53 protein-coding genes (1 of these 53 running past the window's edge) are annotated in these 55,439 nt (G+C 70.6%); 23 read left to right on the forward strand and 30 right to left on the reverse strand.

Features of this window, described 5'->3' with window-relative positions; translation table 11 throughout:
- Positions 1-119 precede the first annotated feature (119 nt).
- Together KF737_RS10655 and KF737_RS10660 are read right to left on the reverse strand one after the other, a co-directional pair.
- The gene (locus tag KF737_RS10655) at positions 120-1,067 is read right to left on the reverse strand and encodes a collagen-binding domain-containing protein (protein WP_296454213.1); all 948 of its coding nucleotides are present in this window, start codon (positions 1,065-1,067) and stop codon (positions 120-122) included.
- A 154-nt stretch (positions 1,068-1,221) separates the two neighbouring features.
- Positions 1,222-2,376: a trans-acting enoyl reductase family protein gene (locus KF737_RS10660; protein WP_296454215.1), complete on the reverse strand. Its 1,155-nt coding sequence runs from the start codon at positions 2,374-2,376 to the stop codon at positions 1,222-1,224.
- 82 nt (positions 2,377-2,458) lie between these two features.
- Between KF737_RS10660 and KF737_RS10665 the strand changes: the two genes are divergently transcribed.
- Genes KF737_RS10665 through KF737_RS10675 form a run of 3 tightly spaced genes read left to right on the forward strand, consistent with a single transcriptional unit; the run spans position 2,459 to position 5,145 of the window.
- Positions 2,459-3,526: a beta-N-acetylglucosaminidase domain-containing protein gene (locus KF737_RS10665; protein WP_296454217.1), complete on the forward strand. Its 1,068-nt coding sequence runs from the start codon at positions 2,459-2,461 to the stop codon at positions 3,524-3,526.
- Positions 3,523-4,488, forward strand: a complete 966-nt coding sequence (locus KF737_RS10670; protein ID WP_296454219.1) for an aspartyl protease family protein — start codon at positions 3,523-3,525, stop codon at positions 4,486-4,488. Before KF737_RS10665 ends, KF737_RS10670 begins: the two co-directional genes overlap by 4 nt.
- A gap of 33 nt (positions 4,489-4,521) precedes the next feature.
- On the forward strand, positions 4,522-5,145 hold the full coding sequence (locus tag KF737_RS10675) for a DUF4142 domain-containing protein (RefSeq protein ID WP_296454221.1): 624 nt from the start codon (positions 4,522-4,524) through the stop codon (positions 5,143-5,145).
- Between the two features lie 15 nt (positions 5,146-5,160).
- Here the strand turns inward: KF737_RS10675 and KF737_RS10680 are convergent, their stop codons facing one another.
- A complete protein-coding gene (locus tag KF737_RS10680; protein WP_296454223.1) occupies positions 5,161-6,744 on the reverse strand; it encodes an ABC-F family ATP-binding cassette domain-containing protein in 1,584 nt (527 codons plus the stop codon).
- Between the two features lie 270 nt (positions 6,745-7,014).
- Here KF737_RS10680 and KF737_RS10685 point away from each other — a divergent pair, with 270 nt between their 5' ends.
- Positions 7,015-7,353 (forward strand): hypothetical protein, encoded by a 339-nt coding sequence (locus KF737_RS10685; protein WP_296454225.1) that lies wholly within the window; start codon positions 7,015-7,017, stop codon positions 7,351-7,353.
- A gap of 147 nt (positions 7,354-7,500) precedes the next feature.
- Here the strand turns inward: KF737_RS10685 and KF737_RS10690 are convergent, their stop codons facing one another.
- The gene (locus KF737_RS10690; RefSeq protein ID WP_296454227.1) at positions 7,501-8,697 is read right to left on the reverse strand and encodes a hypothetical protein; all 1,197 of its coding nucleotides are present in this window, start codon (positions 8,695-8,697) and stop codon (positions 7,501-7,503) included.
- A 265-nt stretch (positions 8,698-8,962) separates the two neighbouring features.
- On the opposite strand from KF737_RS10690, the gene uvrA reads away from it, so the two are divergent.
- Together uvrA and KF737_RS10700 are read left to right on the forward strand one after the other, a co-directional pair.
- A complete protein-coding gene (gene uvrA, locus KF737_RS10695; RefSeq protein WP_296454230.1) occupies positions 8,963-11,863 on the forward strand; it encodes an excinuclease ABC subunit UvrA in 2,901 nt (966 codons plus the stop codon).
- A 59-nt stretch (positions 11,864-11,922) separates the two neighbouring features.
- Positions 11,923-12,366, forward strand: a complete 444-nt coding sequence (locus KF737_RS10700) for an endonuclease domain-containing protein (RefSeq protein WP_296454232.1) — start codon at positions 11,923-11,925, stop codon at positions 12,364-12,366.
- A 22-nt stretch (positions 12,367-12,388) separates the two neighbouring features.
- Here the strand turns inward: KF737_RS10700 and KF737_RS10705 are convergent, their stop codons facing one another.
- Complete coding sequence (locus tag KF737_RS10705; RefSeq protein ID WP_296454235.1) at positions 12,389-13,288, reverse strand: hypothetical protein; 900 nt, start codon at positions 13,286-13,288, stop codon at positions 12,389-12,391.
- A gap of 145 nt (positions 13,289-13,433) precedes the next feature.
- On the opposite strand from KF737_RS10705, the gene trmFO reads away from it, so the two are divergent.
- Complete coding sequence (gene trmFO, locus KF737_RS10710; protein ID WP_296454237.1) at positions 13,434-14,855, forward strand: methylenetetrahydrofolate--tRNA-(uracil(54)-C(5))-methyltransferase (FADH(2)-oxidizing) TrmFO; 1,422 nt, start codon at positions 13,434-13,436, stop codon at positions 14,853-14,855.
- A gap of 40 nt (positions 14,856-14,895) precedes the next feature.
- Positions 14,896-15,390 carry an isoprenylcysteine carboxylmethyltransferase family protein gene (locus KF737_RS10715; protein WP_296454239.1) on the forward strand — a complete coding sequence of 165 codons (495 nt, stop codon included), beginning with the start codon at positions 14,896-14,898 and terminating at the stop codon, positions 15,388-15,390.
- Between the two features lie 98 nt (positions 15,391-15,488).
- Here KF737_RS10715 and KF737_RS10720 read toward each other — a convergent pair whose 3' ends face one another.
- From KF737_RS10720 to yajC, 6 genes are all read right to left on the reverse strand, one after another.
- Positions 15,489-16,157 carry a squalene/phytoene synthase family protein gene (locus tag KF737_RS10720; RefSeq protein ID WP_296454241.1) on the reverse strand — a complete coding sequence of 223 codons (669 nt, stop codon included), beginning with the start codon at positions 16,155-16,157 and terminating at the stop codon, positions 15,489-15,491.
- A 62-nt stretch (positions 16,158-16,219) separates the two neighbouring features.
- A complete protein-coding gene (locus KF737_RS10725; RefSeq protein ID WP_296454243.1) occupies positions 16,220-16,837 on the reverse strand; it encodes a hypothetical protein in 618 nt (205 codons plus the stop codon).
- A 140-nt stretch (positions 16,838-16,977) separates the two neighbouring features.
- Positions 16,978-17,337 (reverse strand): Mth938-like domain-containing protein, encoded by a 360-nt coding sequence (locus tag KF737_RS10730; protein WP_296454245.1) that lies wholly within the window; start codon positions 17,335-17,337, stop codon positions 16,978-16,980.
- A 10-nt stretch (positions 17,338-17,347) separates the two neighbouring features.
- Positions 17,348-18,298 (reverse strand): protein translocase subunit SecF, encoded by a 951-nt coding sequence (gene secF / locus KF737_RS10735; RefSeq protein WP_296454247.1) that lies wholly within the window; start codon positions 18,296-18,298, stop codon positions 17,348-17,350.
- A 10-nt stretch (positions 18,299-18,308) separates the two neighbouring features.
- On the reverse strand, positions 18,309-19,907 hold the full coding sequence (gene secD / locus KF737_RS10740) for a protein translocase subunit SecD (RefSeq protein WP_296454250.1): 1,599 nt from the start codon (positions 19,905-19,907) through the stop codon (positions 18,309-18,311).
- Positions 19,908-19,918: 11 nt separating this feature from the next.
- Positions 19,919-20,224: a preprotein translocase subunit YajC gene (gene yajC / locus KF737_RS10745; RefSeq protein ID WP_296454252.1), complete on the reverse strand. Its 306-nt coding sequence runs from the start codon at positions 20,222-20,224 to the stop codon at positions 19,919-19,921.
- A gap of 110 nt (positions 20,225-20,334) precedes the next feature.
- Between yajC and KF737_RS10750 the strand changes: the two genes are divergently transcribed.
- On the forward strand, positions 20,335-21,174 hold the full coding sequence (locus tag KF737_RS10750; RefSeq protein WP_296454253.1) for an ATP-binding protein: 840 nt from the start codon (positions 20,335-20,337) through the stop codon (positions 21,172-21,174).
- Between the two features lie 56 nt (positions 21,175-21,230).
- Here the strand turns inward: KF737_RS10750 and KF737_RS10755 are convergent, their stop codons facing one another.
- Positions 21,231-21,440 (reverse strand): cold-shock protein, encoded by a 210-nt coding sequence (locus tag KF737_RS10755; protein ID WP_296454255.1) that lies wholly within the window; start codon positions 21,438-21,440, stop codon positions 21,231-21,233.
- 296 nt (positions 21,441-21,736) lie between these two features.
- On the opposite strand from KF737_RS10755, the gene KF737_RS10760 reads away from it, so the two are divergent.
- Positions 21,737-21,946: a DUF2188 domain-containing protein gene (locus tag KF737_RS10760; protein WP_296454258.1), complete on the forward strand. Its 210-nt coding sequence runs from the start codon at positions 21,737-21,739 to the stop codon at positions 21,944-21,946.
- A gap of 5 nt (positions 21,947-21,951) precedes the next feature.
- Positions 21,952-22,203: a hypothetical protein gene (locus KF737_RS10765; RefSeq protein WP_296454260.1), complete on the forward strand. Its 252-nt coding sequence runs from the start codon at positions 21,952-21,954 to the stop codon at positions 22,201-22,203.
- Between the two features lie 6 nt (positions 22,204-22,209).
- On the opposite strand, the gene KF737_RS10770 is transcribed toward KF737_RS10765, so the two are convergent.
- From KF737_RS10770 to serS, 4 genes are all read right to left on the reverse strand, one after another.
- Positions 22,210-23,985, reverse strand: coding sequence for a LysM peptidoglycan-binding domain-containing protein (locus KF737_RS10770; RefSeq protein WP_296454263.1), 1,776 nt, complete (start codon positions 23,983-23,985; stop codon positions 22,210-22,212).
- 100 nt (positions 23,986-24,085) lie between these two features.
- On the reverse strand, positions 24,086-24,742 hold the full coding sequence (locus tag KF737_RS10775; RefSeq protein WP_296454265.1) for a protein-L-isoaspartate(D-aspartate) O-methyltransferase: 657 nt from the start codon (positions 24,740-24,742) through the stop codon (positions 24,086-24,088).
- A gap of 1 nt (position 24,743) precedes the next feature.
- Positions 24,744-25,517, reverse strand: coding sequence for a 5'/3'-nucleotidase SurE (surE, locus tag KF737_RS10780; RefSeq protein WP_296454266.1), 774 nt, complete (start codon positions 25,515-25,517; stop codon positions 24,744-24,746).
- A gap of 139 nt (positions 25,518-25,656) precedes the next feature.
- A complete protein-coding gene (gene serS / locus KF737_RS10785; protein ID WP_296454268.1) occupies positions 25,657-26,937 on the reverse strand; it encodes a serine--tRNA ligase in 1,281 nt (426 codons plus the stop codon).
- A 110-nt stretch (positions 26,938-27,047) separates the two neighbouring features.
- Between serS and KF737_RS10790 the strand changes: the two genes are divergently transcribed.
- Positions 27,048-27,710 carry a hypothetical protein gene (locus KF737_RS10790; RefSeq protein WP_296454270.1) on the forward strand — a complete coding sequence of 221 codons (663 nt, stop codon included), beginning with the start codon at positions 27,048-27,050 and terminating at the stop codon, positions 27,708-27,710.
- A 275-nt stretch (positions 27,711-27,985) separates the two neighbouring features.
- Here the strand turns inward: KF737_RS10790 and tatC are convergent, their stop codons facing one another.
- The 9 genes from tatC to KF737_RS10835 form a co-directional block, all read right to left on the reverse strand.
- Positions 27,986-28,876, reverse strand: a complete 891-nt coding sequence (gene tatC / locus KF737_RS10795; RefSeq protein WP_296454272.1) for a twin-arginine translocase subunit TatC — start codon at positions 28,874-28,876, stop codon at positions 27,986-27,988.
- Positions 28,873-29,391 (reverse strand): Sec-independent protein translocase protein TatB, encoded by a 519-nt coding sequence (gene tatB, locus KF737_RS10800; RefSeq protein WP_296454274.1) that lies wholly within the window; start codon positions 29,389-29,391, stop codon positions 28,873-28,875. Before tatB ends, tatC begins: the two co-directional genes overlap by 4 nt.
- Positions 29,392-29,464: 73 nt before the next feature.
- Positions 29,465-29,671 carry a twin-arginine translocase TatA/TatE family subunit gene (locus KF737_RS10805; protein ID WP_296454276.1) on the reverse strand — a complete coding sequence of 69 codons (207 nt, stop codon included), beginning with the start codon at positions 29,669-29,671 and terminating at the stop codon, positions 29,465-29,467.
- A gap of 415 nt (positions 29,672-30,086) precedes the next feature.
- Positions 30,087-31,982, reverse strand: a complete 1,896-nt coding sequence (ilvD, locus tag KF737_RS10810; RefSeq protein WP_296454279.1) for a dihydroxy-acid dehydratase — start codon at positions 31,980-31,982, stop codon at positions 30,087-30,089.
- An 81-nt stretch (positions 31,983-32,063) separates the two neighbouring features.
- Positions 32,064-32,714, reverse strand: a complete 651-nt coding sequence (gene scpB / locus KF737_RS10815; protein WP_296454281.1) for an SMC-Scp complex subunit ScpB — start codon at positions 32,712-32,714, stop codon at positions 32,064-32,066.
- 83 nt (positions 32,715-32,797) lie between these two features.
- Complete coding sequence (locus tag KF737_RS10820) at positions 32,798-33,643, reverse strand: ScpA family protein (protein ID WP_296454282.1); 846 nt, start codon at positions 33,641-33,643, stop codon at positions 32,798-32,800.
- Between the two features lie 10 nt (positions 33,644-33,653).
- On the reverse strand, positions 33,654-34,535 hold the full coding sequence (locus tag KF737_RS10825) for an SPOR domain-containing protein (RefSeq protein WP_296454284.1): 882 nt from the start codon (positions 34,533-34,535) through the stop codon (positions 33,654-33,656).
- Between the two features lie 86 nt (positions 34,536-34,621).
- Positions 34,622-34,855, reverse strand: a complete 234-nt coding sequence (locus KF737_RS10830) for a hypothetical protein (RefSeq protein WP_296454286.1) — start codon at positions 34,853-34,855, stop codon at positions 34,622-34,624.
- Positions 34,856-34,860: 5 nt separating this feature from the next.
- On the reverse strand, positions 34,861-36,039 hold the full coding sequence (locus KF737_RS10835; RefSeq protein WP_296454288.1) for a deoxyguanosinetriphosphate triphosphohydrolase: 1,179 nt from the start codon (positions 36,037-36,039) through the stop codon (positions 34,861-34,863).
- Between the two features lie 82 nt (positions 36,040-36,121).
- Between KF737_RS10835 and KF737_RS10840 the strand changes: the two genes are divergently transcribed.
- Positions 36,122-36,454 (forward strand): iron-sulfur cluster assembly accessory protein, encoded by a 333-nt coding sequence (locus KF737_RS10840; RefSeq protein ID WP_296454291.1) that lies wholly within the window; start codon positions 36,122-36,124, stop codon positions 36,452-36,454.
- 105 nt (positions 36,455-36,559) lie between these two features.
- Here KF737_RS10840 and KF737_RS10845 read toward each other — a convergent pair whose 3' ends face one another.
- Complete coding sequence (locus tag KF737_RS10845) at positions 36,560-37,354, reverse strand: hypothetical protein (RefSeq protein ID WP_296454293.1); 795 nt, start codon at positions 37,352-37,354, stop codon at positions 36,560-36,562.
- Positions 37,355-37,499: 145 nt separating this feature from the next.
- Between KF737_RS10845 and xth the strand changes: the two genes are divergently transcribed.
- The 6 genes from xth (at position 37,500) to KF737_RS10875 (ending at position 46,674) form a co-directional block, all read left to right on the forward strand.
- Positions 37,500-38,294, forward strand: a complete 795-nt coding sequence (xth, locus tag KF737_RS10850) for an exodeoxyribonuclease III (protein ID WP_296454294.1) — start codon at positions 37,500-37,502, stop codon at positions 38,292-38,294.
- Between the two features lie 2 nt (positions 38,295-38,296).
- A complete protein-coding gene (locus KF737_RS10855) occupies positions 38,297-38,902 on the forward strand; it encodes an N-acetyltransferase (protein ID WP_296454296.1) in 606 nt (201 codons plus the stop codon).
- A gap of 11 nt (positions 38,903-38,913) precedes the next feature.
- Positions 38,914-39,585, forward strand: coding sequence for a hypothetical protein (locus tag KF737_RS10860; RefSeq protein ID WP_296454297.1), 672 nt, complete (start codon positions 38,914-38,916; stop codon positions 39,583-39,585).
- A 48-nt stretch (positions 39,586-39,633) separates the two neighbouring features.
- Positions 39,634-40,326, forward strand: a complete 693-nt coding sequence (locus tag KF737_RS10865; RefSeq protein ID WP_296454299.1) for an NnrU family protein — start codon at positions 39,634-39,636, stop codon at positions 40,324-40,326.
- A 578-nt stretch (positions 40,327-40,904) separates the two neighbouring features.
- A complete protein-coding gene (locus tag KF737_RS10870; RefSeq protein ID WP_296454301.1) occupies positions 40,905-43,766 on the forward strand; it encodes a TonB-dependent receptor in 2,862 nt (953 codons plus the stop codon).
- 106 nt (positions 43,767-43,872) lie between these two features.
- Positions 43,873-46,674 carry a TonB-dependent receptor gene (locus KF737_RS10875; protein WP_296454303.1) on the forward strand — a complete coding sequence of 934 codons (2,802 nt, stop codon included), beginning with the start codon at positions 43,873-43,875 and terminating at the stop codon, positions 46,672-46,674.
- A gap of 76 nt (positions 46,675-46,750) precedes the next feature.
- Here KF737_RS10875 and KF737_RS10880 read toward each other — a convergent pair whose 3' ends face one another.
- Positions 46,751-47,233, reverse strand: a complete 483-nt coding sequence (locus KF737_RS10880; RefSeq protein WP_296454305.1) for a glutathione peroxidase — start codon at positions 47,231-47,233, stop codon at positions 46,751-46,753.
- Positions 47,234-47,270: 37 nt separating this feature from the next.
- Positions 47,271-48,188 carry a Gfo/Idh/MocA family oxidoreductase gene (locus tag KF737_RS10885; RefSeq protein WP_296454307.1) on the reverse strand — a complete coding sequence of 306 codons (918 nt, stop codon included), beginning with the start codon at positions 48,186-48,188 and terminating at the stop codon, positions 47,271-47,273.
- A gap of 98 nt (positions 48,189-48,286) precedes the next feature.
- On the opposite strand from KF737_RS10885, the gene KF737_RS10890 reads away from it, so the two are divergent.
- From KF737_RS10890 to KF737_RS10905, 4 genes are all read left to right on the forward strand, one after another.
- Entirely contained in the window at positions 48,287-49,285 is a 999-nt protein-coding gene (locus KF737_RS10890; protein ID WP_296454309.1) for an NADP-dependent oxidoreductase, read from the forward strand.
- Between the two features lie 184 nt (positions 49,286-49,469).
- Positions 49,470-50,372 (forward strand): cobalamin biosynthesis protein CbiG, encoded by a 903-nt coding sequence (locus KF737_RS10895; RefSeq protein ID WP_296454311.1) that lies wholly within the window; start codon positions 49,470-49,472, stop codon positions 50,370-50,372.
- A 313-nt stretch (positions 50,373-50,685) separates the two neighbouring features.
- On the forward strand, positions 50,686-52,629 hold the full coding sequence (locus KF737_RS10900) for a pyrroloquinoline quinone-dependent dehydrogenase (RefSeq protein WP_296454313.1): 1,944 nt from the start codon (positions 50,686-50,688) through the stop codon (positions 52,627-52,629).
- Positions 52,630-52,669: 40 nt separating this feature from the next.
- On the forward strand, positions 52,670-53,539 hold the full coding sequence (locus KF737_RS10905; protein WP_296454315.1) for an FkbM family methyltransferase: 870 nt from the start codon (positions 52,670-52,672) through the stop codon (positions 53,537-53,539).
- Here the strand turns inward: KF737_RS10905 and KF737_RS10910 are convergent.
- Both KF737_RS10910 and KF737_RS10915 read right to left on the reverse strand, forming a co-directional pair.
- Positions 53,536-54,912 (reverse strand): MATE family efflux transporter, encoded by a 1,377-nt coding sequence (locus KF737_RS10910; protein ID WP_296454318.1) that lies wholly within the window; start codon positions 54,910-54,912, stop codon positions 53,536-53,538. The genes KF737_RS10905 and KF737_RS10910 overlap by 4 nt on opposite strands.
- Before the next feature lie 342 nt (positions 54,913-55,254).
- Positions 55,255-55,439, reverse strand: the end of a protein-coding gene (locus KF737_RS10915; protein WP_296454320.1) for a class II 3-deoxy-7-phosphoheptulonate synthase. Its footprint extends 1,195 nt past the window's final position; the window shows 185 of its 1,380 coding nt (coding positions 1,196-1,380); its start codon lies off the right edge, out of view; it ends in the stop codon at positions 55,255-55,257.

The following is a 55,439-nucleotide window of genomic DNA, read 5'->3' on the forward strand; positions in this document are numbered from 1 at the left end:
CAATCGTGGGAGAGCTTCTCTGCGCATCTCCGCGATCTCTGCGGTTCATGAATCGGGCGGACAGGCCGCCCACAAGCCATATGCGATTGCCCTGCCCGTGAACGGGAGAGGTTCGCTGTCTACGCCGCCAGGGCGCGGCGGCGGCGCAGGGCGGCGCCGGCCAGGCCGAAGCCGCCGATCATCAGGGCCCAGGTGGCCGGCTCGGGCACGGCGAAGCCGCTGAAGAGCATGCCCAGCTCGCCGCCGACGAACTTGTAGTTGTTGATCTGGGTGGCCGCCGCATAGCTGCCGCTGAAGTTGGCGACGATGAGCTGGCCGTTGATGTTGCCGTAGCCCACCGGATTGTAGTTGGCGTAGGGCGCCAGGATCGAGCCGCTGCCGCCCCACGAGGCGACCGACAGGCCGGTGATCCCGGGCAGGTTCCAGAGCACGTTGCGCTCGTTGCCGCCGGTCACGTGCAGGCTGCCGTTGTAGAAGCTGATCGAGCCGGTCCCCACGACGTTGATGATCGCGTAGCCGCCGTTGGTCAGGTTCAGGTTGATCGTGCCGGCGTCGTTCACATCGGCCGCGTCCAGATTGAACACGTTGAGGCCCGCGTTCGACCCGGTCAGCGTGATCTGGGTGTTGTGAACGCCGTAGTTGACGATCGAGATCGCGCCCGTGTCGGCCAGGCCCTTGAGATAGTCGGTCAGGCTGTAGAGGCGCGCCTGCTCGTCGGTGAAGTCCACCGGCAGCGCGCCGGGGACGATCTGGCTTTGCTGATAGGCCTGCACGCCCGTGGTCGAGCCGCCCACCATGATGCCGCCGTTGAAGACGTTCCCGCCGTTGGTCGAGACCAGGTCGCCGCCGACAACGAGGTTTATGCCGCCCGCCGGCGCCGACTGGCCGATCGTGTAGGGGCTCAGCGTCGCATCGCCGCCGACCGCCACGCGGCCCTCGGTGTCGCTGCCCTGCGCGGTCAGGACGCCCAGCACGAACAGGTTGAAGTCGGCGGCGGTCTCGGCCGACGCCACCGTGGGCGCGCCGAGCGCGAGGGCGACACCGGCCGCGGCGAAAAAGCGATACATGAGACGGTCCTGTCGTCGGGCGCGCGACGTCACTGGGGAGGTGTGCAGCGCAGCAAAGCCGTGCCCTAGTCGCCTTGCGCCGCCGGATCAAGCGCCCTCCATTCTGAGGGGCATCGGGTCGCGCAGAGCGTGTAGCCCGACGTGATCGCGCAGCCTAGCTCTCGACCTCGAAGCTCAGGCCCGCGTGCGCCTGGAGCCGGTCCTTCAGCCGCCCCTGCAGCGCCGCCCCCGGCGTCCAGACGCCGCCCGGCACGTCGGGCGCGCGCACCAGGGCGATCGCCGTCTCAGCCAGCATCTTCGAGGTGGAGCCGTAGCCGGGGTCCTTGTCGCCCTTCACGGCCACCTTCACGCGCCGGCCGCCGGCGTCGACACCGATGAACAGCACGTCGAAGAAGCCGCGCTCGCGCTCCTCCCGCGTCGGCCCCTCGCCCGGCTTCGGCCCGCCGCCCGGCAGGCTGCCCAGGTCGGTGAAGCCCACGCCGCCGCCCGGCCCGCCCATCACCATCTCGTCGTAGACGAAGTCCTTGCCGTAGGGATGGCCCATCAGGAGGTTCGAGCGGTGGACGTTCTTGGTGTTGATCACCGCCATCATGAACGGCCCCACGGGACCCACGTCCGGGTCGTCCTCCGGCGCCTGGCCGGCCGGCTGGGGCGGGCCTTCGAAGCCGGGCGTCAGGCCGAACGGACTCATCATGACGGCCAGCAGCGACGGGTCCTTCTGGATCGCCGCCATGGTGGCCGCGCCGCTGGCCGCCGTGCCGCCCGAGAGCCCGCCGTCGAGGCCGCGCACCCGGCCCTTCACGCGCGGAACCACGTGGCCCAACTGCGCCTTCGCCGTCTCCTCGCAGAACCACACGCCCATCTCGAACGGGATCGAGTCGAACCCGCACGAGTGCAGGATCCGCGCGCCCGACGCCCTGGCCGCCGCGCCGTGCGTGTCGATGACCTTGCGCATCCAGTTGGGCTCGCCCGACAGGTCGAGGCAGTCGGTCCCGGCCTTCACGCAGGCGTCGACCAGCGCGTCGCCGTAGAGCTGGTAGGGCCCGACCGTGGTGATCACCGCCCTGGTCCGCGCCGCCATGGCGTCCAGCGAGGCCGGGTCGGCGGCGTCGGCCACCACCAGCGGCGTCGCTTTCGGGGCGCCGATCCCGTCGCGCACCTCTTCGAGCTTCGCCTTCGAGCGGCCGGCCATGGCCCACTTCACCTCGCCGCCCACGCCGTATTGCCTGGCCAGGTGCTCGGCGACGAGGCGGCCGGTGTAGCCGGTGGCGCCATAGACGATCACGTCGAACTCGGCGTTGGGGTTCATGGCGGGCTCCTCCCGGGGTTTGCTGGCCGCGACCTTACAAATTTACAGCGTTATCGCAACCGCCGTCAGCTATGCAGGGACCATGACTCCGGAACTCGGCATCATCGAGGGCTTCTTCGGCCGGCCCTACACGTGGGACGAGCGGGCCGACATGGTCCGGGCGCTCAAGCCCGCCGGCTACGGCTTCTACATCTATGCGCCGAAGATCGACGGCCACCTGCGGCGAAAGTGGCGCGAGCCCTACCCGGACGCGACGCTGAAGGACCTCGGCGACTTCGCCGCCGTCTGCCGTGGCCAGGGCGTGCGCTTCGGCGTGGGCCTCAGCCCCTACGCGCTCTTCCAGAACTTCGACGGCCCCTCGAAGGACGCGCTGGCCGCCAAGCTCGCCCAGCTCGACAGCCTGGGCCTCGCCGACCTCGGCGTCTTCTTCGACGACATGAAGGGCGACCAGGCCGACCTCGCCGAGCGCCAGGTCGAGATCGTCCACTGGATCGCCGAGCGGACGAAGGCCGGCCGCCTGATCGTCTGCCCCAGCTACTACACCGACGACGCGGTGCTCGACCGGGTGTTCGGCCGCCGCCCCGCCGACTATCTCGAAGACCTCGGCCGCGGCCTCGACCCGAAGATCGAGCTCATGTGGACCGGCGAGGAGGTCTGCGCGAGGGAGTTCTCCCCCGGCCACCTGGCCCGCGTGACCGAGCAGTTCCGCAGGAAGCCGTTCCTCTGGGACAACTACCCCGTCAACGACGGCCCGCGCATGAGCCAGCACCTGCACCTGCGCGCCTTCACCGGCCGGCCCGCCTCCATCGGCCCGCACATCGCCGCCCACGGGGTCAACACCGCCTCCCAGGCCGTGCTCAGCCGCATCCCCTGCCTGACGCTGGCCGAGAGCTACGCCAGGGGCGAGGGCTACGAGTACCTGGCCGCCTTCCGCCGCGCCGCCGCCGAGGTGTGCGGCCCCGACCTCGCCGACTACCTCGAGCGCGCCATCCTGCTGCTGGACGACACCGGCCTCGACCGGCTGGGCGAGGAGCGGCACGGCAACCTGAAGCGACGCTTCGCGACCTTCGACCACCCGGCGGCCCGCGAGGCGCTGGCCTGGCTCGACGGCCATTGGCGCATCGGCACGGAAGACCTCGAGACCCAGTGACGACCCGCCGCGCCCTGCTCACGCGCCTCGGGCTGCTCGCGGCGGCGGGCGGCGCGGTGTTCCTGCTGCGCGACCGCATCCCCTGGCCGCCGCTGACGCCGCGGTTCGCGGACGGCAAGCCGACGCCGTGGCTGCCGCTGCCGCCCCGGGGCCTCGCCGAGATCGACGTCACGGTGAACGGGACGCCGCTGCGGGCCGTGGTGGACACCGGAGCCCAGTTCTCGGCCATCGACCGCGCCACGGCGCAGCGCCTGAACCTGCCCCGCACCCTCGCCGCGCCGATCCTGGCCTACGGCGTCACCGGCCGCCCGACGCTGACCCACACCGTCGGCCTCGACCTGGCGCTGCCGGGCCTGCGCGTCGACGGGATCCACGCCGCCGCCCTCGACCTCGCCGCCATCGCCCGCGTCACCGCGCGCGACTTCCAGCTCCTGATCGGCCGCGACGTGCTGAACGAGGTGGTGTTCGAGCTCGACTTCGTCCGCAGCCGCGCCCGCTTCGGCGCGCCGGGCCAGTTGATCCGTCCGGGCGCCGCGTCGACGATCCCGATCGTGCGGCGCCACGGCGCCCCGCTGGTCGAGGTGAAGCTCGACGGCCACCCGCTGCAGCTCCTGCTCGACACCGGCGCCAGCGGCTCCATCGCGCTGACCGAGGACGCCGCCCGCGCCGCCGGGCTGCTCGCGCCGGGTCGCGCCGTCCGCGAGGCCCGCTCGGTCGGCCTGGGCGGCCTCTCCCTCGACCGCGTCGTCCGCGCGCGGACCCTGCAGATCGGCGCCATCGACGCCCGGGCGGCCGACATCCAGATCTACGCCCCGGGGGCGCACGCGCCCGCGCCCACCGGCCTGCTCGGCTCCGGCTTCCTGCGCCCGTTCCGGGCGGTCGTCGACCTGCCCGGCGACCGTCTCCACATCTTCGGGCCGGACGTGGTCCTGGTCCCGCCGCCGCCGGAACAAACACGCTAGCCCGGCTGTTGCTCGCCCGGATTCCCACGGGAGATGCATGACGCCATGAAGACCTTCGCGCTGTTCGCGGCCGCCGCCGCGACCGCCCTCACGCTCGCCGCCTGCCAGAAGAAGGACGCCCAGCCCGATCCCGCCGACCCGGGGACGTCCAACGAAGCCGTCAACGCCGTCCAGGACGCGACCGCCGCCGCAGTGGGGGCCGTCGCCGCCAACACCATCGGCCAGGTCTCGACGGACGACTTCGTCACCAACGCCGCGATCAGCGACATGTACGAGATCGAAGCCGGCAAGATCGCCTCGACGAAGGGCCGGTCCGCCGACGTGAAAGCGTTCGGCAAGATGATGGTGGCCGACCACACCAGGATGGCGAACGACATGAAGCCGCTGGTCTCCGCGGCGGGCAAGACGCCCCCCACCGGCCTCGACGAACGCCGCAAGGGCATGATCGACAACCTGAACGCCGCCAAGCCCGAGGACTTCGACAACGCCTACCTCAGCCAGCAGGAAGCCGCGCACAGCGAAGCCCTGGACCTGATGAAGGGCTATGCCGACAAGGGCGACGACATCGGCCTGAAGGGCGCCGCCGCCAAGGCCGTCCCGACGATCCAGGCCCACCTCGACAAGGTGAGGGCGCTGCAGGCCGCCGGACCGAAGTAGCTCGATCGGGGAGGATCAGAGCAGGACCTCCGTCTCGATCCCGATCGCGGCCAGGAAGTCGCGGTCGTGGCTGACGACCAGGAGGGCGCCGTCGTAGCCGCCGAGCGCGGCCTCGACGGCGCCGATGGAGTCCAGGTCCAGGTGGTTGGTGGGCTCGTCCAGGATCAGCAGTTGCGGCGGCCGGTCGCCCAGCAGCACGCAGGCCAGCGCCGCGCGCAGGCGCTCGCCGCCGGACAGCGCGCGCACCGGCTTCTCCGCGGCGGCGTTGCGGAACAGGAAGCGGGCCAGCGCCGCGCGGGCGGCGTTCTCGCCCGACGCCGGGTTCAGGCGGCGGAAAGCCGCCACGAGGCTCGCGTCATCGCCCAGCAGCGCCGTCTGCTGGTCGAGGAAGGCGGCGGGCGCGCCCCGGACGATCCGGCCGGCGGTGGGTTCGAGCTCGCCGGCGGCGAGGCGGATCAGGGTGGTCTTGCCCGAGCCGTTGGGACCGGAGACCGCAATCCGCTCTGGGCCCGTGATCTTCAGCGAGCGGCCGCGGATCAGCGGCGGCTGGCCGGGCCAGGCGAAGCCCACGTCCTCCAGCGCCAGCACCGTCTTGCCGGCCGCGAGCCCCGACGGCGGCAGCTCGAAGCTGAGGCGGCGCACACGCTCCACCCTCGCGTCCGCGGCGGCCAGGGCGTCGGCGGCCTCGGTCTTCAGCCGGTCCGCCAATCGGACCGCGCGGGCGCCGGAGTTCTCGGCCCGCTGCTGCTTGGCGTCGAGCAAGATCTTCGGCGCGTCGTTCTTCGCCCGCGCGCGCTTGCCCGCGGCGTCCTTGCGCTGCTTGCGTTCGGCGGCGAGCTGGACCTCGCGGGCGACCCGGGCGGCGCCCTTCTGCGCGTCGGCCAGCTCCCGCGCGGCGGCCGCCTCGGCCTCGGCCTTGCGCGCGGCGTAGAGGTCGTAGTCGCCGCCGAACACCTGGGCGCCCAGGGTCGAGAGCTCCACGATCCGGTCCATGCGCCGCAGCAGCGCCCGGTCGTGGCTGACCACGATCGCCCCACCCTTCCACCGGCCCAGCACCTCGGCCACCAGGTCGCGGGCGGCGGCGTCGAGGTTGTTGGTGGGCTCGTCCAGGATCAGCATGTCGGGCCCGGCGGCGAGCAGGCCCGCCAGCATGGCCCGCGTCACCTGCCCGCCGCTCAGCGACACGGCCGGCCGGTCGAGGTCGAACCCCGCGAGGTCGACCTCGGCCAGCGCCGCCTCCAGCCGGCTCTCCAGCGCCCAGTCGGCGTCGGCGAAATCGGCCTCGGAGCCCGCGCCGGCCTCGATGCGCTTCAGCCGCGCCAGGGGCCCGGTCACGCCCAGCAGGTCGGCGACGCTTGCGCCCGCCGGCGGCTCCAGCGCCTGGCGCAGCACGCCCAGGCGGCCGCGCACGGCGACGGCTCCGGCGGTCGGCGAGAGCTCGCCGGCCACGATCCGCAGCAGCGTGGACTTGCCCACGCCGTTGCGGCCCACGAGGCCGGTGCGTTCGGCCCCGAAGGCGAGGGTCAGACTTCGGAAGAGGCTCTGGCCGTCAGGCGTAGCGTAGCTGAGGCCGTCGAGCGTGACGAGGGGTGCGGGCATGGGTGTCGGTCATCGCGGTGTGGACGCATCGGGTGGTCGGACTGTCCAGCGCGAGCCGCATCGGCCTGCTCCTCTCGGGTGGGAGCCGGCTATCTAGGGGTTGGCCGGCGCTCGCGCAATCCGGACACCTCCACGAGGCGGGCGCAGGGGGTTGCGCGGCGCGCATCGATCGGGTCGCGGTCTGACATCCGTGTGATCGCGAGCGCGGCCTTGGAAACCAAAGCGATCCGAGGGGGTTCTGCCGGGCGGTTCCATGCTGGAGAGCTTGAGTTGAACCGTCTGAAGACCTTTCTGATCGCGGGCTCGCTGCTGGGCGCCGCGCCGCTGCCCGCCCTGGCCCAGGCCTGGCCGGCGGCCGTCGTGGCGGCCGCGCCACGGGCCGCCCCGACGGCCGCACACGACCTGGCCGCCTCGCGGCGCGACGACGCCGGAGCTCGCCGCGCGGACGGCCTGCCACCGTCCCATCCGAACGCCGGCCGGGTGACGCTGAAGCTGGCCGACGAGACGGACGAGATCCCGGAGGTCGATCTGCGTCCGAAGGACGGATGGACCAACGACGAGGGCTGGCGCGCCGGCCCGACGCGGGTAGGCTTCAAGCGCCGGTTCTAGAGCCCTCTCCGGCCTGATCGTCGCCACCAACTCCGGGGCCCCGCTGGCCGTCGTCTCCGAAGGCTTCCCCGCCGCGCCCTGGCTGGCGCTCGCCGGCTACGCGGGCGTCGTGGCCGTCCTCTACGGCTGGGCCGGGCGTCGGCGGGCCTAGCCGCCCGCCGCCACCGTCGCAGCCGGCGGCTTGGCCGTCGCCTCGGCCTCATAGAGAACCGCCGCCGCCTTGGTCAGGTGGGCAAGGCCGTTGGACTTCTTGAGCTGCGCCTTCGCGCGCTTGACGCCCTCGGTGTCGGCCGTGGCGAGCGCCTTCAGAGACCTGTCGCCGTTCTCCGTGGGCACGTTGCGGTCCAGCTTCTTGTCCAGCGCCGCGACGGCCTTGTCGTAGATCTTCTGCTTGTCCGCGTCGCCCTTGGCGCCCTCCGCCTTCTGGGGTTCCACGAACCACAGCAGGGCTAGGTAGGTCAGGTCGTTGTCGTTCAGCGGCCGGATCGAGCCGAGATCGACGCCGGCCACGGCGGCGGCCACGTCCAGGTCGGCGCGAAGGATCGGGGGCAGCGCCTCCTGGATCGCCTGGCCGCGCCCCGCCGCCTGGACGGCCTTGTTCAGGAACGTCTGGAGCCCTGACGACGAGCAGGTCGCCTCGTAGTCCTGGAGATACTGGTCGGCCGAGACGCGATCGACGATCACCCCGCCCTCCAGGTATGCCTGCGCCAGTCGGCTGCGATAGGCCTGGAAAGCTTCGTAGGCCGAGGGCAGTTCCTGGCTCAGGAGGTAGTTGGCCTCGACGTTGCCGAAGCCCTCGCTGACGCTGCGGCCCGTCGCCGCGACGATGCCGATCGCGTTCGGCTCCACCCCCGTGAAGCCCTGGACGACCGTCGCGAGGGTGAAGACGCCGCTGGTGAAGCCCCGCGCCGTCGCGCTCGCCCGCCGCGTCCCGTCCAGCATGGCGAACCAGTTGATGCACTGCGCATCGGCAAGCACGACACCCTCGCGATAGTGGTCCACCGCCGCGTCGGGCTGCAAGTCCATCGGGGCGGCATAGAACTTCCTGACATGGTCGCAGTGGGTGATCAGCACGCTGTGCTGGTATCGTCCCCGGCCTCCGGTGAAGGGGTCGTCCGAGAGCCGCCGATAGGGCTTCTCCCTCGCGTCGTTCCAGGCCGGATTGGTCTCGTTGCTCTCCGCGGCCTTGCAGCGATCGACCAGAGAGCCCCGCGTCTGCGCCTCGAAAATGCTGTAGGGCCCGACCTGCTGTCGATGGCCCATCCAGCGAAGGGTCGAGGCGCAGCCCGACAGCATTGCCCCCGCAAGCACCAGCGCGACGACGCGCGACGTCCGTCCAGACATGATCAGGCCCCCGAACACGCCGCTTCCCATTTCGGCGTTATCCGAATAACGCACCCTGTACGCGATAGAGTCAAATGTTCTCGCATAGGTTTCTTAAAGCCCGATCCGCCCCTCCTGCCAGCGTGGTGTCAGCAGGCCTCGCGCGCGTAAGGTCGCAGGGGCTTTGTTCCCCGTACGTTCCTGTGTTATCTGAGTCGCCGGTTACCTACATTGCGGTGTCCGCCGGCGGGACCTTCCGCCGGCGGCAGGGCGTTTCCGGGACAGCATGGCCGACCATCAGAACTTCATCCGCGTCCGCGGGGCGCGCGAGCACAATCTGAAGGACGTGAGCCTCGACATTCCGCGGGGCGAGCTGGTGGTGATCACCGGCCTGTCGGGCTCGGGCAAGAGCTCGCTGGCGTTCGACACCATCTACGCCGAGGGCCAGCGCCGCTACGTCGAGAGCCTGTCGGCCTACGCGCGCCAGTTCCTGGAGCTGATGAGCAAGCCCGACGTCGACCTGATCGAAGGCCTGTCGCCGGCCATCTCCATCGAGCAGAAGACCACCAGCCGCAACCCGCGCTCGACGGTCGGCACGGTGACCGAGATCCATGACTACATGCGCCTGCTCTGGGCGCGGGTGGGCGTCCCCTATTCGCCCGCCACCGGCCTGCCCATCGAGAGCCAGACCGTCAGCCAGATGGTCGACAAGCTGAACGCTCTGCCGGAAGGCACGCGCCTCAACCTGCTGGCCCCCGTCGTGCGCGGCCGCAAGGGCGAGTACCGCAAGGAATTCGCCGAATGGCAGAAGGCGGGCTTCCAGCGCGTGAAGGTCAACGGCGAACTGATGCTCATCGAGGACGCCCCAGCGCTCGACAAGAAGTTCAAGCACGACATCGACATCGTCGTGGACCGGATCGTCACCAAGCCCGGCCTGGAGCAGCGCTACGCCGACAGCCTGGCCACAGCGCTGAAGCTGGCCGACGGCATCGCCGTGGCCGAATGGGCCGACCTGGCGGACGGCGAGACCGAGCCGAAGCGGATCATCTTCTCCGAGAAGTTCGCCTGCCCGGTCTCGGGCTTCACGATCAGCGAGATCGAGCCCCGGCTGTTCTCGTTCAACAACCCCTACGGCGCCTGCCCGGCGTGCGACGGCCTGGGCGCCAAGCTCGCCTTCGACGCCGACCTGATCGTCCCCGACAAGGACAAGACCCTGCACAAGGGCGCGATCTCGCCGTGGGCCAAGGGCCCCTCGCCCCTCTACACCCAGACACTGCAGGCGCTCGCCCGCCACTACGACTTCTCGATGGACGCGCCCTTCTGGAAGCTGCCCGAGAAGGCCCGGGAGGTGATCCTCCACGGTTCGGGCGACGAGAAGATCCGCTTCGTCTACGACGACAACGCCCGCAAGTACGAGGTCAACAAGACCTTCGAGGGCGTGCTGCCGAACCTGGAGCGCCGCTGGCGCGAGACCGACAGCTCATGGGTCCGCGAGGAGCTGGGCCGCTACCAGTCCGAGACGCCCTGCACCGCCTGCGAGGGCTATCGCCTGAAGCCCGAGGCCCTGGCGGTGAAGATCGCCGGCGAGCACATCGGCGTCGTCTCGCGCCTCTCGATCAAGCACGCGCAGGCGTGGTTCGAGGGCCTGGAAGCCACGCTCACAGACAAGCAGATGGAGATCGCGCGGCGGATCCTGAAGGAGATCAACGACCGCCTGCGCTTCCTGGTGAACGTCGGCCTCGACTACCTCAACCTGTCGCGCAGCTCGGGCACGCTCTCGGGCGGCGAGAGCCAGCGCATCCGCCTGGCCAGCCAGATCGGCTCGGGCCTGACCGGCGTGCTCTACGTGCTGGACGAGCCGTCCATCGGCCTGCACCAGCGCGACAACACCCGCCTGCTGACCTCGCTGAAGGGCCTGCGCGACCTCGGCAACTCGGTGCTGGTGGTCGAGCACGACGAGGAGGCGATCCTCACCGCTGACCACGTCATCGACATGGGCCCCGCCGCGGGCGTCCACGGCGGCCACGTGATCGCCGAGGGCAAGCCGGCCGAGGTGATGGCCAACCCCAGGAGCATCACCGGCCAGTACCTCTCGGGCGGGCGCGAGATCGCGGTGCCGCAGGACCGGCGGCCGATCTCGAAGACGAAGGTGCTGCGCGTCGTCGGCGCCCGGGGCAACAACCTGAAGGACGTCACCGCCGAGATCCCCGTGGGGACCTTCACCTGCATCACCGGCGTCAGCGGCGGGGGCAAGTCCACCTTCACCATCGAGACGCTCTACAAGGCCGCTGCGCGCCGGCTGCACAACGCCTCCGACGCGCCCGCCCCCCACGACCGGATCGAGGGGCTGGAGCACTTCGACAAGGTCATCGACATCGACCAGTCGCCCATCGGGCGGACGCCGCGGTCGAACCCGGCCACCTACACGGGCGCCTTCCAGCCCATCCGCGACTGGTTCGCCGGCCTGCCCGAGGCCAAGGCGCGCGGCTACGGCCCGGGCCGTTTCTCGTTCAACGTGAAGGGCGGCCGCTGCGAGGCCTGCCAGGGCGACGGCCTGATCAAGATCGAGATGCACTTCCTGCCGGACGTGTACGTGACCTGCGACGTCTGCGCCGGCCGCCGCTACAACCGCGAGACGCTGGAGATCCTGTTCAAGGGCAAGAACATCGCCGACACCCTCGACATGACCGTCGAGGAGGCCGCCGAGTTCTTCAAGGCCGTGCCGCCGATCCGCGAGAAGATGGAGACGCTGAAGCAGGTGGGCCTGGGCTACATCAAGGTGGGCCAGCAGGCGACGACGCTGTCGGGCGGCGAGGCCCAGCGGGTGAAGCTGTCGAAGGAGCTGTCGCGGCGCGCCACGGGCAAGACCCTCTACATCCTCGACGAGCCCACGACAGGCCTGCACTTCGAGGACGTGAAGAAGCTGCTGGAGGTGCTCCACGAGCTGGCCGACCAGGGCAACACGGTCGTGGTCATCGAGCACAACCTCGACGTCGTGAAGACCGCCGACTGGATCGTCGACTTCGGCCCCGAGGGCGGCGACGGCGGCGGCGAGATCGTGGCCACCGGCAGCCCCGAAGACGTGGCGGCGAACCCCCGGAGCTGGACCGGCCGCTACCTCCACGACCTCCTCGAACGCCACCGCCAGCGCAAGGGCGCGGGGAAGCGCGAAAAGGTCAGCGCATAGAACATCCCTCCCCTTCAGGGGAGGGACAGGCGCCGCAGGCGCCAGGGTGGGGAAACCGGATGCCGTACACCGCACGCGCCTTCCGAGCCCGCGAGTTGCGGAACAACATGACCGAGCCGGAGGTCTGGCTCTGGGGCCGCCTGAAACGCCTCCGCGCCCGCGGCTTCCGCATCCGACGCCAGCATCCGTTCCGCGGCTACTACCTCGACTTCGTTTGCGTGGACCGGATGGTCGTGATCGAGCTCGATGGCGGCCAACATGGCGATAAGGATCAGGCAGAGCATGACCGCACCCGCGATGCGGTTCTTCGCCGCCAAGGCTTCCATGTACTGCGGTTCTGGAACCACGAGGTTCGGGAAGACATCGACCGGGTCATGGACGTCATCGTACTTGCGCTCGAGGCGCGCCCGTCGCGCCTTGGTCGGGAAGCGCCTGGGGACGAGCCGTGGTCTCCCCACCCTGACCGCTCCGCGGTCTGTCCCTCCCCTGAAGGGGAGGGATGAACGCAAGGTCGCCGCCGGCCGTCTAGCTGACGCGGCCGTCCTGCTTCAGGTGCTGGTAGATGAAGGCGCCGGGGGCGGGGATCACGGCCGAGTAGATCGCGGTGAACAGCGTCCCGATGATCGAATAGGCCAGCACGACCGGGTTCAGGTAGGCCTTCAGGCTGACGTCGCTGGGCTGCATGATCTTCGAGAGATCGCCGAGGCTGCCGCCGTTGAGCAGCAGGATCGCGCCCGACACCGACGACCAGATCACGAAGACCAAGATGCCCAGCACGGCGATGCAGCAGACGGCGAGGAGCTGGATGCCCAGGATGCGCCAGAACAGGCCCTTGGTCAGGTCCCACGACGCGAAGAACGACAGCTTCCGGCGCTCGAAGGTGAGCACCGAAGCCAGGCTGAGCCGCACCGTCAGCAGCAGCAGCACGCCCCACGACACCAGCTCGCCCAGGGACGCCACGAAGAGCCGGGCGGCGTCGCCGAACGGCGAGGCGGTGAACGACAGGATCACGATGCCGAACTGCACGACCGCGATGTAGAGGATCGTCATCGCCAGGAAGATCAGGCGCAGCATGCAGAGCCGGATCTCGTCCGGGCCGAGCCGCAGGTAGGCGAACCGGCTGTCCTGCGGCCGCAGCATCAGGCGATAGACCGCCGCATCCATGGTGCGCTGGACCAGCAGGCCGATCAGCAGCAGCGGCGCGGCGGCGGCGAGCGCGTCCAGCAGCTCCTGGGCGTCCGGCGCCTCCTGGCTGGCGATCTTGGCCAGCGCGGCGCGGGCATCCTCCGGCAGGATCACCGTGATCAGCGCCCACAGGATGTTGGTGGCCAGTAGGAACAGCGCCCACCCGGCCACGACCTTCGGCCGCTCGCGGGTGATGCGGAAGCCCTCGAGGGCGGCGTCCGTCGCGGAGATCGCTGTCATTCCGGTCCCTTGGGCCCTGCCGCGCGGCGCGCCGCATCTGGAGCGCGACTCGGGCCTCGATTGAGCCGAGGAGATTGCCGCGCTGCCGTTACGTGCCGCAAGGCCCCGCTCGCGATCCGGGCGCACAGTTGCTAGTAGGCAACGCATGTCGATGAGACCTGTTCATGTGATCGGCGGCGGGCTCGCGGGCTCGGAAGCCGCCTGGCAGATCGCCGAGGCCGGCGTTCCCGTGGTGCTGCACGAGATGCGGCCCGTGCGCGGCACCGACGCCCACCAGACCGACCGGCTGGCCGAGCTGGTCTGCTCCAACTCGTTCCGCGCGGACGACTGGGCCGGCAATGCCGTCGGCCTGCTGCATGCCGAGATGCGGGCCCTGGGCTCGATCATCATGTCGTGCGGCGACGCCCATCAGGTGCCGGCCGGCGGCGCGCTGGCCGTCGACCGCGACGGCTTCGCCCAAGCCGTCACCGCGCGGCTGGAGGCCCATCCGCTCGTCACCATCGCCCGCGAGGAGGTCGCCGGCCTGCCGCCCGCCGAGTGGGACAGCGTGATCGTGGCCACCGGCCCCCTCACCTCGCCCGCCCTCTCGGACGCGATCCTCGCGCTGACCGGCGAGGGGCAGCTCAGCTTCTTCGACGCCATCGCCCCCATCGTGAACTTCGACTCGGTCGACATGGGCGTGTGCTGGCGCCAGTCGCGCTACGACAAGGTGGGTCCCGGCGGCGACGCGGCCGCCTACATCAACTGCCCGATGGACCAGGCCCGGTACGAGGCCTTCATCGACGCCCTGCTGGCGGGGCCGAAGTCGGAGTTCAAGGACTGGGAGAACGTCCCCTACTTCGACGGCTGCCTGCCGATCGAGGTGATGGCCGAGCGCGGCCGCGAGACCCTGCGCCACGGGCCGATGAAGCCGGTGGGCCTGACCAACGCGCACAAGCCCGACGAGAAGGCCTATGCCGTCGTGCAACTGCGCCAGGACAACGCCCTGGGCACGCTGTGGAACATGGTGGGCTTCCAGACCAAGCTGAAGCACGGCGCCCAGACCGAGATCTTCCGCATGATCCCGGGGCTGGAGAAGGCGGTGTTCGCGCGCCTGGGCGGCCTGCACCGCAACACCTTCATCAACTCGCCGCGCCTGCTCGACGCGAACCTGCGCCTGAAGGCCGAGCCGCGCCTGCGGTTCGCGGGCCAGGTCACGGGCGTGGAAGGCTATGTCGAGAGCGCCGCGGTGGGCCTGCTGGCCGGCCGCTTCGCCGCCGCCGAGCGCCTGGGCCGGCCGATCGACGCGCCGCCCGCCACAACGGCCCTGGGCGGCCTCGTCGGCCACATCACCGGCGGGCATCTCGAAGGCGGCCCCCAGGAAGGCAGGGGGGGATCGTTCCAGCCGATGAACATCAACTACGGCCTCCTGCCCCCGATGGCCCCGCCCAGGCGCGACGCCGAAGGCCGCCGGCTGGGCGCGAAGGAGAAGACCCGGCTGAAGAAGCGGGCCATGGGCGAGCGCGCGCTCAGCGACCTCGCCGCCTGGGCCGGCCATCCGGCCCCGACCCTCGCCGCCGCGGAGTAGGGGGCGTACAGTGGCGCTTCCCCCGGCGGGAGGCGCCATCATGAAGCGCAGCTATGCGGTCCTGGGCTCGGCGCTCTTCCTCGTCGTCGCGCCCGGGACGCTGGCCGGCCTGATCCCCTGGTGGCTCACGCGCTGGGAGGGGCCGGCTTCGAACCTGCCACTGGCGGCGCTGGGCGGCCTCGTCGCGGCGCTCGGGCTCGCCCTGCTCATCGAGTGCTTCGGGCGCTTCGCCCTGCAGGGCCGCGGCACGCCGGCCCCGCTCGCGCCGCCGGACCGCCTGGTCGTCACCGGCGCCTACCGCCGGGTCCGCAATCCGATGTACGTGGCGGTGACCGCCATGGTGCTGGGCCAGGCGGCGCTGTTCGCGGACTGGCGGGTGGCGGCCTATGGCCTGGTGCTGTGGCTGGGCTTCCACGCCTTCGTGCTGGGCTACGAGGAGCCGACGCTGCGCCGCCAGTTCCCCGACCACTACGCCGCCTTCTTCGCCGCCGTCCCCCGCTGGCGCCCGCGCCTGCGTCCCTGGACGCCGGGCTAGAGCGTCGTGCCGAAAAGTGGTGACCGGTTTTCGGCGAAAACGGCGCGAAATCAAAAATCTAGAGCGAGCTGCGTGATTCCCGAATCACGCATCTCGCTCTAGAGGCGACCGCGGGCGACCGCCCACGTCAGACGCAATCTCCGCCCGATCTCCGACTTCGCCGGCCGCATCACGAGGGTGGCGTGGGCGACAGCCGGAAAGGCCGCGGCGCTCATGAACCGGGCGTCGATCATGGCGTGCGACGCCGTCCGGCCGATGGCGATGCGCATATCGGGCCGGGTCTCGAACATGCCGCGGAGCATCCAGAGACAACCGCCAAGCGCCGCATTCTCGGCGGGCGAGTCCGGGTCGAGAATCCGCGCGGCGAGGACCGCCGCCCAGCCGCCAGTGTCGCGGGCCCAATCAAGGGCCTCTTCCTCGCTCATCGGCGTGGCGTCGAGCTCGCGATAGCGGGCGTCGATCATGTCCTCGAGCATCGCGCGTTCCAGGCCATGCCGCTTCACCACGCCGGCCAGCGCCTGCGCCGTCGGATGGCGGCGCGCGGGACGGCCTTCGTAGATCTCGTCCAGCGCCTCGCGCCACCAGGTCAGCCGGATCTCGCCCAGCAGCGGGTTCGACGCCACCTTGGGCGCCCGCGCCAGCTCGTGATCGTAGGCATAGATCGCGATGACGTCCGCGCGCAGCTTCGCATCGCCGATGAAGCGGCTGGAGAGCCAGCGGTCGGGGTCCACGCGCCGGATCAGGTCGTCGAGGTCGTCGTCGCTCATCGTCGTCCGAAACGAAAAAGGCCCGCCGCGAGGGCGGGCCTCTCCGTAGCGCGCCCCGGCCCTTACCCGAACAGCGTCTGCGTCATGGTCATCGACGTCAGCATGGGGATCGAGAGCAGCAGGTTCGTCCGCGAGAAGAGCATCGCGATGCGGCCCGCCTTGGCCTTCGCGTCGGCGTCGCCGTCGACGATGCCGAGCGCGATCTTCTGGTTCGGCCAGATGAACACCCAGACGTTCAGGAACATGATGATCGCCAGCCACATGCCGACGCCCAGCAGGGTGAAGCCCTTGTCGGTCGGCGCCAGGCCGCCGTAGAGGCCGAAGGTCAGCGCCTCGTGGGCGTAGTTGGCGCCGCGGGAGTAGGCCACCAGCAGGCCGAACAGCACGGTGCCCGCCGCCGCCCAGCGGAACCAGAACAGCGCCTCGGGCGCGATGTACTTCGACACCGCCGGCTTCAGCTCGGCCGGGATCTCCGGCATCTTCCGGATCTGGACGAAGTTGAAATAGTAGAGCAGCCCGATCCACAGGATGCCGAAGAAGGTATGCACCCAGCGCAGCACGGCCTGCCAGAAGGCGGCGTCGGTCCCCTGCGGGCCTTGCGAATAAGCGACCACCATGACCAGCGCGAGGATCACGCTGAGGATGACGGTGTTGCGGAAATTGGCGAGCAATCCAGCCATTATTGTGCCCTCGTGAGTCCTGCCCTGCGCCTGGGTATAGGGCGTTTCCCTTCAAGCCGGAAGTGTGGCTCTGTCCGGGCCGCCCTCCTCACCGGACGGCATCCCCGGCCTTGCGCCGGGACGTTCGAAGTCGGGGAGGCCTATACGGCGATCAACGCCGCCGCCAGCCGGCGGCCTTCCGAGGTCAGCAGGTTGTAGAGCCGGGCCGCCGCGGGCGTGTCCATGAATTCCAGCCCGATGCCGGCGGCGCGCAGGCCGTCGCGGATTTCGCGGGGCGGCAGCGCGTTCCTCGGCCCCGTGCCCAGCAGTACGAACTCGACGTCCGCCGCGCCGGCCTCCAGCACGGGCCGCAGGTCGGCCAGCGTCAGCTTGCCGAACTCGCACACCGCCCAGGCGCGCGGCTCGTCGTTCAGGATCAGCACCGAGCCCTCGTGCCGCGCGCCGGCGAGGCGGAAGCCGCCGTCGCCGTAGGCGTCGATCGTGGGCGCGTTGCGGGCCACCTTGCCCCGGCTACGGGCGCTGCACCGATGAGGTCGCCGGCTTCAGCGGCTCGGCCGGCTCGTCGTTCCGCTTCACACCCCACAGCAGGATGATCGGCAGGGCGACGTAGATCGACGAGTAGGTGCCGATGAGCACGCCGAACACCATGGTCGAGACCAGCGGGAACAGCACCGGGCCGCCCAGGAACAGCGCGCCCGACAGCGCCAGGATCGCCGTCGAGCCGGTGATCAGGGTGCGCGACAGACGCTCGTTCTCGGACTTGTTGATCACGTCGCGCAGCGGCGTGGTCTTGTACTTGCGCAGGTTCTCGCGAAGCCGGTCGAAGGTGATGACCTTCTCGTTCATCGAGTAGCCGATGACGGTGAGCAGCGCGGCGATCGAGGTCATCGAGAACTCGATCTGGGTCAGCGACAGCAGGCCCAGGGTCAGGATCACGTCGTGGAACACCGCGACCACGGCGCCCAGGCCGAACTGCAGTTGGAAGCGGAACCAGATGTAGGCCAGCATCAGCGCCATCGCGATGCCGAGCGCCATGAAGCCCGAGGTCATCAGCTCGCCCGAGACCTTCGGACCCACCACCACCGGCGGCTTGAACTCCATGCCGGGGAAGCGGACAGCAAGCTTCTGCTTCACCGCGTCGGCGGCCTTGAAGGTGTCGGCGCCCTCGGTGCGGAAGCGCACGATGGCGGTGTCCGGGCGGCCGAAGCCCTGGACCTGGGCGTCATGGCCGCCCGCGGCGGGCACGGCGGCGCGCAGCTCGCCCAGGGGCACGGGCCCCTTGGTGCGCACCTCGATGGCGGTGCCGCCGACGAAGTCGATGCCGAAGTTCAGGCCTTGGACGACGAACGAGCCGATGGAGCCCGCGATCAGGACGGCCGAGATGATCGCCGCGACGGGCGCGCCCCGCACGAAGTCCACGTGGAACTCGCGCGGGAGGAGGCGGATGAGGGGCCAGGGCATTTCGGCGTCTCTACTCGATCGGCAGGGCTTTGGGCTTGGCGGCGCGGAACCACCAGCCGATCAGGACCTGGGTGATGACCACGGCGGTGAACACCGAGGTGACGACGCCGATCAGCAGGGTCCAGGCGAAGCCGCGGATCGGGCCCGACCCGAACTGGAACATGATGACGGCGGAGATGGCGCTGGTGATGTTGGCGTCCAGGATCGACACCAGCGCGCGGCTGTAGCCGTGCTCCAGCGCCATGATCGGTGTTCGCCCGGCGTGCGCCTCGTCGCGGACCCGCTCGTAGATCAGCACGTTGGCGTCGACCGCCACCGCCAATGTCAGGATCAGGCCGGCGATGCCCGGGAAGGTCAGCGTCGCCTGGGTCATCGACATGATGCCGAGGATCAGCAGCACGTTCACGATCAGGGCCAGCGCCGCGAAGACGCCGAACAGGCCGTAGGCCAGCACGATGAAGATGATGATCGCGATGCCGCCGATCACCAGCGAGATCGCCCCGGCGCGGATGGCGTCCGCCCCGAGCTCGGCCGAGACCGTCTGCTGTTCCTGGATCGTCAGCGGCGCGGGCAGCGCGCCGGCGCGGAGCAGGATCGCCAGGTTGTTGGCGCTCTCGGTCGTGAAGTTGCCGGTGATCTGGCCGTTGCCGCCGGTGATCGGGTTGATGATCGTCGGCGCCGAGATGACCTTGTTGTCGAGCACGATGGCGAAGCGCTTGCCGACGTTGGCGCTGGTCGCCTCGCCGAACTTCTTCGCGCCGACCCCGTTGAAGCGGAAGGTCACGACCGGGCGCCCGGTCTGCTGGTCGAAGGCGGAGCCGGCGTCGGTCAGCATCTCGCCGGTGACCAGGGCGCGGCGCTTCACCACATAGAACGGCGCGAGGTCGTCGCCGGGCACGAGCATGGTCCCCGGCGGAACGCGGCCCGACTGCGCGGCGGCGAGGTCGGCGGTCTCGTCGACCATCTGGAAGGTCAGCTTCGCGGTCTGGCCGACGATGGCCTGCAACTTCTTCGGGTCGCTCTCGCCCGGCGCGGCGATGGAGATGCGGTTCGCGCCCTGGCGGCGGATATCCGGCTCCTTGGTGCCCAGTTCGTCGATCCGGCGGCGGATCACCTCGATGGACTGGTCCACGGACTTGGCCGCCTGGGCCTGCAGGGCCTGGCTGACGAAGGCGATGCGGATGCGCTGGTCGCCTTCCACGCTGATGGTCACGTCGCGGCCGCCCGCGGCGCCCGCAAGCGGCGCGCCCAGGGTCTTGCGCAGCGCCCGGGCGGCGGCGTCGACCTGGGCCGGGTCGGTGATGCGGACCACGACCTCGCCGTTCACGACGCCCAGGCCGCTGAACTGGATCTCGGCGTTGCGCAGTTCGGTGCGCGCGTCCTCGGTCAGGTTCGTCAGCCGCTCGGCGCGCAGCGCCTGGGTGTCCACCTCGTAGAGCAGGTACGACCCGCCCTGCAGGTCGAGGCCCAGGTTCAGGACCTGCCTGGGCATGAACGCCGGCAGGCTGTCGCGCGCGCTGGCCGGCAGCACGTTCGGGAGCGTGAAGAAGATCCCGTAGAGCGTCGCCAGGACGACGAGGACGATCTTCCAGCGGGCTACTTTGATCATCGGAAGGCTGCTTAGGCCTTGGAATCGTTGGCCGGAGCCGGTTCGCCGCGGCTGCGGACATCCTGGATCATGCCCTTCACCACCTTCACGGTGACGCCGCTGGCGATCTCCAGGCCGACTTCCTTGTCCTCGACGCGGACGATCTTGCCGATCAGGCCCGACGAGAGCACGACCTGGTCGCCACGCTTCAGGCCGCCCAGCATCGCCTGATGCTGCTTCATCCGGCGCTGCTGCGGGCGGATCATCAGGAAGTAGAACAGCACGATCAGCAGGATCGGCATGCCGATGACCTGGATCAGGGCATTGGGGTCGTTCATCTCGTCTCCGGAAAGGTGGCCCTGGGTACGGCCGGAAATCGGGTCGGCGGAAGCTATTCGCAAGGACCTGCTTTTGCAATGGAACCGGCCACAGTGTTAGGCAGCGGCCGATGGACGCCGATCTCAAGCCTGTTCTCACCCGTATCGCCGAGGCCCTGGAGCGGCTCGCCCCGCCCGCCCCCGCGGCCGCGCGTTTCGACGGCGCGCGCCTCTTCCGCCACGACCCGGCGACCGGCGCCTTCCACCCGGCGCCGGACTATCCGCTGGCGCTGGAGAGCCTGGTCGGCGTCGAGCGCCAGAAGGACCGGTTCCTCGAGAACCTGCAGCGCTTCGCCGCGGGCCTGCCCTCCAACCACGCGCTGCTCTGGGGCGTGCGCGGCACGGGCAAGAGCTCGCTGGCCAAGGCGGCGTTCATGGCGGTGGCCGCCGACGCGCCGGACCTGAAGCTGGTCGAGGTCGACCGCGACGAGGTCGTCACCCTGCCCGCCCTCTTCGACGTCCTGCGCGGACGCGCCGAGCGGTTCCTGGTGCTCTGCGACGACCTCTCGTTCGAGGAGGGCGCGGCGGCGGCCAAGGCGCTGAAGTCGGCCCTGGAGGGCGGCGTCTCGGGCCCACCGGCCAACGTGCTGTTCGTCGCCACATCGAACCGCCGCCACCTGATGCCGCGCGGCCACCAGGAGGATCGCGGCCTCGTCGCCGCCGCCGAGGACGCCGAGGAGGAGGTCAGCGTCTCGGACCGCTTCGGCCTCTGGATCGGCTTCCCGCCGATGGACCAGCCGACCTACCTCGCCGCCGTCGGCGCCTATGCCGCCCGGTTCGGCCTGGAGACGTCCGACCTGGACCGCCGCGCCCTGCAATGGGCCCAGCTCCGGGGCGCCCGCTCGGGCCGCGTCGCCTGGCAGTTCATCCGCGACCTGGCCGGCGAACTCGGCAAGCCCCTGCCCCTCTAGGCGCAAAGAAAAAGGCCGGCGGAACGCCGGCCTCTTCCCCGTTCGATCCGTGGGCTTCAGGCGCTCTGAAGCTGGCCGGCCGACATCTTGCCGCTGCGCTTGTCGCGCTCGAGCTCGAAGCTGACCTTCTGGCCTTCGTTCAGGCCGGCCATGCCGGCGCGCTCGACGGCCGAGATGTGGACGAACACGTCCTGACCGCCGTCCTCAGGCTGGATGAAGCCGAAACCCTTGGTGGCGTTGAACCACTTCACGGTGCCTACTGCCATTTTTGTTCCCTTTCCGGGGTGCAAATATTTTGCGCCATGTGCCGACGCTTGCATCAAATTCTCGGAGAGGGTCGTGGGGGAATTCCGTATCGGATCTCTGAAAAATCCGGACCGGAAATCTCGCGAGCCAGTGCGATATTCGAGCGTGAGACCATACGGTATTCCTGGCTCAGGGCAAGGATTTCGTCCGAATTATTGCCCGGGCAGGCGACAGGAGCGTGAATTAACTCTAGAATACGCGCTTGCCTGCGACGCGCCCGGTGTGGCCCGACGCCACGACCCGATGGAGCTTCCCGATGCGCAATGGTCCGGACCGTGACGTGATCACGGTGGTCCGCCACCCCTCCGGCTGGGCTGTCGAACACGGCGGCGAAGTCAGCGACGTGACGGCCAACAAGGAAGAGGCGAAGGCCGCCGCCAACAAGCACGCCCGCGCCGCGATGGACGCCGGCCGCCCCTGCATCGTGCGCGTCTTCGGCGAGCACGGCTTCTTCACCGCGGCCTAGGCCCGATGCCCGCGCAGCCCCCCCGCCGCAAGCCGCCCGGCCCTCACTTCCGCGCGCAGATCGAGGCCGCCGAGGCCGAAGGCGTGGCGAGGGAGCACATGACGCTGCGCCTCACCATGGCCGATGTCGCGAACCTGAAGCGCGACCGCGAACTCCCGGTGACGGACATCAGCTTCGCGGACGGCGTCATGCGGTATCTCGGCGTGAAGGTCGAACAGGGCGGCGTGGCCGAGAGCGTCCTCGACCGCGGCGCCTGACGCCGCCTACTGGGGCAGCACCAGCGTCGGGTTGACCGGCCGCGCCCGCTCCTGCGGGGTCGGCGCATAGCGGACCTCGAAGTGCAGTTGCGGCTCGGACACGCCTCCGGACGAGCCCGCCTGGCCGATCTGCTGGCCCTGCTCGACCTTCTGCTGCATGCGCACGTCCACGCGGCCCATGTGGCCGTAGGCCGTGACCCACCCGTCGGCATGCTTCACCAGCACGAGATTGCCGAAGCCCGGCACCTGGTCGCCGGCGTAGACCACGTCGCCCGCCGCGGCGGCGCGCACCGGCTCGCCCGCCGGCGTACGGATGTTGATGCCGTCGTTGCGCTGGCCGCCGCCACGGTCGCCGAAGCCCGAGATCATGTCGCGGCCGTTGACCGGCCAGGCGAACAGCCCGCGGCCCATCTGCATGATCTGGGCGTCGCTGACCTGCGGGCTGGCGGTGGGCGCGCCGACCGGCGGGCCCGAGGGGCGGTAAGGCTGCGGCGCGCTGGGCAGCACGACCGGCGGCCGCGGCGCCGAGCGCGGCGGCGGCAGGGTCTGGCCCGTCGGCGGCGGCGTGTCGAACGACGACGGCGGGCGCTGAGGCGACGGAACCTCGATCGACGACGCGGGACGCTGCGGCGACGTGGTGGTGGCGCGCGGCGGCGTGGGGTTGCTCGCTTCGATGGGGCCGCGGTCGCGGTAGCCGGCCGGCAGGCGCAGCTTGCGCCCCGGGCCGATGGCGGCGCCGCGCGCCAGGCCGTTGGCGGCGCGCAGCTTGTCGACGGTGGTGGAGAACCGCTGGGCGACCTTGGCCAGCGTGTCGCCGCGCTCCACCACATAGGCCTTGGCCGTGCCGCCCGGCCCGTGGATCGTCTGGCCCGGCTGCAGCCGGTAGGGCTGCTTCAGCTTGTTGAGCCTGGCGAGTTCGGAGACCGACGAGTCCAGTCGTCCGGCGATCCCCTCCAGCGTGTCGCCCTTGCGGACGCGATAGGACTTCCCGGGGGTGTCGATGTTCACGACCCGGCCCGTGACGTCCAGCGCCCCGCCCGAGGACGAGGCGGGCGGGACCGTCACGCGCTCGGCCTCGCGCTCGCGGCGCGGCGGGGGCGAGTTGCGCGGCGGCGTGGCGACGACCTGCTCCTCGGGCGCGGCGGCCTCTTCCGCGGAGGCGGCGCCGGGAATCTTCAGCGTCTGGCCGGCGGCGATGGACGACCCCCGCAGGCCGTTGGCGCGCCGCAGGTCCTCGACGCCGACGCCGAAGCGGTTGGCCAGCGCGAAGAGGGTGTCGCCCGACTTCACCGTGTAGGTCCCGGCCGCGGCCTTCGCGGTCTTCGTTCCGCCGGCGGCCTTCGAAGCGGGCGCCGGGGCCTTGGCCTTGGGGTTCTTCAGCACCTGGCCCGGCTGCAGCCGGTAGGGCTGCTTCAGGCCGTTGGCCTTGGCCAGGTCGTCCATGCCGACCCCGAGCCGGCTCGAGATCGCGGCCAGGGTGTCGCCGCTGCGCACGGTGTAGGTCGCCGCGGGCGCCGTGGCCGCGGGTTTCCGCGTCCGCGCGAAGGCGTCCACCGCGGGCGGTTCGAACGCCAGCACGGGCGCGCGGTCGATCGCGGCCACCGCGGCGCTCTGGGCGGGCGGCGCGGTTTCCACCGACACGGCCGGCGCGAGCGCGACCGGTCGCCCGGGCGGCGGGATCGCCACGGTCGGCGCGAAGGCGAAGTCGTTGGCGGTGGCGCACGCCGTCAGGGCCGAACCGGCCAGGAGGATCAGGACCGTGCGTCCGAAGTTGTAGGTCATCGCCGCTCCGGGGGGCTTGTCGAGAATCATCGGGGCGTGGAGGTGGGATGATGGCGGCGAGCCGGCGCCCCCGCCAACCCCCGCCCACAACACGAAAAGGTCAGAGCTCCCTGGCGACACCGTCCAGGAGAGGCACGAACCGCACGTCGATCAGGTCCTCGATCTCATACCCGCCCTTCCCGTCGCCCGTGTAGCGACGCAGCGTCTGGACAGGCCCCTTCCCGATCGGCGCCACCAGGATCCCGGTGGGCTTCAGTTGCGAAAGCAGAGCCTTGGGCTCACCTGGCGCCGCCGCTGTGACCATAATGCGGTCGAAAGGCGCCTGTTCGGGCCACCCCTCGCCGCCGTCGCCGAACTTCGTGATCACGTTGGTCAGGCCCAGGTCCTTGAACCGGCCCTCGGCCTCCTGCTTCAGCGTCCGGTAGCGCTCGACTGTGTAGACCAGGCGCGCCAGCTTCGAGAGGATCGTCGTCTGGTAGCCCGAGCCGGTGCCGATCTCCAGGATGCGGTCGCGCTTGTCGATCTTCAGCGCCTGGGTCATCAGGCCCACGATGAACGGCTGGCTGATGGTCTGGCCGCAGGCGATAGGCAGCGCGGAGTCCTCGAACGCCCGCTCCTTGAAGAGCTCCTGGGTGAAGATCTGCCGCGGCGTGGATTCGATCGCGCCCAGCACCTTGGCCTCGGTCACGCCCTGGCTGCGCAGCGCCAGGATCAGGCGCGCCATCTGGGTTTCGGGCGTGTCGGCGGGTTCGGACATCTCAGGCCTTGGGCGGAACGCCGCCGAGGCGCCCCTTCAGGTCGTGGACCGTGGTCTGGTGAGTCAGGTCGATATGCAACGGGGTGACCGATATCTTGCCATCGTAAAGCGCGCGCAGGTCGGTGCCCTCGGGGGGGCTGGAGCGCAACTGCCTGAATCCGACCCAGTAATAGTCGCGGCCGCGAAGGTCGGTCCGCTTCTCGTTGTGGCGGATGTGGAAGTCGCGGAAGCCCTGCCGGGTGACCTCGACCTCCCTGATGCGGTCGACTGGCCCGTTCGGGAAGTTGATGTTCAGCACCACCTCGGCGGGCCAGCCCAGCTCGACCAGCTTCTTGACGATGCCCGGCCCGAAGGTCTCGGCCGCCTCGAAGCTGGTCCCTTCCTCGTAGAAGCCCATCTGCGACAGCGCGATGGAGGGCACGCCCAGCGCCATGCCCTCGATGGCGCCCGCCACCGTGCCCGACATGGTCACGTCCTCGGCCAGGTTCGCGCCGCGGTTCACGCCGGACAGCACCAGGTCGGGCCTGGGACCCGGCACCAGGTCGTTCACGCCCAGCATCACGCAGTCGGTCGGCGTGCCGGTGGTGGCGAACCGCCGCTCGGAGAGCTGCCGGACGCGGATCGGGTCGGCGAGGGTCAGCGCGCGGCTGGCGCCCGACTGCTCGTACTCCGGCGCCACGACCCAGACGTCGTCCGACAGCACCGCGGCGATCCGCTCCAGGGCCGCCAGGCCGTCGGCATGGATGCCGTCGTCGTTGGTGATGAGGATCCTCATCAGCGACATCCCTCCCCTTCAGGGGAGGGACAGGCGCCGCAGGCGCCAGGGTGGGGAAACCGGGCAACGGCGGGGAGGATCGAGGTCTCCCCACCCTGACCGCTTCGCGGTCCGTCCCTCCCCTGAAGGGGAGGGATAATCATGCCTTCCCTCCGATATGCGTGATGCCCGGCAGATAGGGGTGCAGCGCCTGGGGGATGGCGATGCGGCCGCCCTCGTCCTGGTAGTTCTCCATGATCGCCACCAGCGTGCGGCCCACGGCGAGGCCAGAGCCGTTCAGCGTGTGGACGAACCGCGTGCCCTTCTCGCCGGCCTTCTTGGTGCGCGCGTCCATGCGGCGGGCCTGGAAGTCGCCGCAGTTCGAGCACGAGCTGATCTCGCGGTACTTGCCCTGGCTGGGCAGCCAGACCTCGAGGTCGTAGGTCTTGCGTGCGCCGAAGCCCATGTCGCCCGTGCAGAGCAGCATGGTCCGGAACGGCAGTTCCAGGCGCTTCAGCACCGCCTCGGCGCAGCCCACCATCCGCTCGTGCTCTTCCTCCGACTTCTCGGGGGCCACGATCGAGACCAGCTCCACCTTGTTGAACTGGTGCTGGCGGATCATGCCGCGGGTGTCGCGGCCGCTCGCGCCGGCCTCCGAGCGGAAGCAGGGCGTCAGCGCCGTGAAGCGCAGCGGCAGCTCCTCCTCGGCCACGATCTGGTCCATCACCAGGCTGGTCAGCGGCACCTCGGCGGTGGGGATCAGCCAGCGGCCGTCGGTGGTCTGGAACAGGTCCTCGGCGAACTTCGGCAGCTTGTCGGTGCCGTAGGCCGCCGCGTCGTTGACCAGCAGCGGTGGAGCGACCTCCAGGTAGCCGTGCTCCTGCGTCTGCAGGTCCAGCATGAACTGGCCGATGGCGCGCTCCAGCCGGGCCAACTGGCCCTTCAGCACCGTGAAGCGCGCGCCCGACATCCGCACCGCGGCCTCGAAGTCCAGAAGGCCGGCGCTCTCGCCCAGGTCGACGTGGTCCTTGGGGTTCGAGATCGCGAAGGGCTCGCCCCAGCGGCGGACCTCGACGTTGTGGTGCTCGTCGGCGCCCGCCGGCACGTCGGGGAACGGGATGTTCGGCAGCGACGACAGCAGCGCCTTCAGCGCCTCGGCGGCCTCGCGCTCGGCCTCGGCGTGCTGCGCCTGGCCGGCCTTCAGCGCCTCGACCTGCGCCATCAGGCGCTGGGCCTCGTCCTCGTCCTTCCGGGCCTTGGCCTGGCCGATCTTCTTGGACGCCTCGTTGCGCTCGGCCTGGGCCGCCTGCCCCGCCGTCTGGGCGGCGCGCAGCTTCGCATCCAGCGCGATCGCCTCCGCCGCCTTGCCGGACGACCCCTTCGCCGCCCAGGCCTTCTCGTAAAGCTCGGGGTTCTCGCGAATGGCTCGGATGTCGTGCATGGGGGTCCAGGAGGTTTGAGCGGCCCTCTCTAGTGCGCGTCGAAGGGGGCGCCAAGCTTGCCGCCCGGCCCGGGCGCCGCGATGATCACCCGTTGGCGTCGGGGGTGTGCATGAAGCTCAAGCTTGCCGCGATGGTTGCGACCCTGCTCGCGTGGCCCCAGGCCGCGCCCGCCGCCGGCGACCTGACGGCGGTCCGCGTCGGCGGCGACGAAATCCGCGTGCCCGTGCCCGACGGCTACTGCCCGCCCGAGGGCCGCTACGCCAACATCGCCCAGGTCACCGACGCGATGGACAGCCAGAGCATCACGTACCTCGCGCTGATCGACTGCGAGGCGCTGGCCGCCGGCGCCAACCTGCGCCGTTACCTCTTCCTGCGCGCGCCGAAGGCGATGGCCGACCAGAAGCTGACCCGCGCCGAGCTGATCGAGCGCATGGGCCCGATCCCCGAGACGCCGCTGAACCTCGCGCTCGGCAATCCCGCCTGGGAGCAGGCCAGGGCCGAGGCCGAGCGCGCCGCCGGCCGCAAGCTGAAGGTGGGCGCCGACATGCGGCCCGTCGCGCGCGACGCCAACGGCTACTACGTGGCGGGCGTGATCCGGCTCAGCGCCGGCGCCGAGGCGCGGCCGACGGCGGTCGCGGTCGGCGCGACGGTGGTGAAGGGCCACGTGCTGGCGGTGACCAGCTACATCGCGGGCTCGGACGTCGAAGCGTTGCGCGAAACGCTCGACGTGGCCAAGGCGAGCGCCAAGGCCATCGCCGAAGCCAACCCTTAGGGTCCCGGCATTCGCCTGGATGAGCGGGAGTTGTTGGATCAACTCAGCTCGCGTTGGACCTGGCCACCAGGGTCCGCACTCAATTACAGATGTTTGAAAGTAACGTAGATTCAATAATATAGATCGTCATCCCGGCCGCAGCGTAGCGGAGAGCCGGGACCCAGGACCACCGGACCCGGAGCTTGAACCCCCTGGGTCCCGGCTCTACGGGCCGAATACGGCCCTCCGGCCGGGATGACACTGTGTTCTTGCGGCAACCCTATCGAGTCCGGACCCTAGGCGGCGGCCTCGGCCGCGGCATCCTCCTTGCGGCGGCGCAGTTCGATCAGCTTCACGCAGCCGATCGACAGGAAGTAGAGTCCGATGATGGGCGCGGACAGCAGGAGTTGGCTGATCGGGTCGGGCGGCGTCACCACCGCGGCCACCACCACCACGCCCAGCACCGCGTAGCGCCAGCCCTTCCACAGCATGGCCGAATTCACGATGCCGGCCATGCCCAGCAGCGTCAGCACCACGGGAAGCTGGAAGCAGAGGCCGAAGGCCAGCAGCAGCGTCGTGACCAGGGTCAGGTAGTCCGACACCTTGGGCAGCATCTGCACCTGCACGCCCGTCGCGCCCACGATCTGCTGCGACAGCGAGAACCACAGCACGAACGGCAGGATCACGTAGTAGACGAGCGCGGCCCCGGCCAGGAACAGCACCGGCGAGGCCAGCAGGAACGGCAGGAAGGCGCGGCGCTCGCGCTTGTAGAGCCCCGGCGCCACGAAGGCGTAGGTCTGCCAGGCCAGGATCGGGAAGGCGATCACCACCGCCCCGAAGCCGGCCAGCTTCAGCTTGGTGAAGAAGAACTCCAGGGGCGCGGTGAAGATCATGGCCGGCGCGCCGCCGGTCACCGCCGCCAGGCTCTTCATCCCGATCAGCACGAACAGCAGGTCGAACGCGCCGTGCGCCTCGCCCTTCTGCTGGGCGGCGAAGATCTGCCCGGCGAGCTGGAACGGGTGCAGCAGGAACTCGTAGATCTGGGTGGCGAAGCCGAAGCAGCCGATGAAGCCCACGACCACCGCGGCCACGCAGACGATCAGCCGCCCGCGCAGCTCGATCAGGTGGTCCAGCAGCGGCGCGCGGCTGGCCTCGATGTCGGCTTCGTCGGGGTCGTAGTCGCTCACGCCTTGGCCCCCGTGGCCTTTTCGGCCGTCTTGCGGGCGCGCGGCTTCTTCGGCTTCGGACCGCCCTCGACGATCGGCCTGGCCTCGACCTTCGCGGCGGCCGCTTTCTTCGCCCGCGGCTTGCGCGCCGGCTTGGCGGGCTCGTCCGGAACCTGCGCGGGCGGCGGCTCGGTCGTGGTGTCGTACTGGTAGCTCATGGGCGGGTGGAGCTGCACGCCCACGTCCGACAGGCTCTGCTCGATCTCGCCCACGGTGGAGCGCATCGCCTCGTCGTGGCTCGACAGGTCGGCGAACTGGCCGCGGCGCATGGCCTCGACCTCCTTGCGCAGCTCATCCAGCTCGGACTGGCGCGCCATCTCGTCGAAGCTGGAGCGGAACTCGGCCGCCATGTTGCGCAGCTTGGCCACGAACTGGCCGAGCTTGCGCAGCATCACCGGCAGGTCCTTGGGCCCCACGACGACGAGGGCCACGACCGCGATGACCAGCCATTCTAATCCGCCGACGTCGGGAAGCATCCGGGTGGCCTAATGAGAAGCGCCGGCCGCATCAAGGCGGGCCGGCGCGGGAATCCACGTGGGGCGCGGCGGATCAGCTCCGCGCGCTGTCCTTCTCGTCCTTCGGGAGCGACTTCGAGGCGTCCTGGCCGGGTTCGTCGTCGCCCTTCAGGCCGTCGCGGAAGGCGCGGATGCCCTTGGCGGCGTCGCCCATCAGGCCCGACAGCTTTCCGCGGCCGCCGAACAGCAGGAGCGCGACCACGAGGACCGCAAGAACGTGCCAGATGCTGAATGCGCCCATCGCGCTGATCACTCCCTGAGCGGCGCACTCCGCGCCGCCGTTGTCTCACGCGGCTATATAGTCGCTCCGTCGCCCCCAAGCCAACGCGGCGTTTTGGTGGGCAGTGGGAATGCCCGCCAACGACCCGACAACGCCTCACCCCCCAGCTTCGTCATGGCCGGGCTTGTCCCGGCCACCCATACGCGCCAGCCTTGCCGCAAGGGGCGGGGTCAACCCGCGCCGTGGTCTGCACCGCCTGAGTTCATGGGTGGCCGGCACAAGGCCGGCCATGACGTTCAGAAGGATGGAAGGCGGCGGTCGAGGGCTCGCGGGCGGTGACGCTTCGCGGGCCCTCGACGGGCGAACGGAGTCGCCCAGCCGACCCTCACCCTGCCCTCTCCCCTCATCGCGCCTACGGCGCTCGCGGGAGAGGAGGTCACTCCGCCGGCGTCTTGCCGGCCGGGCGGCGCTCGCGGGCGGTGCGGGTGAGCTGGCCGACGTCGCGGACGGCGCCGCGGGCGGCGCTGGTGGTCAGCGCCGCGTAGGCCTGGAGCGCCTGCGACACCCGCCGGGGCCGCGCCGCCGCCGGCCGCCAGCCGCCGTCCGCGCGGGCGTCCATGGCCGCGCGCCGCCGGTCCAGCTCGGCCTCCGGCACCGCCAGGCTGATGCGCCGCGACGGGATGTCGATCTCGATGGGGTCGCCGGTCTCGACCAGGGCGATGGTCCCGCCCTCGGCCGCTTCGGGCGAGGCGTGGCCGATGGAGAGCCCCGAGGTGCCGCCGCTGAACCGGCCGTCGGTGATCAGGGCGCAGGCCTTCCCCAGCCCCTTCGATTTCAGGTAGCTGGTCGGGTACAGCATCTCCTGCATCCCCGGCCCGCCCTTCGGCCCCTCGTAGCGGATGACCACCACGTCGCCCGCCTTCACCTCGCCGGTGAGGATGCCGCTGACCGCCGCGTCCTGGCTCTCGTAGACCCGCGCCGGGCCGTTGAACTTCAGGATGCTGTCGTCCACGCCGGCCGTCTTCACGATGCAGCCGTCCTCGGCGAGATTGCCGAACAGGACCGCGAGGCCGCCGTCCTGGCTGAAGGCGTGGGCCTTGTCGCGGATCACGCCGCCGGCGCGATCCACGTCCAGCTCCTCCCAGCGCCGGTCCTGGCTGAACGCCGTCTGCGTGGGCACGCCGCCCGGCGCGGCGCGGAAGAAGGTCCGCACCGCCTGGCTGGGGTTGCGGGCGATGTCCCAGGTGTCGAGCGCGGCCTTCAGGCTGGGCGCATGCACCGTCGGCAGCCCGGTGTGGATCAGGCCCGCCCGGTCCAGCTCGCCCAGGATCGCCATCACGCCCCCGGCGCGGTGGACATCCTCCATGTGGACGTCGCCCTTGGCCGGCGCGACCTTGCTGAGGCACGGCACCCGGCGCGAGAGCCGGTCGATGTCGGCCATGGTGAAGCCCACCTCGCCCTCGTGGGCGGCGGCCAGCAGGTGCAGCACGGTGTTGGTCGACCCGCCCATGGCGATGTCGAGGGCCATGGCGTTCTCGAAGGCCTCGAAGCTGGCGATCGCGCGCGGCAGCACCGAGCCGTCGTCCTGCTCGTAGTGGCGGCGCGCCAGCTCCACCACCAGGCGTCCGGCCTGCAGGAACAGGTCCTTGCGGTCGGCGTGGGTGGCCAGCACCGACCCGTTGCCCGGCAGCGACAGGCCCAGAGCCTCGGTGAGGCAGTTCATCGAGTTGGCCGTGAACATGCCCGAGCACGACCCGCAGGTCGGGCAGGCCGAGCGCTCGATCGTCTTCACGTCGTCGTCGCTGACGGCGTCGTCGGCGGCGGCCACCATGGCGTCGATCAGGTCCACCTTGCGCGGGCCGGTCGACAGCAGGACCTTGCCCGCCTCCATCGGCCCGCCCGAGACGAACACCGTCGGGATGTTGAGCCGCAGCGCCGCCATCAGCATGCCGGGCGTGATCTTGTCGCAGTTGGAGATGCAGACCAGGGCGTCGGCGCAATGGGCATTGACCATGTACTCGACCGCGTCGGCGATCAGTTCGCGCGACGGCAGCGAGTAGAGCATCCCGTCGTGGCCCATGGCGATGCCGTCGTCGACGGCGATGGTGTTGAACTCCTTGGCCACGCCGCCGGCCGCCTCGACCTCGCGCGCCACGAGCTGGCCCAGGTCCTTCAGGTGGACGTGGCCGGGCACGAACTGGGTGAAGGAGTTGGCGATGGCGATGATCGGCTTGCCGAAGTCGGTGTCCTTCATGCCGGTGGCCCGCCAGAGGCCCCGGGCGCCGGCCATGTTGCGGCCGTGGGTGGAGGTGCGCGAGCGATAGGGAGGCATGGCGAGGCGTATCCGTAAGCGACTTTGCCCCTGCGCTTAGCAGACTGGCCGCCTTTTGCGGAGCGCTAACGGCGCCGCGACCTACGCGTCGGAGGGTTCGTCCTCGCCCAGGAAGTCCACGTGGAACTCCGGCGCGTCCGCATCCAGGGAGTCTTCATCGGCGCCGGCCAGGTTCGGATCGGGCATCGCGAAGTCGGCCGGCAGGTCCAGCGACAGCAGCCCCGCCGCCTTCATCTCGGCCATGCCCGGCAGGTCCGCCAGGCTCGCGAGGCCATAGTGCTCCAGGAAGGCGTCGGTGGTGCCGTAGGTCACCGGGCGCCCCGGCGTCCGGCGGCGGCCGCGCATGCGCACCAGGCCCAGCTCCAGCAGGACGTCCAGCGTCCCCTTCGACGCCTGCACGCCGCGCACCGCCTCGATCTCGGCCCGCGTCACCGGCTGGTGGTAGGCGATGATGGCCAGCGTCTCCTGCGCGGCCTTCGACAGGCGGCGCGGCTCGTCGCGCTCCTCGGTCATCAGCCAGGCCAGGTCTTCCGCCGTCTGGAAGCGCCAGCCGCCCGCCACGTTGGCCAGCACCACGCCGCGCCCCTGGTACATCTGCCCCAGCTCGACGATCGCGCCGAGCACGTCGGCGCCCTCCGGCAGGCGCTGCGCCAGGTCCTCCTCGGTCAGCGGGCTCGCGGCGGCGAACAGCAGCGCCTCGATCTCGCGCGCGGTCTCGCGATAGTCGCTCATCGACAATCCCTCCCCTTCAGGGGCGGGACAGGCGCCGCAGGCGCCAGGGTGGGGAAACGTGGATCGTCTCGCATGTCCGGCCCCTAGATCCCCACCCGGCTCGCCGGCTCGCCACCCTCCCCCGAAGGGGAGGTATTGCGGCGGGCCCGCAGGTAGATGTCGGCGAACGCCTCCAGTTGCCGCGCCTCCATCGCCCCCTCCTTCACCAGTTCCAGGCTGGCCGAGAGCGTCGAGGCGACATAGCTCGCGCGGCTGGGGCCGGCCGTGGGCGTCCCCATCGGCGCGATCCCGCCCAGCGGCGTCCAGCGGTCGAGGTCGGGCAGCAGGCGGCGCAGGCGGTCCCGGGCGTCTTCCAGCGGATAGGCCTGGGGCGTCGCGGGCGTGTACTGGCGCTGCGCCTCCTTCCGCCGCTGGCCGATGTAGGCGCTCATCAGGCTGTAGAGGTCGCCCTCGATGCGGCCGGACGGGACCACGCGGATCGCCTCGGGATCGCCGCGCACGAACACGTCGCGGCCCAGCAGCGGCCCGGTGCGGAGCGCCTCGGCGGCGTTGCGCATCGCCTCCAGCTTGGCCAGCCGGAACGCCAGCCTGGCCGCCATCTCCTCGGCCGGCGGCTCCTCGGCCTTGGGCTGTTCGGGCTTGGGCAGGAGCAGCCGCGACTTCAGGTACGCCAGCCACGCCGCCATCACGAGGTAGTCGGCCGCGAGGCTGAACCGCCGCCGGCGCGCCTCCTGCACGAAGGCCAGGTACTGCTCGGCGAGCCGGGTCACCGACAGCTTGAGCAGGTCCACCTTCTGCGTGCGGGCCAGCGCCAGCAGGACGTGCAGCGGGCCTTCGTAGCCCTCCAGGTCCACGATCAGCGCCTCGCCGTCCTCCGCGGCGACGGCCGCGGCGGCGAAGTCGAGGGACGGCTGGAAGCCCTGGCTCATCCGGTCCTCGTCACCGCACGAAGCAGCTCTTCCCGGCCGCCTGCAACCGCGCGCAGAACGCCTGGGCGTCGGCCTTGGTGGCGAAGCCGGTGACGAAGGTGCGGTAGAGGCTGCCGCCCTCGATCTTCTCGACCGCCTTGCCCTTGCCGGCGGCGAGGCCCGGCGCGGCCGAGACCGCCTCGCTCCAGGCCCTGTCCGCCAGCGCCGTCGAGCTGACGGCGCCGACCTGCACCCGCGCGGCGCCCGACGCGGCGACCGCCTGGGGCTCGGGCGCGGCGGGCTTCTTCTCGACCGGCGGCGGGGGCGGCTTCGGCGCGGGCGCTGCGGCGACCTGCCTGGGCGCTGGCGTGGGCGTGGGCGCCGGCGTCACCTTCTGTACGGGCGCGGCGGCCTTCGGCGGCGGGGCCGCGGGAATCGTGGGCTTCAGCGCCGCGGCGGTCGCGGCCGGCGGCGCGACGGTCGCCGCCTTGGCCGGCGGCACCGCCGGGGCGGGCGGGATCTGGGCGACCACGACCGGCGTCGTCGGGCGCGCCTGCGGCTGTTCGGGCGGCGCGGTGAACCTGGGCTCGTCCGGCATCGTCTCCATCTGGCCGCCGGCTTCCTCGCGGTAGATCTGGAGCTGGGCGTCGGCGTCCTGCGGCTGGGCGGCCGCGGGCGCGGCCTCCTTCATGCCGGCCACCGGCGCGCCGACCACCTGCGGGGCCTCGCCGGCCTCCCGCACGCCCTGCTGGTAGAAGACGAAGATCGCGGCCACCAGGGCGGCCAGCACCAGCACCGACAGGATCAGCGTGAACGGGATCGGCCGCGCGCCGCGCACCGGCTGGCGGGGGTCGAAGCTCAGCGGAGCATCGGAGGTCGGCGGCGCATACGCGCCGCGCTCATGGTCGGACATCGCAGGGCTCCGAATCGCGCAGTACCGGAGAGTTTAGCCCCGCAACGAAGGCGCGCGTGCGGCGCCGCGCCGATTTCTGTGGGCGGTCAGCGCGCCCGCAGGCCCTCCAGCGCGCTGGTGTCCAGGGCATAGCGGTGGAAGCAGGCCCGCAGCTCCTGGAGCTCGTCGCGCGACACGGCGCCGGCGCGAAGCTGGATGTGCAGGTCGCGGCCACGCGACTGGACGGCGCTCACGGCCCGGATCCGCTTCAGCCAGCCCAGGAACGCCGCCTCGTCGCCGGCCGAGTGGTACATCGGCGCGCGCACGATCAGGGTCTCCACGGCGCCTAGCTCAGCACGTCGAGGTGGAAGAGGTTCCTGTGCTCGGCGATGGCGTAGCGGTCGGTCATCCCGGCGATGTAGTCGCAGACCACCCTCGCCCGCCCCGCCTCGTCGCGGCCCTGGCAGCGCGCGTTCCATTCGGCGGGCAGCACGTCGGGCTCGGCCATGAACAACTGGAACATCTCGGCCAGCATGCGCCGCGCCTGGCTGCGGGTGCGGTTGACCTTCCAGTGCCGGTACATCCGCTCCATCAGGAACGCCCGCAGTTGCGCCAGCTCCTCGACCATGTCCCGCGAGAAGGCGACCAGGGCGTGGCCCAGCATCCGCACGTCCTCGGGCGAGCCCACCTTGCCGACCGCCGCGCGCCACGCCGTCTCGGCCAGCACGTCGTCGACCATGGCGCCGATCATCCGCCGCACCGCCTCCAGGCGCAGGATGCCCGGCTCCAGCCCCGGATAGTCGGCCCGCGCGCTCACCACGTTCGGGCCGATCAGCGGGACCTCGGCCAGCTCGTCGAGGTTGAAGAGGCCCGCCGCCACGCCGTCGTCCACGTCGTGGTTGTTGTAGGCGATGTCGTCGGCCAGGGCGGCGACCTGCGCCTCGGCCGACGCCCAGGTGTCCAGGCGCAGAGCATACTGCGCGTCGAACTCCGAGATCGCGCTCCACGACGGCTTGGCGAGCTGGTCGATCACCGGCCCGTTGTGCTTGATGACCCCTTCCAGCGTCTCCCAGGTCAGGTTCAGGCCGTCGAAGCGCGGATAGCGGCGCTCCAGCCGGGTCACGACCCGGAACGTCTGCACGTTGTGGTCGAAGCCGCCGTAGCCCTGCATCTGCACCTGCAGTTCGTCCTCGCCGGCGTGGCCGAAGGGCGGGTGGCCGAGGTCGTGGGCCAGCGCGATCGTCTCGGCGAGGTCGGCGTCCAGGCCCAGCGCCGTGGCCAGCGACCGCGCGATCTGCGCCACCTCCAGGCTGTGGGTCAGGCGGGTGCGGAAGTGGTCGCCCTCGTGCGCCACGAACACCTGGGTCTTCTCCTTCAGCCTGCGGAAGGCCGTGGCGTGGATGATGCGGTCGCGATCGCGGGCGAAGTCGGTCCGCGTGCGGCTGTGCGCTTCGGCGACCTTGCGGCCCCGCGACGCGGCGGGATTCTCGGCGAAGGGCGCGCGCTGTGGGAGGGATGAGGCCATCGGACCCGTCTGTACAAAGGCCTCTTGGTCGAAGCCGCCTGCGCCCTCATATAGTCCAGGCCCGAGGTTCGTCTAACAGAGCATGATCACCAGCGACGTCACCCTTTCGCCCGCCGCCGCGGGCCGGATCCTCAGCATCGGCGCCCGGGAAGGTCGCCCGATGATGCTGCGCGTGGCCGTGGAAGGCGGCGGCTGCTCGGGCTTCCAGTACCAGATGGACCTGGTCGACGAGGCCGGCCCCGACGACCTGCGGGTCGAGCGCGACGGCGCCACCGCCCTGGTGGACGTGATCTCGCTGGCCCTGCTGAAGGGCTCCGAGATCGATTTCGTGGACGAACTGGCCGGCGCCGAGTTCCGCGTGCGCAACCCCAACGCCAAGTCCAGTTGCGGCTGCGGCGTCAGCTTCTCGATCTAGGCCGGCCCGGGCCGTCGTCCCGGCGGGACCCCATTCGAGAGTCCTGCAAATCCTCCGCTCATCCCCGCGCATGCGGGGATGAGCGGGGTATTGAGTTCGCCCGCCCTAGGACGGCCCCAGCGGGCGCGGGGCGGGCTCCTGGCCGGCTTCCTGGATCCTGATCCCCTTCGGCGGCTGGAAGAGCTGCGGGCGGTCCGGCAGGCCCTGGCGGTATTCGTCGTAGCGGATCACCACCCGCGGCTGGCCCCGGTAGAGGTAGCTCACGATCAGGGGCGCGTTGCGGCGCGTGTCCATCAGGATCGCCACCTGATGCTCGCCCATGGTGGCGGTATGGACCGCCGCCTGGATCGACCCCCACGGCACGCTCTGCAGCGCCTGCGGCGCATAGGCGGCCACGAAGGCCGGTTCGCAGCCGAACTCCAGGGACTGCATCGCCGCCGGCAGGCCGGGCACGGGCGGCAGGATGGGCGCCCGCACGGTGAGCTGCGGCCCGGGGTCGGTCGCGTGGCGCCCCTGCCGGGTGGCCTGGTTGTAGGTCCAGATGTCGGGCTCGGCGATGATGACGATCGTCATGTCACCCCGCGCCGGATCGGGCGACTCCTCGCTGCGCAGGAACCTGTCGCCCTGGCGCCATAGCTGCCGCGGCTGGGCGCCGCGGTCGGCGGCGGCGAGGCCCGGCGAGGTGTTGCGGATCGTCGCCTTGAAGAGCTGGGCCGGCGCGCACGTCGTCAGGCCGGGCGTATCGAGCGATCCCTCCAGCGGGGCCTCCGCGTCGGGCGGCAGGGGCTTCGCCGGCTTGATCGGCACGACGGGCGGCACGTCCACGCCCGGCGGATCCTGCGCCGACGCCGAGGTGGCGACGAGCGCCATGGCGCCCGCCAGGGCCAGCCGAATCGTCATCTCCCGCCGCCGTCGCATGTGGCCTCCCTCGGCCGGATGGACCCACGCGCGATCCGCACGGTCAAGCCGGTTCGCCCATCGCCCGGGCAACCCTTGAGGCGGCGCGCGGCCGCCACTAGCCTGCCCTGCGCAACCGGAGCCCTCGATGCGCATCGCCACCTGGAACGTGAACTCGGTCAACGCCCGGCTGGAGACGGTCGTCCGCTGGTTCGAGGAGGCCAGGCCCGACGTCGCCTGCCTCCAGGAGATCAAGTGCGTGGACGAGAGGTTCCCCGCCGAAGCCTTTGAGCGCCTTGGCTATAACGTCGCCGTCCACGGCCAGAAGACCTACAACGGCGTGGCCCTCCTCTCGAAGGCCCCGCTGGAGGACGTGCGCCGCGGCCTCCCCCACCTGCCCGATGCGGGCGACGACGCCGACGACCACGCCCGCTACATCGAGGCGGTCGTGTCGGGTCCGCAGCCGGTGCGCGTGGCCTCGATCTACCTGCCCAACGGCAACCCGGCCGGCACGGAGAAGTACGCCTACAAGATGGCCTGGATGGCCCGCCTCGAGGCCCACGCCCGCGCCCTGCTGGCCTGGGAGGAGCCGTTCGTGCTGGCCGGCGACTACAACGTGATCCCCGAGCCGCGCGACGCGGCCTTCCCCAACAACTGGCAGGACGACGCCCTCTTCCAGCCGGCCACGCGCCGGGCGTTCCGGGCGCTCAAGAACCTCGGCCTCACCGAGGCCTACCTGCAGGCCGACGGCGCCGAGGGCGCCTTCACCTTCTGGGACTACCAGGCCGGCGCGTGGCAGCGGAACAACGGCATCCGCATCGACCACGCCCTGCTCTCGCCCCAGGCCGCCGACCTGCTGGCGGGCGTGGCGATCCACAAGCACGTGCGCGCCTGGGACAAGCCGTCGGACCACGTCCCCCTCGTCGTCGAGCTCGACGCCTGAGCATGCTCGCCGACGGCTTCCACGACGTCCCGGACGGCAAGATCGCCGCCGTCGTCACCTCGCTGGAGATGTTCGCGAAGCCGCCGCCGCGGCCCGAGGCGGATGGCCTCGACTGGACGCTGGAGCGCCTGGCGAGCCCCGCGGCGGAGGACTACCTCGCGCTCTATTCCGCCGTGGGACGCGACTGGCTGTGGTTCACGCGCCTGGTCATGCCGCGCGAGGCCCTGCTGGCGGCGATCCGCGATCCGCGCGTCGAGGTCTGGCGGCTGGCGGCGCCCGGCGGCGAGACCGGCATCCTGGAGCTCGACTTCCGCCAGCCCGACACCTGCGAACTGGCCTATTTCGGCGTCTCGCCGGGCCTGGTGGGCGGCGGCGCGGCGCGCTGGATGATGAACCGCGCGGTCGAGCGGGCCTGGTCGCGGCCGATCCGGCGCTTCTGGGTCCACACCTGCACGCTCGACCACCCGAACGCGCCGCGGTTCTACATGCGCTCGGGCTTCCAGCCCTTCCGGCGCGAGGTCGAGATCGCCGACGATCCGCGCCTCGCCGGCCTCGCGCCGCTGGACTCCGCGCCGCACATACCGGTGATCCGCGGCGACTCGGCTTAGGCTCAGGCGCCATGGACGAGGCCGCGCGGCTCCTGACGCTGCTCGCGCTCGCCGGCGGGGCGCTGACCCTCGTCGGCGCGGCCTTCGCCTGGTTCCTCGACGAGACGCGCCGGGTCCGGCGCACCCTCGCCGCCGGCCTGAACGGCGCCGCGCCACAGCCGATGCTGATCGCGCGCGGCCGCGGCGCCGGCATCGGCTTCGACCTCTCGGCGGGCACGGTCGTCGTCGCCTGGGACAAGGGCGGCTGGCGCCTCGCCTACCGGCTGACCGAGCTGGTGGGCGTCGAGCTGATCGTGGACCGCGCCGTCGCCGCCCGCGCCTTCCGCGGCGAGGCGCGCCGGGCGCTGGACCAACTGGCCGAGCCGCAGGAGCGCGTGCGCCTGCGCTTCGTCTTCGACGACCCGACCCACCCGGACTTCGCGCTCGACCTCTGGCGGCCCGAGGACGACGGCGTTCCGAAGCGCATGGACGCGCCCGAGGCGCTGGGCGAAGCCAACCGCTGGATGGCGCGGATGGAGTCCATCCTGCGCCGCGCCGGCCAGGGCGTGGCTAACGCGCCGGCCGCGGCGCCGGTCCGCCCGGCCGCCATACGCACCTCCCCGCCCCGCACGCCGCCCGCGCCGCTGTTCACGGAGGACGGCGACGACGCATCGGAAGACGATCCCGAGAACGCCGTAACTTGACGATGTAAATTTATCCGTCAGTCTCTGCCGGTCCGGAAGGAGCCCCCGATGTCCAACCTGATCGCCGCCGCCCTCTTCTTCGTCCTGCTGCACCTCCTCGTCTCGGGCACGCGCCTGCGCGACGGGCTGATCGCCCGGATCGGCGAGGGCCCGTACATGGGCCTGTTCGTGCTGGCCTCCTTCGCCGGCCTCGGCTGGCTGGGCTGGGGCTTCGCCGAGGCGCGGGGCGCCGTCGACAACGTCGCGTACTGGGGCGTCACGCCGGCGACGCGGACGGTCCAGCTCGTGCTGCAGGTCGTGGCGTTCGTCTTCATCGTCATCGGCGTCGCCACCAGGAACCCGACCGCGGTGCGCAGCGAGGCGGCGCTGGACGATCCCGACATCGTGCGCGGCATGCTGCGCGTCACCCGCCACCCGTTCCTCTGGGGCGTGGCGATCTGGGCCGCCGGCCATCTGCTGGTGAACGGCGACCGGGCCAGCCTCGTCCTCTTCGGCTCGATGCTGGTCCTGGCCGTCTACGGGACCCGCAGCATCGACGCCAAGCGCCGGCGGGCGCTGGGGCCGGCGTGGGACGCCTTCGCCGCGCGCACCTCGAACATCCCCTTCGCGGCGATCCTGTCGGGCCGCCAGCGCCTCAGCCTGGGCGAGATCGGCTGGTGGAAGCCGGCCCTGGGCCTCGCCGTCGCCGCCGCCATCGCCCTTGGCCACCCCTACGCCTTCGGGGTCGCCGCCCTGCCCTGACCCGGCGCTCATCCCGCCGGGAAGGCCGATGGCCTTCATGAGTCGCCCACGTTGAGACGATGCCGCCCGGCCCAGGGCCTCCGCGACGTTCCGGAGGTCTCAGGGACGGCCCGCGGCGGGTGGACGCGCCGACCGCCCCGGGGCCGCCAGCTCGCCTTTTACGAGTGGTCTTGCAACGCGTTCCAATTTCATGTTGCAGTGCAGATATCGCGGATATCCCAGAAATCGGCGAAGCCTTATTTCATAAGGTTTCTGTCTGTTTCGCATTTGCGAAATTCCGGCCATCCGCGGCGATAATGAGGCCATCGTAAAACAAAGAAGGCGCGCCGTCGGCGCGCCCCTAGGTTGATATTGGGATGAACAAAGTCAGAAACGTCCCGATCATTGCTCAAAACTACTGTCGTTACAAGGACACATGACGGGTGCTGCTTTCACCGACTCCTCGACATAAGTGAGTCTTATTTAGTTATCATCGTTCACTCACCGCATTTGCGTTGACGACCTGTCACGCCTGCTTCAGCTTGCCCGTCAAGCGCAGCGAATAGCGCCACAACAAAGGCTGCGGGGAGGCAGTTCAGATGACGTTCAGGCATTGCTTGTTGGCGTCCAGCGGGTTGCTGGCCGCCGTGGTCGGCACGTCGGCTCACGCTCAGTCCAGTTCGACGAACACGATCGCCGAGCTGGTGGTCACCGCGGAAAAGCGCGAGCAGAGCCTGCAGGACGTGCCGGTCGCGATCTCGGCGTTCACGTCCGAACAGCGTGACATCGTCGGCATCCAGTCCATCCAGGACATGACGAACTTCACGCCGGGCCTGCAGTACTCCACATCGACCGACCGCGTGTCGCTGCGCGGCCTGGGCCGCCTCACCAACGTGCTGTCGGCCGACGCCTCGGTCGCCAACTACGCCGACGGCGTCTACGAGACCTTCGCGGTGCGCGCAGGCTCCTCCACCCTGTTCCTCGACCGGGTCGAGATCCTGCGGGGTCCGCAGGGCACCCTCTACGGCCGCAACGCCATCGCCGGCGCGATCAACATCCTCTCGCGGCGCCCGACCGACAGTCCCTACGCCGAGGTGCGCGCCACCTACGGCAACTACAACCGCTCGATCCTGGAGGGCGCCGTCTCCGGCCCGCTCAACGACAAGGTCAAGGCGCGCCTCGCCGTCAACTGGGAGCGGCAGAGCAAGGGCTACATCAAGAACACCGTCCCGGGCATGCCCAGCGAAGGCAACGTGCTCGACAGCTTCTACGCCGAAGCCCAGATCGACGTGCAGTTCAGCGAGAAGCTGGAGATGTGGTCCAAGTTCGGCTTCACGAACTGGCGTCACGGCGCCGGCGGGCCGGGCTCGCAGTCGGCCGGCTGGTCGCCCGAGATCTTCAACCTCGACGGCAGCAGGAAGGCGCTTCGCTCAGCGACCAACCCGAACGGCGCCGACGCCTTCGACATCACCGAGTTCTACTCGGAAGCCACCCACTTCAACCCGGGCTTCGGCTGTTCGGGCCTGGCGACGAACGTCGTCCTGGCCAGCCCCGACGGTTGCCGCAACGTCTCCTACGACAGCCCGTGGAAGATCAACCGGCCGAACACCTACAACGTGCGCGTTCCGAACGCCTACACGGTGGCCAGCCACTGGACGTACCACGCCGACAACTTCGACATTAAGTACATCCTGGGCGGCGTCCGGTACTGGTACCACCTGAAGGGCACGACCCCCGGCGGCAGCCAGGACCCCGGCGTCCTGCAATACACGGTCGGCGCGGCCACGACGGTCTATCCCCAGGAACGCTTCGACTACCAGGAGCGCAACGGCTTCATCTCGAACGAGCTGAACATCGTCTCGACGACCGAGGGGCCGTTCCAGTGGATCGCCGGCGCCTACTACTACCACCAGCACTACCGCCAGCCGGTCCACACCATCGAGGATCCGCGGCAGGCCGGGTGGAACATCTCGCCCCCGTTCGGCGTCTGCCTGGACGGCGCCGGCGTCGCGGCCACGCCGGTCACCTGCCCGGCCGGCATCGGCCGGCGGTTCGACAACCGCCCGTCGGTCAGCAACACCTCGTACGCCTTCTACGGCCAGGCCAGCTACGACCTGGGCGACCAGCTCACCCTGACCGGCGGCCTGCGCTACTCGCACGACCGCAAGTACGGGACCGAGAAGGCGCGCCTGCTCTGCCTGGGCCTGCCCGCCTGCCTGGGCGGCCTCGCGCCGGAGTTCGCGCTCATCCCGCTCGACCTCACCGGGGTGAACACCGTCGTCGCGGCCGGCAGCGGCACGGGCATCGACGTGATCCCGAAGGGCGTCGACGGGCCGACCACCTTCGACCCGACCACGGGCTTTGCGACCCGCAAGTACGACGCCTCATGGTCGGCCGTCACCGGCACCGCCAAGGTCGAGTGGCACCCCGACGACGATACGCTGGGCTACGCCAGCTACGCGCGCGGCTACCGCTCGGGCGGCTTCAACATCGGCATCTTCACGGTGCTGAGCTTCCTGCCCTACTCGAAGGAAGAGACGGTCGACGCCTTCGAGCTCGGCCTGAAGAAGACCTTCGGCCGGACGCTGCAGACCAACGTGGCGCTCTACCACTACAGCTACCAGAACCTGCAGATCCCGATCTCGGTCGTGCAGACCGGCAGCCTGATGGGCCAGACCATCAGCCAGGGGACGACCTCGTTCTACAACACCCCGAAGTCGCGCTCGCAGGGCGTCGAGGTCGAGGTGCTGTGGCAACCGATCCGGAACCTGCAGATCATCGCCAACTACTCCTACATCGACGCCGAGATCACCAAGGGCTTCGCCGTCGACACCGTCGACCCGACCGCGGCCCAGCCCGGCGCCAAGCCGATCCACACGCTCGCGGAGTGCCAGGCCGGCGGCGCCGCCGTCCAGGGCGACTGCGTGCTGGACGAGCCCACGCTGGGCCTGCCCGGCGGCGGCTTCCAGCGGATCCAGAGCCTGAAGGGCAACGACCTGCCCAACGCGCCGCGGAACAAGATCGCGATCGCGGCGAACTACACCTGGGACTTCGAGCCCGGCTCGCTGACCGCCAGCGTGTCCTACTCCTGGCGCGACAACGCCTACGGGGCCCTGTTCGAGCGCTGGTACAACAAGTCGCCGACCTGGGACCAGGTGGACGCCCGCCTGCTCTGGAAGGCCAAGGACGACAAGTTCGAGATCATCGGCTATGTGAAGAACATCTTCGACAAGATCGGCTACGACCAGGGCGCGACCGGCTACCGGGTCGACGGCCAGGTCACCAACCTGCTCTACGGGGCGAACCCTGCGGGCCTGGCCTGCAGCCCCGTCGCCCAGGGGGCGGCCAACCCGGCCGCGGGCAGCGTCGGCACCATCTACTGCATCCAGGGTATCCGGAAGACCTACTACAACACGCCGCCACGGACCTACGGTCTGGAGCTGCGCTACAAGTTCTTCTGAGTTCCGAACGGCCCGCCCCCGCAAAGGGGCGGGCCGTTTCGCTTTGGAGACCGGGAAGAAGCGCAATCACGCGCCCGCCCGGAGAGAACTGCGGGGAGGGAATACCATGAAACTCAAGCACAGCTTGCTTGCGTCCAGCGCCCTGCTGGCCGCGGCGATGGGCGCAACGTCCGCCCAGGCCCAGTCTTCGGCCGCCTCGAACACCATCGAAGAGCTGGTGGTGACGGCCGAGCGGCGCGAACAGAGCCTGCAGGACGTGCCCGTCGCGATCTCGGCCTTCACGGCCGAGAAGCGCGACCTGATCGGCATCCAGTCGGTCTTCGACCTGACCAACTTCACGCCCGGCCTTCAATACTCCACCCAGACCGATCGGGTGAGCCTGCGCGGCGTGGGCCGGACCAACAACGTCCACGCGGCCGACGCCTCGGTCTCGGTCTACTCGGACGGCATCTACACCACCTCGACGGTGGAGGCGGGCAAGACGCCCCTCTTCCTCGAACGGGTCGAGATCCTGCGCGGGCCCCAGGCCACGCTCTATGGCCGGAACGCCATCGGCGGCGCCATCAACCTGGTCTCGAAGCGGCCGACCGATGAATGGTACGGCGAGGTCCGCGGCCAGTACCAGAACTACAACCACCACGTCCTGGAAGGCGCGATCTCGGGCCCGACGTTCATCGACGGCGTCACCTTCCGCCTGGCCGCCAACTGGGAGAAGCAGTCCAAGGGCTGGATCGACAACATCATCCCGGGCCAGCCCGACGAGGGCAACGTCATCAACACCAACATCGTCGAGGGCCAGTTGAAGTTCGACATCGGCGCGAACTTCGACGGCTGGATGAAGCTGACCTGGATCGAGTGGCGCAACGGCGGCGGCGGCCCCGGCGCCCGCGGCACCTGGACGCCGGCGGTCTATCCGACGTTCGAGGCGGCCAACGCCGGCATCACGCTCCAGCCCGGCTACGGCTGCAGCGGCAACGCCACCAACGTGCTGAACGCCAGCCCCATGGGCTGCGTGAACCCCGCCCTGACCAACCCGCGGAAGATCGCCTCCACGGTGCCCTACGACGTGGACCTGAACGGCACCTACATCTTCGCCAGCGAGTGGACCTACCACTTCACCGGCTTCGACCTGCGCTACCAGTTGGGCGCGGTGCATTACCACTACTACCTGCAGGGGCCGACGCCGGTCGACCAGACCGCGCCGATCCTGCGCTACACCCTGCCGTCGGCGACCGGCGCCAACAACGCGGTGGTCAACCCGCGCTACGCCTTCAACTACCAGGAAGAGGAATCCTGGCTGTCGAACGAGGTCACCCTCGTCTCGACGCATGACGGCCCGGTGCAGTGGCTGGCGGGCCTCTACTACTGGAAGGAAAGCTACGGCCAGCCGGTCTACACCTACCTGGTGGACGAGCCGCGGGTGGAAGGGCCGTTCGGCGTGCCGACCGCCCTGTGCGCTCAGCGCGGCAACGTCTGCGCGGCCAACCCGAACCGGCGGATCTTCGACACCTATCCCGAGTTCGACATCAGCTCGCGCGCCGCCTACGCCCAGGTCGACTGGGAGTTCATCGACACCTTCACGCTGAGCGGCGGCATCCGCTACTCGATCGACAAGAAGGAAGGCATCGAGCGCGGCCGCCTGCTCTGCTACCAGGTCGCCGGCTGCTTCGCCGCGCCCGAGCTGAACGGCGCCGTCGCCGGCGGCATCCCGGTGGTCGATATTACCGAGAACCAGTGGGCCTCCGGCGCGACCCTGCCGAAGGGCGTGATCACGCCCACGGTCTTCGACGCGACGAACGGCTTCGCCACCCGCTACCTCAAGGACGAGTGGCAGGAGGTGACCGGCAACGTCACCCTGAAGTGGGATCCCGACCCGGACACCAACGCCTTCGCCCGCTACTCCCACGGCTACAAGCCGGGCGGCTTCCGGATCGGCATCGACGTGGGCTTCTCGCCCAATCCGGAAACGCGCGAGGAGAAGGTGGAAGCCTTCGAGGTCGGCCTGAAGAAGAACGTCGGCCGCAACCTCCAGGCCAACATCGCGGCCTTCTACTACGACTACTCCAACGCCCAGATCCCGCTGACGATCGTCAACACCTCGGGCGCGGTCGCGGTCACGCAGTCGATCTTCTACAACGTGCCCAAGGCCACCTCGAAGGGCATCGAGATCGAGACGATCTGGCAGCCGATCGAGAACCTGCAGATCCTGGCCAACTACTCGTACCTCGACGCCTACGTCACCGAAGGCGCGGCGATCGACCCCGCCGACCCGGCGGCGCTGGCGCCCGGCGCGCGGCCGATCACCGACCGTTCGCTCTGCCGTGCGATCGCCTACGGCGACACCACCACCACCTGCGCGGCCGACGTCTACACCAGCCCGCGTCCGGTGGTGAACGCGGCGGGGGCCACCACCCAGGTCTCGGGCTCGCCCGACCCGAACGGCGGCTTCCAGCGGGTGCAGAACCTGAAGGGCTACCAGTTGCCCAACTCGCCCAAGCACAAGATCGCGGTCAACGTGAACTACACCTATCCCTTCAGCGACGGCTCCTCGCTCACGGGCTCGGTCAGCTACACGTGGCGCGACAGCCAGTTCGGCTCGATCTTCGACCGCGACTACTACAAGTCGCCATCGTGGGATCAGGTGGACGCCCGCCTCACCTGGAAGGCCAAGGACCGCAAGACCACGGTCATCGCCTTCGTGAAGAACCTGTTCGACGACATCGGCTACGAAGGCGGCGCCGGCGCGTCGCGTCGGGCCGGCTCGATCTACACGCCGCCCGCCGGCGCGCCGATCGTCAACGTCGTGCAGGACGCGCGGCCCGACCTGCCCGGAAACAACCCGGCCAGCACCTATCCGCTGACCCCGCCGCGCACCTACGGCATCGAACTGCAGTACAAGTTCTTCTGATCGGCGCCCCAGGCGTCGACGGAAACGGGCGCCCGGCCGGAAGCGGTCGGGCGCTTCTTCGTGGGCCGCCCGTGGGCTAAAGCGCCTTTTCGATCGCCGCGACCAGGCCCGCGTCCTGCGGCTCGGTGCGCGGACCGAAGGCCTCCAGGGCCTCGCCGTTCTTGCCGATCAGGATCTTGTGGAAATTCCAGACCGGCACGGCGGGCTCGCCCAGCGCCTGCTCGGCCCAGGCGTAGAACGGATGCCGCCCCGCCTCCTTCACGTCGACCTTGGACGTCATCGGGAAGTCGATGCCGAAGGTGGTCGAGCAGAAGGTCTCGATCTCCTTCTCGGTCCCCGGCTCCTGGCCCATGAACTGGTTGCAGGGCACGCCCAGCACCACGAGGCCCTTGTCCTTGTAGTCGGAGTAGAGCTTCTCCAGCCCGTCGTACTGCGGCGTCAGCCCGCACTTCGAGGCGGTGTTCACCACCAGCACCACCTTGTCCCTGAAGGTGCTGAGCGGCAGCGGCCCGCCGCCGATCTTGTCGAACGTGAAGTCGTAGGCGCTGGCCATGCTCATCTCCGCTCATCCCGGGATGAGCGGGAATTTAAGGCGTTTACCCGGCGTCTTCCAACGCCTGTTCCACGGCGATGGCCAGGTCCAGCGCCGCCGTGGCCTCGGCGGCGTCCACCACCGGCCGGGGGGCCTCGCCGCGCACGGCCGCGAGGAACCCCTCGACGCTGGCGCCCAGCGGGTCCTGCGCGGCGGGCGTGTCGGCGAAGTCGGGGTTCAGCGCGAACGGCGTGGTGTTGCGGAACGTGCGGGCCATGAAGTCGATGGCGACCTCGCCCGAGGGATAGACCACCCGCATCGTCCGATGCCGCGCCTCAGCCCGGCGCGAGACGTCGAAGATCGCGGTGAACCCGCTCTCGAAGCTGGCCTCGGCCCGCACCTGGTCCCAGACGCCGTCGTCGGCGCGATGCCCCTCGGCCTCGGCGGTCGCCGGGTCCGAGGCGGCGATGGCCAGCGCCAGGTCGATGTCATGCACCATCAGGTCCAGTACGGCGGAGACGTCGCGGCTGCGGTCCGACGGCGGGCCGTGGCGCACGGCTTCCAGCAAGAGCGGCTGTTCGGGCGCGTCCAGCAGGCCCATGGCCTGGAACACCACCCGCTCCTGATGGCCGCAGGCGACGATCACGCCCGCCTTCGCGGCCGCCGCCCGCACCCGCTCGGCGTCGGCGACGCTTACCGCGACCGGCTTCTCCACATAGACGTGCCTGCCCGCCGCGATGGCCGCCAGCGCCTGTTCGGCATGGACGGTGGCCGGCGAGGCCACGGTCACCACGTCCACCTGCGCCAGCAGTTCGTCCAGCCCGGCGAACGCGCGGCCGCCCAGCGGCATCGCCACCCTGGCCGCCCGGTCCGGATGGGTGTCGAATACGCCCACGAAGTCGACGCCCGCGATCCGCGCGTACTGCCGCGCGTGATAGCCGCCGAACACCCCTGCCCCGATCACACCGCCGCGCAACGTCATGGCGGCGGCCCTACCACGCGACGCGCGCTCGACGCCACCCGCGCGAGGTCATACAACCGTTTGAACGCCGGGAGCGAACCCGGCCGGGAGGACGACCTATGACGACCGTGCGCGAGATCCGCCTGAAGAGCCGCCCGAACGGCCTGCCCACCGCCGACAACTTCGAGCTGGCCAGCGTCGACCTGCCCGCGCCCGGCGCCGGCGAGGTCCAGGTGCGCAACACCTGGATGACGGTCGACCCCTACATGCGCGGGCGCATGAACGACGTGCAGAGCTACACGCCGCCCTTCGCGCTGGGCAAGGCCATGGAGGGCGGCGCGGTCGGCGAGGTCACCGCCTCCAACGACCCCGCCTTCAAGCCGGGCGACCTCGTGCAGTCCGGCTTCGGCTGGCGCGAAGGCTTCAACGCGCCCGCCGCCCAGGTGCAGAAGCTGGACCCCATGGGCCTGCCGCCCCAGGCGTTCCTGGGCGCCGCCGGCATGCCCGGCCTCACCGCCTATGCCGGCCTCCTCAAGATCGCGGCGCTGAAGGACGGCGACATCGTCTTCGTCTCCGGCGGCGCGGGCGCCGTGGGCTCGATGGTGGTGCAGATCGCCAAGGCCAAGGGCCACACGGTCATCGCCTCGGCCGGCGGGGCCGAAAAGGTCGCGTTCCTGAAGTCGATCGGGGCCGATCAGGTCATCGACTACAAGGCCGAGACCAACCTCACCGCCGCGCTCATGAAGGCCGCGCCCGGCGGCATCGACGTCTACTTCGACAACGTCGGCGGCGAGCACCTGGAGGCCGCGCTCACCGCCGCGCGCCCCTTCGCCCGCTTCGCGCTGTGCGGCGCGATCTCCATGTACAACGCCACCGAGATGCCGGCCGGCCCGCGCAACCTCGTCATGATGGTCGGCAAGCAGCTCCGCATGGAGGGCTTCATCGTCTCGTCGAGCTGGGACCTGATGCCCAGGTTCCTCAGCGACCTCTCCGGCTGGGTGAAGGACGGCAAGGTCACCTGGAAGGAGACCGTCTTCGAAGGCATCGACAAAGCCCCCGACGCCTTCCTCGGCCTCTTCAAGGGCGAGAACCTCGGCAAGATGCTGGTCAAACTCTGATCCCTCCTCTTCAGGGGAGGGTGTCGAGCGTCGCGAGACGGGTGGGGATGTGTGGATCATCCCCGGCGCCTGGTGACTGGCCTTGTCTCCCCACCCTGCTCGCCTCCGGCGAGCTGTCCCTCCCCTAAAGAGGAGGGATGGCGTAGAACGCATCGTCCTCCCCCCGAGGCCTGGAGCCCCCAACGTGCCGCGCCTGTTCAGCGCCTATGTGATCGTCGACTGGAGCGCCGCGGCCAAGCCGACGACGGGCGCCGACTCCATCTGGATCGGCGTGCTGAAGCGCGACATCCGCTTCCGCATGGCGTTCGAGAGCTACAACCCCTCGACCCGCGCCGAAGCCGAGACGCGGCTGACCGCGGTCCTCGACGACCTGAAGAAGCGCGGCGAGCGTTGCCTGCTGGGCTTCGACTTCCCGCTGGGCTTCCCGCGCGGGTTCGCCGCCTCGCTCAGCCTGCCCGGCGACGAGCCCTGGCGTGCGGCCTGGGACCAGCTCAACAGGATGGTCAAGGACAAGGCCGACAACACCAACAACCGCTTCGGCGTCGGCTCCGAGATCAACCGGCGCATGACCGGCGGCCCGTTCCCCTTCTGGGGCTGCCCGCCCAAGGACGCGCTGACCACCCTGCAACCGAAGAAGACCCGCGACCACGGGCCGGGCGACCTGCCCGAGTTCCGCCACGCCGACCTGGCGGCCAAGGGCGCGGCCTCGATCTGGAAGCTCTACTACAACGGCTCGGTCGGCGGTCAGGCGATCCTGGGCATCCCGTTCGTGCGCCGCCTGAAGCTCGCCCGCGGCGAGGGTGTGAAGGCCTGGCCGTTCGAGACCGGCTTCAAGACGCTGACCGAGGCCGACCTCGACGGGGTCGACGTGGTGATGGCCGAGGTCTACCCCTCGCTCCTGAAGCCGCAGGGCGCGCCGGGCGAAGTGAAGGACCTGACCCAGGTGCGCACCACCGCCGAGCACTTCGCCCGCCTGGACGAGGCCAACAAGCTGGGCGCCCTCTTCGCACCCCCGAAGGACACCGCCGCCGACGTCGTCCTCGACGCCGAACGCGAGGAAGGCTGGATCCTGGGCGCGGGGGTTTAGCCACCGTTCCGCCACCCCTGAACGTCATGGCCGGCCTTGTGCCGGCCACCCATGAACACCGATCGTCGAGCGTCCGCAGCGGCGCCGGCCACGGGGCGCCCGGACACGCCCGCGCGTCTGGATGGCCGGCACAAGGCCGGCCATGACGTTCGAAGAGGGAGGAGCCCCACCGCTCGTCCCCGCCGCTCCGCCGGCCGTCCCGCGCGCGACCGCCGCGCGTCCCGGCGAGCCCGCCATCCGTCACTTGCCGGTTGGCTCCAGGAGCGCGCTATCGTGACCTCCGCGCATCGCTTCCGCGCCGAGGTTCCACCGAATGCCCCTGCCTGTCCGCGCCCTCGTCTCCGCCAGCCTCCTCGTCCTCGCCGCCGCCTGCGCCGGGGAGCCCGCCCAGCCCGTGAAGGCGGCGGCCGATGTCGACTGGCCGTTCTACGGCGGCGACGCGGGCGGCCAGCGCTATTCCGCCGCCGCCCAGATCACGCCCGCCAACGTCACCGGCCTGAAGGTCGCCTGGACCTATTCCACCGGCGACCTCGCCCGCCACCCGAAGGCGATCGAGCACGCCGCGTTCGAGAACACGCCGATCCTGGCCGGCGGGCGGCTCTACGTCTGCTCGCAGTTCAACCGCGTCTCGGCCCTCGATCCCGGCACGGGCAAGGAGCTCTGGGCGCACGACCCCGGGATCGACGACAGCGTCCACTACCCGAACGACAACATCTGCCGGGGCGTGACCTACTGGGCCGACCCGGAGGCGCCGGCCGGCGCCGCCTGCGCCGCGCGCATCTTCCTGCCCACCGTGGACCGTCGCCTGATCGCCCTGGACGCCGCCACCGGCGCCCCCTGCACGGGCTTCGGCAAGGGCGGCACGGTCGACGTCGGCCAGGGCGTGCTGCTGGAACGCAAGGGCCAGATGCAGATCACCTCGCCGCCGGTGATCGTGAACGGGGTGATCGTGGTGGGCTCGTCCATCGACGACAACCAGCGGGTCGAGGAGGTCTCGGGCGTGGTCCGCGCCTATGACGCGCGCACCGGCGCGCCGAAGTGGGCGTTCGATCCGCTCGCCAACGCCGGCCCCGGCGTGAAGGCCGGCGCCGCCAACGTCTGGGCGCCGATGTCGGCCGACCCGGCCCGCGGCCTCGTCTTCCTGCCCACCTCCAGCGCCAGCCCCGACTTCTTCGGCGGCCTGCGCCCCGGCAACGGCGGCATGGCGAACTCGGTGGTGGCGCTGGACGCCGCGACCGGCCAGCCGCGCTGGAGCTTCCAGACCGTCCACCACGACATCTGGGACTACGACATCCCCGCCCAGCCGACCCTGGCCGACGTCGGCTACGGCGGCCGCACGACGCCCGCCGTCATCCAGGCCACCAAGCAGGGGCTGATCTTCACCCTGGCGCGTGACACCGGCGCGCCGGTGATCCCGGTGGAGGAGCGCCCCGCGCCCCAGGGCGGCGCGCCGGGCGAGCCGCTGTCGCCGACCCAGCCGTTCCCCATCGCGCCCAAGCCGCTCTCGCCCACGAAGATCTCGGAGAAGGACGCCTATGGCCTGACGCCCTGGGACCGCGGCAAGTGCCGCGAGCTGATCCGGGGCGCGCGGCACGAAGGCATCTACACGCCGCCCTCGACGCAGGGGACGATCCTCTACCCGTTCACCGGCGGCGGCGTGAACTGGGGCGGCCTCGCCTTCGACGCCGGCCGGCAGGTGGTCTACGTCAACACCTCCAGCGCGCTGCACCGGGTCACCCTGATCCCGGTCGACAAGGTGCAGGCCACGAAGCAGGCCGAGATGGGCAAGGAGGTTTCGGCCCAGAGGGGCGCGCCCTACGGCATGAAGCGCGAGGTGCTGCTGTCGCCGCTGGGCCTGCCCTGCAACCCGCCGCCGTGGGGGCAGTTGCACGCGGTCGACATGCGCACCGGCAAGGTGCTGTGGGAGGTTCCGCTCGGCACCACGCGCGACCTGGCGCCGGGCTCGCAGCTCCTGCTGGGGAACGTCGGCGTGCCCAACGCCGGCGGGCCGGTGGCCACGGCGTCCGGTCTCGTCTTCATCGGCGCGGCCATGGACGACTACCTGCGCGCCTTCGACGGCGCGAGCGGCCGGGAGCTCTGGAAGGGCCGCCTGCCGGCCGGCGGCCAGGCCACGCCGATGACCTACGTCTGGAAAGGCCGCCAGTATGTCGTCATCGCCGCCGGCGGCCATGGCAAGAGCAACACCAAGCGCGGCGACAGCGTGGTCGCCTTCGCGCTGCCGGGGCCGCTGACCTGACGGGGTGGCCTGGCCCGGGGTCCTGGGCTAGACCGTAGCGATGCTCAGCCGCGCCGTCGCATATGGCCTGGACCTGCAGTTCCCCGCGCAGGACTCCGCGATCGGCGATTCGCTGATGCGGTACGGCGAATTCGCGCGCTGCATCGCCGACTTCCTGATCGACCATGCCGTCGAGGAGACGGGCGTCCTGATCGACGCCGGCGCCAACATCGGGTCCATCGGACTGCCCTTCGCCAAGGCCCGGCCGGGCTGGCAGGTGAAGGCCATCGAGGCGCATGGCGGTCTCGCCCACGTCCTGACCGTCAACGCCGCCCGCAACCTCCTGTCGAACGTCTTCGTGGTGCGCGCGGCCGCCGGGGGGACCTCCGGCGAGGTCGATTTCCCCAATCCGCCGCTCATCGGCGAGCAGAACTACGGCACGCTCAGCATCGCGCGCGCGGGCGAGTTCCCGACCGTGCGGACGCCGATGGTGACGCTGGACGAGATCGCCCCGCCCGACACCCGGCTGGTGAAGATGGACCTGGAGGGGCACGACCCCGAGGCGCTTCGCGGCGCCCCGCGCCTGCTGCACGAGATCCGCCCCGTCTGGCTCATCGAGGCGGCGATCAATCACCCGCAGGCGACGGGCGCGGTGATCCAGACCATGCTGCTCGCCGGATACTCGGTGTACTGGTTCTACGCGCCCTTCGTGTCGCTCGAGGCGCGCCGCGCGCGGGGCGAGGAGGTCGGAGGCGCCGAGAGCTGGAAGCCGCTCACGCTCGGCGACGCCAACATCGTGGCGCTTCCGCCGGGAACGCCCAACGCCTGGCGGCTCCCCGAGGTGAAGTCGGCCACCGACAAGCGGCCCGGCTTCACCGCTGCCTACCCCTACCTGCAGCGCTACGGCTTCCAAGATGCGGCGGCCGGCTAGAGCACTCGCCGGCTCAGCATCCAGAACCGTCCCAGCAGCAGCCCGCCCGACAGGAAGCTCGCGGCGATCACCGCCCAGGTCATGCCCATGACGCCCATCCCCATCGGGATGGCCAGCCACCAGGCCAGCGGCATCATCACCAGGATGTAGCTCGTCAGGTGCGTGGCGGTGGGCAGCCAGACGTCGCCGCGGGCCCGCAGCGACTGCGCCGTCACCACCTGCAGCGCGTCGGGCGCATAGAACAGGCACGAGAGCACCAGCGCCGGGATCGCCATCGCCAGCGTCGCCGCGTCGGTCGTATAGGCGCCGGCGATCAGGCCGGCGCTGGGCCAGATGGCCAGCGACACGGCCACCCCGAACGCGAAGGTCACCGCGAACGAGACCGCGCCCGCCCGCGTCACGCCCGCCGGATCGCGCGCGCCATAGGCCTTGCCCACCAGCACCGCCGCGCCGGTCGCCAGGCCCAGCGGGACCATGAAGACGATCGCGGCCACGTTCAGCACCACCGTCCAGGCGGCCACGGCCAGGGCGCCGATCCAGCCTGCGATGACGTTCAGGCTCGCGAAGGCGGCCACCTCGAAGAAGTTCGAGACGCCCGCGCCGTAGCCGATCCGCCGCTGCTCGATCTCGGCCGGGCGGTCGCGCTCGGGCCGGTCGAACACCCCCAGCGCCCGCGCCTCGGCCATCCGCAGGATGAAGGCCACGCTGACCAGCGCCAGGAACGTCCGCGCCCCCGTCGTCGCCCAGGCCCCGCCGACCGCGCCCATGGCGGGCAGCCCGAACGTGCCCGGCACCAGCAGCAGGTTCAGCCCCAGGTTCACGACGTTGGCCGCCCACATGAACCACGCCGCCGGCCCGGGCCGCGACAGCCCCTCCAGCCAGAAGGCGCACGCCACGCTGATCGCATAGCCGGGCAGCGACAGCGAGAAGACCAGCAGCACCCGGCTCGCGCCGTCCGCCAGGTCCCCGTCCAGGCCGATGACGTGCATCAGGGGCGGACCGCCGACGGCCAGGACGACGGTCGAGGCCAGCCCCAGCGCCGTCGCGTAGACGATCCCGCGCCGGAGCACCGCGCCGGTCAGGTCGCGCCGCCCCTCCCCGATCCGCCGCGCGGTCATCACCTGGATGCCGGCCAGCAGGCCCACCACCGCGGTCAGCACCACGCTGGTCGGCGCCCAGCCCAGGGCGTGGTAGCCGAGCTCCTTCGCCGAGAACCGGCCGACCACGATCGCGTCGACCAGCCCCATCGCCATGATGCCCAGGCGGGCGAGCACGACCGGCCCCGAGAGCTTCAGGAGCGTGTCGAGGTCGGTGCGGACGGGGCTCCTGCGCCCGCGAGCGTCCGCAGGCGCCTGGCCCGCGGAACGGTCCATGGCGGTGAAGCTCGGGTTTTCAAAGAGGCGCGGACACTGGCGCCCGCGTCAAAAACAGGCAAGGCCGGCGTCGCCGCCGTTAACCTTTGCCGTGCGTCGTGGCCCGGAAGGCACAGGCCGGCGGCGCCTCACCTCCCCCCGCGAAGCGGCGGGAGGCGGACCGTTCGCCGAGCGTAGCGAAGAGCGAATGGTGGAGGGGGCGAGCCTCAAGCTCGGCTAGTCGATCGGCCGCCGCGGACGCGGTGGAGGAGGCTCGCCCCCTCCACCACCCGCTCTACGCCCGGCTTGCGCCGGGCTCGGCGTGCGGTCCCCCTCCCGCCGTCGCTGTCGCGACGGGGGAGGTCAGAACGCCTGGGCGATCCGTTGCTGGAGGTCGACGCGCTCGTCCTTCAGCTTCTCGGCGACCAGGAACGCCAGCTCCAGCGCCTGCTCACCGTTCAGCCGCGGGTCGCAGTGGGTGTGGTAGCGGTCGGCGAGGTCGCCTTCGCTCAGCGCCCGCGCGCCGCCCAGGCACTCGGTGACGTTCT

The organism is Phenylobacterium sp., assembly GCF_019636135.1.
Classification (GTDB): domain Bacteria; phylum Pseudomonadota; class Alphaproteobacteria; order Caulobacterales; family Caulobacteraceae; genus Phenylobacterium.

What these genes read in the sequence shown, in the direction of transcription:
- trmFO (WP_296454237.1), top strand. Translation starts at nt 13,434, where the DNA reads ATGTCGATGAGACCTGTTCATGTGATCGGCGGCGGGCTCGCGGGCTCG.
- KF737_RS10765 (WP_296454260.1), top strand. Translation starts at nt 21,952, where the DNA reads ATGCCCGCGCAGCCCCCCCGCCGCAAGCCGCCCGGCCCTCACTTCCGC.
- KF737_RS10885 (WP_296454307.1), bottom strand. Translation starts at nt 48,188, where the DNA reads ATGACGTTGCGCGGCGGTGTGATCGGGGCAGGGGTGTTCGGCGGCTAT.
- KF737_RS10845 (WP_296454293.1), bottom strand. Translation starts at nt 37,354, where the DNA reads ATGACGATTCGGCTGGCCCTGGCGGGCGCCATGGCGCTCGTCGCCACC.
- uvrA (WP_296454230.1), top strand. Translation starts at nt 8,963, where the DNA reads ATGGCCGACCATCAGAACTTCATCCGCGTCCGCGGGGCGCGCGAGCAC.
- xth (WP_296454294.1), top strand. Translation starts at nt 37,500, where the DNA reads ATGCGCATCGCCACCTGGAACGTGAACTCGGTCAACGCCCGGCTGGAG.
- KF737_RS10705 (WP_296454235.1), bottom strand. Translation starts at nt 13,288, where the DNA reads ATGACAGCGATCTCCGCGACGGACGCCGCCCTCGAGGGCTTCCGCATC.
- KF737_RS10760 (WP_296454258.1), top strand. Translation starts at nt 21,737, where the DNA reads ATGCGCAATGGTCCGGACCGTGACGTGATCACGGTGGTCCGCCACCCC.
- scpB (WP_296454281.1), bottom strand. Translation starts at nt 32,714, where the DNA reads ATGAGCGACTATCGCGAGACCGCGCGCGAGATCGAGGCGCTGCTGTTC.
- ilvD (WP_296454279.1), bottom strand. Translation starts at nt 31,982, where the DNA reads ATGCCTCCCTATCGCTCGCGCACCTCCACCCACGGCCGCAACATGGCC.
- secD (WP_296454250.1), bottom strand. Translation starts at nt 19,907, where the DNA reads ATGATCAAAGTAGCCCGCTGGAAGATCGTCCTCGTCGTCCTGGCGACG.
- KF737_RS10725 (WP_296454243.1), bottom strand. Translation starts at nt 16,837, where the DNA reads ATGGCTGGATTGCTCGCCAATTTCCGCAACACCGTCATCCTCAGCGTG.
- serS (WP_296454268.1), bottom strand. Translation starts at nt 26,937, where the DNA reads ATGCACGACATCCGAGCCATTCGCGAGAACCCCGAGCTTTACGAGAAG.
- KF737_RS10825 (WP_296454284.1), bottom strand. Translation starts at nt 34,535, where the DNA reads ATGTCCGACCATGAGCGCGGCGCGTATGCGCCGCCGACCTCCGATGCT.
- yajC (WP_296454252.1), bottom strand. Translation starts at nt 20,224, where the DNA reads ATGAACGACCCCAATGCCCTGATCCAGGTCATCGGCATGCCGATCCTG.
- KF737_RS10715 (WP_296454239.1), top strand. Translation starts at nt 14,896, where the DNA reads ATGAAGCGCAGCTATGCGGTCCTGGGCTCGGCGCTCTTCCTCGTCGTC.
- KF737_RS10770 (WP_296454263.1), bottom strand. Translation starts at nt 23,985, where the DNA reads ATGACCTACAACTTCGGACGCACGGTCCTGATCCTCCTGGCCGGTTCG.
- KF737_RS10905 (WP_296454315.1), top strand. Translation starts at nt 52,670, where the DNA reads ATGCTCAGCCGCGCCGTCGCATATGGCCTGGACCTGCAGTTCCCCGCG.
- KF737_RS10875 (WP_296454303.1), top strand. Translation starts at nt 43,873, where the DNA reads ATGAAACTCAAGCACAGCTTGCTTGCGTCCAGCGCCCTGCTGGCCGCG.
- surE (WP_296454266.1), bottom strand. Translation starts at nt 25,517, where the DNA reads ATGAGGATCCTCATCACCAACGACGACGGCATCCATGCCGACGGCCTG.
- KF737_RS10680 (WP_296454223.1), bottom strand. Translation starts at nt 6,744, where the DNA reads ATGCCCGCACCCCTCGTCACGCTCGACGGCCTCAGCTACGCTACGCCT.
- KF737_RS10750 (WP_296454253.1), top strand. Translation starts at nt 20,335, where the DNA reads ATGGACGCCGATCTCAAGCCTGTTCTCACCCGTATCGCCGAGGCCCTG.
- KF737_RS10865 (WP_296454299.1), top strand. Translation starts at nt 39,634, where the DNA reads ATGTCCAACCTGATCGCCGCCGCCCTCTTCTTCGTCCTGCTGCACCTC.
- KF737_RS10835 (WP_296454288.1), bottom strand. Translation starts at nt 36,039, where the DNA reads ATGGCCTCATCCCTCCCACAGCGCGCGCCCTTCGCCGAGAATCCCGCC.
- KF737_RS10890 (WP_296454309.1), top strand. Translation starts at nt 48,287, where the DNA reads ATGACGACCGTGCGCGAGATCCGCCTGAAGAGCCGCCCGAACGGCCTG.
- KF737_RS10655 (WP_296454213.1), bottom strand. Translation starts at nt 1,067, where the DNA reads ATGTATCGCTTTTTCGCCGCGGCCGGTGTCGCCCTCGCGCTCGGCGCG.
- KF737_RS10855 (WP_296454296.1), top strand. Translation starts at nt 38,297, where the DNA reads ATGCTCGCCGACGGCTTCCACGACGTCCCGGACGGCAAGATCGCCGCC.
- KF737_RS10700 (WP_296454232.1), top strand. Translation starts at nt 11,923, where the DNA reads ATGCCGTACACCGCACGCGCCTTCCGAGCCCGCGAGTTGCGGAACAAC.
- KF737_RS10665 (WP_296454217.1), top strand. Translation starts at nt 2,459, where the DNA reads ATGACTCCGGAACTCGGCATCATCGAGGGCTTCTTCGGCCGGCCCTAC.
- KF737_RS10690 (WP_296454227.1), bottom strand. Translation starts at nt 8,697, where the DNA reads ATGTCTGGACGGACGTCGCGCGTCGTCGCGCTGGTGCTTGCGGGGGCA.
- secF (WP_296454247.1), bottom strand. Translation starts at nt 18,298, where the DNA reads ATGCCCTGGCCCCTCATCCGCCTCCTCCCGCGCGAGTTCCACGTGGAC.
- KF737_RS10900 (WP_296454313.1), top strand. Translation starts at nt 50,686, where the DNA reads ATGCCCCTGCCTGTCCGCGCCCTCGTCTCCGCCAGCCTCCTCGTCCTC.
- KF737_RS10660 (WP_296454215.1), bottom strand. Translation starts at nt 2,376, where the DNA reads ATGAACCCCAACGCCGAGTTCGACGTGATCGTCTATGGCGCCACCGGC.
- KF737_RS10805 (WP_296454276.1), bottom strand. Translation starts at nt 29,671, where the DNA reads ATGGGCGCATTCAGCATCTGGCACGTTCTTGCGGTCCTCGTGGTCGCG.
- KF737_RS10910 (WP_296454318.1), bottom strand. Translation starts at nt 54,912, where the DNA reads ATGGACCGTTCCGCGGGCCAGGCGCCTGCGGACGCTCGCGGGCGCAGG.
- tatB (WP_296454274.1), bottom strand. Translation starts at nt 29,391, where the DNA reads ATGCTTCCCGACGTCGGCGGATTAGAATGGCTGGTCATCGCGGTCGTG.
- KF737_RS10860 (WP_296454297.1), top strand. Translation starts at nt 38,914, where the DNA reads ATGGACGAGGCCGCGCGGCTCCTGACGCTGCTCGCGCTCGCCGGCGGG.
- KF737_RS10720 (WP_296454241.1), bottom strand. Translation starts at nt 16,157, where the DNA reads ATGAGCGACGACGACCTCGACGACCTGATCCGGCGCGTGGACCCCGAC.
- KF737_RS10870 (WP_296454301.1), top strand. Translation starts at nt 40,905, where the DNA reads ATGACGTTCAGGCATTGCTTGTTGGCGTCCAGCGGGTTGCTGGCCGCC.
- KF737_RS10880 (WP_296454305.1), bottom strand. Translation starts at nt 47,233, where the DNA reads ATGAGCATGGCCAGCGCCTACGACTTCACGTTCGACAAGATCGGCGGC.
- KF737_RS10820 (WP_296454282.1), bottom strand. Translation starts at nt 33,643, where the DNA reads ATGAGCCAGGGCTTCCAGCCGTCCCTCGACTTCGCCGCCGCGGCCGTC.
- KF737_RS10775 (WP_296454265.1), bottom strand. Translation starts at nt 24,742, where the DNA reads ATGTCCGAACCCGCCGACACGCCCGAAACCCAGATGGCGCGCCTGATC.
- KF737_RS10675 (WP_296454221.1), top strand. Translation starts at nt 4,522, where the DNA reads ATGCATGACGCCATGAAGACCTTCGCGCTGTTCGCGGCCGCCGCCGCG.
- KF737_RS10840 (WP_296454291.1), top strand. Translation starts at nt 36,122, where the DNA reads ATGATCACCAGCGACGTCACCCTTTCGCCCGCCGCCGCGGGCCGGATC.
- KF737_RS10755 (WP_296454255.1), bottom strand. Translation starts at nt 21,440, where the DNA reads ATGGCAGTAGGCACCGTGAAGTGGTTCAACGCCACCAAGGGTTTCGGC.
- KF737_RS10790 (WP_296454270.1), top strand. Translation starts at nt 27,048, where the DNA reads ATGAAGCTCAAGCTTGCCGCGATGGTTGCGACCCTGCTCGCGTGGCCC.